General features: G+C 39.7%; 47 protein-coding genes, 3 pseudogenes and 3 riboswitches (1 of these 53 running past the window's edge). Of the genes and pseudogenes, 6 read left to right on the top strand and 44 right to left on the bottom strand.

The window, feature by feature from the left end; genetic code table 11:
- A protein-coding gene (locus tag N0O92_RS20025) for a hypothetical protein (protein ID WP_315616414.1) crosses the window boundary here: on the top strand, positions 1-127 show its 3' portion. 170 nt of this gene lie to the left of the window's left edge; 127 of the gene's 297 nt are visible here — the last part of the coding sequence; its start codon lies off the left edge, out of view; its stop codon occupies positions 125-127.
- A 55-nt stretch (positions 128-182) separates the two neighbouring features.
- On the opposite strand, the gene melA is transcribed toward N0O92_RS20025, so the two are convergent.
- The 25 genes and pseudogenes from melA to N0O92_RS19900 all read right to left on the bottom strand — a co-directional run bounded on the left by melA (position 183) and on the right by N0O92_RS19900 (position 33,845).
- Entirely contained in the window at positions 183-1,484 is a 1,302-nt protein-coding gene (gene melA, locus N0O92_RS20020; RefSeq protein ID WP_315616413.1) for an alpha-glucosidase/alpha-galactosidase, read from the bottom strand.
- 47 nt (positions 1,485-1,531) lie between these two features.
- A complete protein-coding gene (locus N0O92_RS20015) occupies positions 1,532-2,353 on the bottom strand; it encodes a carbohydrate ABC transporter permease (protein ID WP_396334566.1) in 822 nt (273 codons plus the stop codon).
- A gap of 8 nt (positions 2,354-2,361) precedes the next feature.
- Positions 2,362-3,288 carry a carbohydrate ABC transporter permease gene (locus tag N0O92_RS20010; protein ID WP_315616411.1) on the bottom strand — a complete coding sequence of 309 codons (927 nt, stop codon included), beginning with the start codon at positions 3,286-3,288 and terminating at the stop codon, positions 2,362-2,364.
- A 107-nt stretch (positions 3,289-3,395) separates the two neighbouring features.
- The gene (locus N0O92_RS20005; RefSeq protein ID WP_315616410.1) at positions 3,396-4,649 is read right to left on the bottom strand and encodes an ABC transporter substrate-binding protein; all 1,254 of its coding nucleotides are present in this window, start codon (positions 4,647-4,649) and stop codon (positions 3,396-3,398) included.
- Positions 4,650-4,957: 308 nt separating this feature from the next.
- Positions 4,958-5,986, bottom strand: a complete 1,029-nt coding sequence (locus tag N0O92_RS20000) for a LacI family DNA-binding transcriptional regulator (RefSeq protein ID WP_315616409.1) — start codon at positions 5,984-5,986, stop codon at positions 4,958-4,960.
- Between the two features lie 156 nt (positions 5,987-6,142).
- On the bottom strand, positions 6,143-7,045 hold the full coding sequence (locus tag N0O92_RS19995) for a diacylglycerol kinase (RefSeq protein ID WP_315616408.1): 903 nt from the start codon (positions 7,043-7,045) through the stop codon (positions 6,143-6,145).
- Between the two features lie 173 nt (positions 7,046-7,218).
- Positions 7,219-8,649 carry an Asp-tRNA(Asn)/Glu-tRNA(Gln) amidotransferase subunit GatB gene (gatB, locus tag N0O92_RS19990; RefSeq protein ID WP_315616407.1) on the bottom strand — a complete coding sequence of 477 codons (1,431 nt, stop codon included), beginning with the start codon at positions 8,647-8,649 and terminating at the stop codon, positions 7,219-7,221.
- 14 nt (positions 8,650-8,663) lie between these two features.
- Entirely contained in the window at positions 8,664-10,121 is a 1,458-nt protein-coding gene (gatA, locus tag N0O92_RS19985) for an Asp-tRNA(Asn)/Glu-tRNA(Gln) amidotransferase subunit GatA (protein ID WP_315616406.1), read from the bottom strand.
- An 18-nt stretch (positions 10,122-10,139) separates the two neighbouring features.
- Positions 10,140-10,430: an Asp-tRNA(Asn)/Glu-tRNA(Gln) amidotransferase subunit GatC gene (gatC, locus tag N0O92_RS19980; RefSeq protein WP_315616405.1), complete on the bottom strand. Its 291-nt coding sequence runs from the start codon at positions 10,428-10,430 to the stop codon at positions 10,140-10,142.
- Positions 10,431-10,668: 238 nt separating this feature from the next.
- Positions 10,669-12,174 (bottom strand): sodium/proline symporter PutP, encoded by a 1,506-nt coding sequence (gene putP, locus N0O92_RS19975; protein WP_315616404.1) that lies wholly within the window; start codon positions 12,172-12,174, stop codon positions 10,669-10,671.
- Between the two features lie 438 nt (positions 12,175-12,612).
- Positions 12,613-13,575: an ABC transporter permease gene (locus N0O92_RS19970; RefSeq protein ID WP_315616403.1), complete on the bottom strand. Its 963-nt coding sequence runs from the start codon at positions 13,573-13,575 to the stop codon at positions 12,613-12,615.
- Positions 13,576-14,634, bottom strand: coding sequence for an ABC transporter permease (locus tag N0O92_RS19965; RefSeq protein WP_315616421.1), 1,059 nt, complete (start codon positions 14,632-14,634; stop codon positions 13,576-13,578).
- Positions 14,634-16,163: an ABC transporter ATP-binding protein gene (locus N0O92_RS19960; RefSeq protein ID WP_315616402.1), complete on the bottom strand. Its 1,530-nt coding sequence runs from the start codon at positions 16,161-16,163 to the stop codon at positions 14,634-14,636. Before N0O92_RS19960 ends, N0O92_RS19965 begins: the two co-directional genes overlap by 1 nt.
- Before the next feature lie 511 nt (positions 16,164-16,674).
- Positions 16,675-17,781 (bottom strand): BMP family lipoprotein, encoded by a 1,107-nt coding sequence (locus tag N0O92_RS19955; protein ID WP_315616401.1) that lies wholly within the window; start codon positions 17,779-17,781, stop codon positions 16,675-16,677.
- Between the two features lie 443 nt (positions 17,782-18,224).
- Positions 18,225-19,400 (bottom strand): CamS family sex pheromone protein, encoded by a 1,176-nt coding sequence (locus tag N0O92_RS19950; RefSeq protein WP_315616400.1) that lies wholly within the window; start codon positions 19,398-19,400, stop codon positions 18,225-18,227.
- A 20-nt stretch (positions 19,401-19,420) separates the two neighbouring features.
- Positions 19,421-21,436, bottom strand: a complete 2,016-nt coding sequence (gene ligA / locus N0O92_RS19945; RefSeq protein WP_315616399.1) for an NAD-dependent DNA ligase LigA — start codon at positions 21,434-21,436, stop codon at positions 19,421-19,423.
- A gap of 72 nt (positions 21,437-21,508) precedes the next feature.
- Positions 21,509-23,050: a 3'-5' exonuclease gene (locus N0O92_RS19940; protein WP_483860630.1), complete on the bottom strand. Its 1,542-nt coding sequence runs from the start codon at positions 23,048-23,050 to the stop codon at positions 21,509-21,511.
- Positions 23,051-23,158: 108 nt separating this feature from the next.
- A complete protein-coding gene (gene ltrA / locus N0O92_RS19935; protein ID WP_396334564.1) occupies positions 23,159-24,964 on the bottom strand; it encodes a group II intron reverse transcriptase/maturase in 1,806 nt (601 codons plus the stop codon).
- 808 nt (positions 24,965-25,772) lie between these two features.
- Positions 25,773-26,477: pseudogene (locus N0O92_RS19930) on the bottom strand (UvrD-helicase domain-containing protein); the annotation flags it as partial.
- Between the two features lie 33 nt (positions 26,478-26,510).
- The gene (gene pcrB / locus N0O92_RS19925; protein ID WP_315616397.1) at positions 26,511-27,206 is read right to left on the bottom strand and encodes a heptaprenylglyceryl phosphate synthase; all 696 of its coding nucleotides are present in this window, start codon (positions 27,204-27,206) and stop codon (positions 26,511-26,513) included.
- 443 nt (positions 27,207-27,649) lie between these two features.
- On the bottom strand, positions 27,650-28,693 hold the full coding sequence (locus tag N0O92_RS19920; RefSeq protein WP_315616396.1) for a ribonucleotide-diphosphate reductase subunit beta: 1,044 nt from the start codon (positions 28,691-28,693) through the stop codon (positions 27,650-27,652).
- A gap of 27 nt (positions 28,694-28,720) precedes the next feature.
- A pseudogene (locus tag N0O92_RS19915) lies at positions 28,721-30,169 on the bottom strand (ribonucleoside-diphosphate reductase subunit alpha); the annotation flags it as partial.
- Positions 30,170-30,362: 193 nt separating this feature from the next.
- Positions 30,363-31,250, bottom strand: a pseudogene (locus N0O92_RS19910) (ribonucleotide reductase N-terminal alpha domain-containing protein); the annotation flags it as partial.
- A gap of 142 nt (positions 31,251-31,392) precedes the next feature.
- Positions 31,393-31,593: riboswitch (cobalamin riboswitch) on the bottom strand.
- A 151-nt stretch (positions 31,594-31,744) separates the two neighbouring features.
- Positions 31,745-33,316 carry a glycine betaine uptake BCCT transporter gene (locus N0O92_RS19905; protein WP_315616395.1) on the bottom strand — a complete coding sequence of 524 codons (1,572 nt, stop codon included), beginning with the start codon at positions 33,314-33,316 and terminating at the stop codon, positions 31,745-31,747.
- A gap of 208 nt (positions 33,317-33,524) precedes the next feature.
- Positions 33,525-33,845 (bottom strand): YbjQ family protein, encoded by a 321-nt coding sequence (locus tag N0O92_RS19900; RefSeq protein ID WP_315616420.1) that lies wholly within the window; start codon positions 33,843-33,845, stop codon positions 33,525-33,527.
- Between the two features lie 141 nt (positions 33,846-33,986).
- On the opposite strand from N0O92_RS19900, the gene N0O92_RS19895 reads away from it, so the two are divergent.
- The gene (locus N0O92_RS19895) at positions 33,987-35,216 is read left to right on the top strand and encodes a PucR family transcriptional regulator (protein WP_315616394.1); all 1,230 of its coding nucleotides are present in this window, start codon (positions 33,987-33,989) and stop codon (positions 35,214-35,216) included.
- Between the two features lie 25 nt (positions 35,217-35,241).
- On the opposite strand, the gene ade is transcribed toward N0O92_RS19895, so the two are convergent.
- The 4 genes from ade to N0O92_RS19875 all read right to left on the bottom strand — a co-directional run bounded on the left by ade (position 35,242) and on the right by N0O92_RS19875 (position 40,428).
- Entirely contained in the window at positions 35,242-36,984 is a 1,743-nt protein-coding gene (ade, locus tag N0O92_RS19890; RefSeq protein ID WP_315616419.1) for an adenine deaminase, read from the bottom strand.
- 282 nt (positions 36,985-37,266) lie between these two features.
- A complete protein-coding gene (locus N0O92_RS19885; RefSeq protein ID WP_315616393.1) occupies positions 37,267-37,581 on the bottom strand; it encodes a YerC/YecD family TrpR-related protein in 315 nt (104 codons plus the stop codon).
- A gap of 24 nt (positions 37,582-37,605) precedes the next feature.
- The gene (locus tag N0O92_RS19880) at positions 37,606-38,631 is read right to left on the bottom strand and encodes a DUF3048 domain-containing protein (protein ID WP_315616391.1); all 1,026 of its coding nucleotides are present in this window, start codon (positions 38,629-38,631) and stop codon (positions 37,606-37,608) included.
- A gap of 57 nt (positions 38,632-38,688) precedes the next feature.
- Positions 38,689-40,428, bottom strand: a complete 1,740-nt coding sequence (locus N0O92_RS19875) for an adenine deaminase C-terminal domain-containing protein (protein ID WP_315616390.1) — start codon at positions 40,426-40,428, stop codon at positions 38,689-38,691.
- 133 nt (positions 40,429-40,561) lie between these two features.
- Between N0O92_RS19875 and N0O92_RS19870 the strand changes: the two genes are divergently transcribed.
- Positions 40,562-40,816 carry a YgaP family membrane protein gene (locus N0O92_RS19870; RefSeq protein ID WP_315616389.1) on the top strand — a complete coding sequence of 85 codons (255 nt, stop codon included), beginning with the start codon at positions 40,562-40,564 and terminating at the stop codon, positions 40,814-40,816.
- A 74-nt stretch (positions 40,817-40,890) separates the two neighbouring features.
- The gene (locus N0O92_RS23860; RefSeq protein ID WP_396334563.1) at positions 40,891-41,001 is read left to right on the top strand and encodes an EYxxD motif small membrane protein; all 111 of its coding nucleotides are present in this window, start codon (positions 40,891-40,893) and stop codon (positions 40,999-41,001) included.
- Here N0O92_RS23860 and purD read toward each other — a convergent pair.
- The 15 genes from purD to N0O92_RS19795 all read right to left on the bottom strand — a co-directional run bounded on the left by purD (position 40,976) and on the right by N0O92_RS19795 (position 55,964).
- Positions 40,976-42,247, bottom strand: coding sequence for a phosphoribosylamine--glycine ligase (gene purD, locus N0O92_RS19865; protein WP_315616388.1), 1,272 nt, complete (start codon positions 42,245-42,247; stop codon positions 40,976-40,978). The genes N0O92_RS23860 and purD overlap by 26 nt on opposite strands.
- A 12-nt stretch (positions 42,248-42,259) precedes the next feature.
- Complete coding sequence (gene purH, locus N0O92_RS19860) at positions 42,260-43,798, bottom strand: bifunctional phosphoribosylaminoimidazolecarboxamide formyltransferase/IMP cyclohydrolase (protein ID WP_315616387.1); 1,539 nt, start codon at positions 43,796-43,798, stop codon at positions 42,260-42,262.
- Complete coding sequence (gene purN, locus N0O92_RS19855; protein ID WP_315616385.1) at positions 43,798-44,382, bottom strand: phosphoribosylglycinamide formyltransferase; 585 nt, start codon at positions 44,380-44,382, stop codon at positions 43,798-43,800. Before purN ends, purH begins: the two co-directional genes overlap by 1 nt.
- The gene (gene purM, locus N0O92_RS19850) at positions 44,382-45,416 is read right to left on the bottom strand and encodes a phosphoribosylformylglycinamidine cyclo-ligase (RefSeq protein WP_315616384.1); all 1,035 of its coding nucleotides are present in this window, start codon (positions 45,414-45,416) and stop codon (positions 44,382-44,384) included. The genes purN and purM overlap by 1 nt, the downstream gene beginning before the upstream one ends.
- Positions 45,417-45,436: 20 nt before the next feature.
- On the bottom strand, positions 45,437-46,849 hold the full coding sequence (purF, locus tag N0O92_RS19845) for an amidophosphoribosyltransferase (RefSeq protein ID WP_315616383.1): 1,413 nt from the start codon (positions 46,847-46,849) through the stop codon (positions 45,437-45,439).
- Positions 46,825-49,047: a phosphoribosylformylglycinamidine synthase subunit PurL gene (purL, locus tag N0O92_RS19840; RefSeq protein WP_315616382.1), complete on the bottom strand. Its 2,223-nt coding sequence runs from the start codon at positions 49,045-49,047 to the stop codon at positions 46,825-46,827. The genes purF and purL overlap by 25 nt, the downstream gene beginning before the upstream one ends.
- Complete coding sequence (purQ, locus tag N0O92_RS19835; protein ID WP_315616381.1) at positions 49,031-49,714, bottom strand: phosphoribosylformylglycinamidine synthase subunit PurQ; 684 nt, start codon at positions 49,712-49,714, stop codon at positions 49,031-49,033. Before purQ ends, purL begins: the two co-directional genes overlap by 17 nt.
- Positions 49,711-49,962, bottom strand: a complete 252-nt coding sequence (gene purS, locus N0O92_RS19830; RefSeq protein ID WP_315616380.1) for a phosphoribosylformylglycinamidine synthase subunit PurS — start codon at positions 49,960-49,962, stop codon at positions 49,711-49,713. The genes purQ and purS overlap by 4 nt, the downstream gene beginning before the upstream one ends.
- The gene (gene purC, locus N0O92_RS19825; protein ID WP_315616379.1) at positions 49,950-50,672 is read right to left on the bottom strand and encodes a phosphoribosylaminoimidazolesuccinocarboxamide synthase; all 723 of its coding nucleotides are present in this window, start codon (positions 50,670-50,672) and stop codon (positions 49,950-49,952) included. The genes purS and purC overlap by 13 nt, the downstream gene beginning before the upstream one ends.
- Before the next feature lie 67 nt (positions 50,673-50,739).
- A complete protein-coding gene (purB, locus tag N0O92_RS19820; protein WP_315616378.1) occupies positions 50,740-52,038 on the bottom strand; it encodes an adenylosuccinate lyase in 1,299 nt (432 codons plus the stop codon).
- Between the two features lie 41 nt (positions 52,039-52,079).
- Complete coding sequence (gene purK, locus N0O92_RS19815; RefSeq protein WP_315616377.1) at positions 52,080-53,210, bottom strand: 5-(carboxyamino)imidazole ribonucleotide synthase; 1,131 nt, start codon at positions 53,208-53,210, stop codon at positions 52,080-52,082.
- On the bottom strand, positions 53,207-53,692 hold the full coding sequence (purE, locus tag N0O92_RS19810; protein WP_315616376.1) for a 5-(carboxyamino)imidazole ribonucleotide mutase: 486 nt from the start codon (positions 53,690-53,692) through the stop codon (positions 53,207-53,209). Before purE ends, purK begins: the two co-directional genes overlap by 4 nt.
- Before the next feature lie 137 nt (positions 53,693-53,829).
- Positions 53,830-53,931, bottom strand: a riboswitch (purine riboswitch).
- A 76-nt stretch (positions 53,932-54,007) separates the two neighbouring features.
- Positions 54,008-54,232 (bottom strand): NETI motif-containing protein, encoded by a 225-nt coding sequence (locus N0O92_RS19805; protein WP_396334562.1) that lies wholly within the window; start codon positions 54,230-54,232, stop codon positions 54,008-54,010.
- A gap of 74 nt (positions 54,233-54,306) precedes the next feature.
- Positions 54,307-54,867 (bottom strand): isoprenylcysteine carboxyl methyltransferase family protein, encoded by a 561-nt coding sequence (locus tag N0O92_RS19800; protein ID WP_315616374.1) that lies wholly within the window; start codon positions 54,865-54,867, stop codon positions 54,307-54,309.
- Positions 54,867-55,964, bottom strand: coding sequence for a type III polyketide synthase (locus tag N0O92_RS19795; RefSeq protein ID WP_315616373.1), 1,098 nt, complete (start codon positions 55,962-55,964; stop codon positions 54,867-54,869). The genes N0O92_RS19800 and N0O92_RS19795 overlap by 1 nt, the downstream gene beginning before the upstream one ends.
- Before the next feature lie 383 nt (positions 55,965-56,347).
- A riboswitch (guanidine-I (ykkC/yxkD leader) is annotated at positions 56,348-56,445 on the top strand.
- Positions 56,446-56,512: 67 nt separating this feature from the next.
- Here N0O92_RS19795 and N0O92_RS19790 point away from each other — a divergent pair.
- Positions 56,513-56,854, top strand: a complete 342-nt coding sequence (locus tag N0O92_RS19790; RefSeq protein WP_315616372.1) for a DMT family transporter — start codon at positions 56,513-56,515, stop codon at positions 56,852-56,854.
- Positions 56,854-57,168: a DMT family transporter gene (locus N0O92_RS19785; protein WP_315616371.1), complete on the top strand. Its 315-nt coding sequence runs from the start codon at positions 56,854-56,856 to the stop codon at positions 57,166-57,168. The genes N0O92_RS19790 and N0O92_RS19785 overlap by 1 nt, the downstream gene beginning before the upstream one ends.
- The last annotated feature ends 503 nt before the right edge of the window (positions 57,169-57,671 follow it).

The following is a 57,671-nucleotide window of genomic DNA, read 5'->3' as shown; positions in this document are numbered from 1 at the left end:
TACTCAACAATTACAACAAGCTCAAAGTAGCCCTCAACCACTTCAACAGCAACAAGTACAGCAAGTGCAGCAAGAGTTACAACAAACGACTCAACAACTTCAGCAGTCTCAGCAACCAAACCAATAACCAAATCAAAAAGCAACCATCGGGATTCCTCTTCCCAATGGTTGCTCACAAACGTTTAGCGGTACTTCGGTAACCAATCCCCATGCGCTTCAATAAGATCGTCACACAAAGCAATGATATCATCCATCGATAACTCTGAGTTTGTATGTGGGTCTAAAAGAGCCGCTTGATAAATATGTTCTTTCTTCAAAGTGGTAGCAGCTTCAATTGTAAGTAACTGCGTATTAATATTCGTACGATTCAGCGCCGCCAGTTGTTCAGGTAGATCACCAACATAGCATGGCATAATTCCATTTCGGTCTACCACGCAAGGCACTTCCACGCACGCATTCTCTGGTAAATTGGAGATCAATCGACCTGTGTTTAACACATTGCCCCCAAATTTAAATGGTACGTTCGTTTCCATTGCTTCAATAATGTATGATCCATATTCATGTGATCTTTCATGCGTTAATTGCGTGTTACTCACCATTTCCTCGCGCATATCTTCCCACTCTTGAATTTGATTTACGCAACGACGTGGGTACTCATCTAGCGGAATATTAAAGCGGTCAATTAATTCTGGATAACGATCTTTGATAAAGTATGGATGATATTCAGCATTATGCTCCGATGACTCTGTTACATAGTATCCAAACTTATCCATTAACTCAAAACGAACCATATCATCATGCTTTGTTTTTTGCTTTTCTTTTGCACGCTTCTTAATTTCTGGGTAAAGGTCTTTTCCATCCTTTTTCACTTCTAACAGCCACGCCATATGGTTGATTCCCGCAATTCTTTCTTCTACACCTGTCGGATCCATATCAAGTGATTTGAATAAGTGGTCCGTACAAACTTGAACACTATGACACAAGCCAATCGTCTTAATGTTTGTATGGCGTAGCATTGCTCCCGTTAACGAAGCCATCGGATTTGTGTAATTTAAGAACCATGCATCCGGGCAAACTTCTTCCATGTCTTTTGCAAAGTCAAGCAAGACAGGTATCGTACGTAAACTGCGGAACAAGCCTCCGATTCCAATCGTGTCTGCGATCGTTTGACGCAATCCGTATTTTTTAGGAATTTCAAAATCAATGACGGTGCTTGGCTCATACCCTCCAATTTGAACAGCGTTGATCACATATTTTGCTCCTGTCAAAGCCTCTTTACGGTCTAAATAAGCTTTCACTGTAATGGATGGGTTATATTTGCGAGCCAAATTCAGCAGCATTTGCTCGGAATCTTTTAATCTCGTTTCATCAATATCATGTAACGCAAATTCAAATCCATTTAACGCAGGAACAAACATACAATCTCCTAACACATTTTTTGCAAATACCGTGCTTCCAGCTCCAATAAACGTAATTTTAGACATGTGATGTCCTCCTCTATAAATAAGTAATAGACTAATAGATTTTTGTTTTATCCTTTTACAGATCCTGAAGAAAGACCCGCAATAAAGTACTTTTGTAAAATAAGGAATAAAATAATCATTGGTAGAGACGCCATTAATGCCGCTGCCGCTACTAAGTTCAGATTGTTTTGATTTTCCCCAAAGAAACCTGCTAATGTAACCGTTAAGGTGTGTACACTCTTATCCTGCAAGAAGAAAATAGCAAACTGGTAATCATTCCAGATAAACACACACGCAATGATTAATACCGTTGCCGTTACTGGTTTTAATAACGGGAAGATAATTTTAAAAAAGATTCCTAATGTACTAGCTCCATCAATTTTGGCCGCCTCCTCTAATTCTTTCGGAATGGTCGAACGAATGAAGCCCGCGTACAAAAAGATGGTTAAAGGTAGGTATGCCGCCACATTATTGAATATGGCTATCTCATGCGTATTCACCATTCCCATATTTACAACCAGTTGATACAAAGGAACCAACGCTGTTAATGGAGGAATCACCATAATGGATATAAAAATATAATAGACGACTTTATTTAATTTCGTTTTGACACGTGCTAATGGATAAGCAGCCATCGATCCAACTAAAATTAGTAGAATTGCTGCCCCAACAGTGATAATAAAAGAGTTCATAAATGCATTGGTTAAATTGGCACGTTCCCATGCTCGAGTAAAGTTTTCAAGTGTAAAATAATCTGGAAATACCCATCTTGAGCTAAAATCATTACTTACTTTTAAAGACGTTGTCGCAAGAATATAGAACGGAATGATATGAATGAGACAAATGACAAAAGCTATAATCGTTAGTATCCATTTTTTCGTTGAGCTCATTTTACTCATTACGCCTCTACCTCCTTCCGTCTAAAATAAATAAGAGCAACTAAACTAATGATCAAAATAATCATTGCCATCAGTACCCCTTGAGTAGCAGCATAACCCGCGTCCTGTCTTCTAAAGTAAAGAGAATACATAAACGTAGACATCGATTGTGATGCATTCCCTGGCCCTCCACCTGTTAATGAAATAATGACATCAAATAACTTTAAGCCACCTATAACATTAAGAACAACATTGATTGTAATCGCAGGTGCTAGTAATGGCAGAGTGATCTTTTTGAATTGAGCAAAAGCTGACGCCCCGTCAATCGTCGCTGCTTCGTAATAGTCTTTTGATATACTTTGGAGTCCAGCTAAATAAATAATCATCGCAATCCCGACAAACTGATACGTGTTTACTAACACGATAATCCACGGATTAAAAGATGCATTTCCTAGAGCATTAATCGGTTCAAATCCAAGAAACATTAATACATCATTTAACGCACCACCTTGATACGCAAAGAAAAAGTACCAAATATACCCCATAATTAAAGGGCTAATAATAACAGGCAAATAGACAATTGTTCTAGTAAAGGCTTTTAATTTAATGCTTTGGTTTAGTAGCAACGCATACAAAAGTCCAATGACCGTTTGAAAAACCGTACTACCAATTCCATATAACAATGTATTTTTCACAACAAGCCACGTTGTAGGGTCAGAAAACATTCTTTTATATTGCTCTAACCCAACCCAGTTGTAACTTTGTGAAAATCCATTCCAATCTGTAAATGTAATTTTTATCCCATTAAAAAAAGGGTAAATGATAAACAAACTAACGAAGCACAAAGCAGGGATATACATCCACATTAGGGAGGATTGTTTTTTCCGTTTTACTTTTGGAGCTTTATTGGCTACTGCGACTTTTCTTTCCGCTACGGTTTGACTCATATTCTCAACTCCTTTTCATAACGTTCCATCCCAAATCTTCTATCAAATCTTGTATGAAGAACGGGGCAGTTCGTATCCCCCTCCCCCGTTCACCTCATTTGTTACCTCTACTGATTTCTCAAACGAAGATACTCCGATTCCATTTCTGCAGACACTTGTTCAGGCGTTAACGTATCCGCTAGTAATTCTTGACCCGTTGTTGCATATACATCCCACATTCCACTTGGTAAGTAAACACGATCAAAGTATGGTTGGATTTGAATGTGAGCCCACTTATCGTAAAATTCCGTGTAATAGTTTTCTGTTTCAACATTGGTAATTCCAGCTGGTAAAGACGTTGCTTCAGCTAATTTTTTTGCATTTTCTGGTTGAGCAAGGAACTCAATAAATTGTTTGGCTTCCTCTAGTTTTTCTGAATCTTTAAATACAGCAAATGTATTACGCTCTCCACCAATCCAGCTTGGCTCATCACCTTCCCAATAGGCAGGAACCGGGATTGTTCCTACTTGAATTTCTGGATTAAGCTCTGTTACCGCAGGGCCAAACGCTCCACTAGCGAAGGCAAACGCAATTTTATTTTGAGCCATTAATTCAATTCTCTGAGCTTCACTAGCAGTTAGTACATCTTTATTTAACAAGTCTTTCTCTTGCAACCCTTTTAAGAACTCAGCCAGTGGTGTATAGTTTGACCAATCAAAAGAGCCATCTAATAGATCTTCTTCAAAGTTGTTGCTCTCATCTGTTACAAGTAGCGGCGTAGATAACTGATCTAAAACTTGTGCAATTGTGTATTGGTTACTCCCTGGAATCCAAAGTGGCGTTACTTCTCCATCACTTTTTTCTTTAACCGTCTCCATTGCTTGAACCCACTCATCAAACGTAGTCGGCAAGTCAATTCCATATTCTTCTAGCAAATTAGCATTATACATAATGCCATCTTTTGCTTGGTTAATAGGAAATGCATACACTTTGCCATCCTCGTCTTTCAAAATCGGAGCCATCGCTTGGTCAAAATGTTCAATCCAATCCATATCACTCAAATCGGCTACATATTCACCATAACGATTCACTGCCCAACCATGTGTATCAAATAAATCAGGAAGATCATTTGAGGCCATTCTTACTCGCAACTGATCCTCGTAACCCGTACCTGGAAAATTTACATCAACTGAAATGCCTGTTTCTTCTGTAAAAGCAAGAGCAAGTTCTTCAATCGCTTCCCTCTCAGCATCTTCATTCACCCCAGAATAAAGCGATAGACTATCACTAGAACTACTAGACCCAGTAGAGTCTCCTCCACAAGCTGTTAGCATCATTGCACCCATCAAAATACCAGTAAACGTTCTAACTATTTTTCTCATAATGATCCCCCTACAATCTTATTAGATTTGTTCTCTCATCACTGTGCAACACAACCTACGAGTTCTTCTACCGGATCCCCTCCAAACATGTGAAGCGCTTACAAACAATAACAAAAAATTTTTCTACTGTTTATTTCGCCCTTTGAATTAGTTTAGTAAATTAATTAACTTTATTAAGTAAAATAATAACCTATATTACACTCTGAATCAATGCTTTTTTTTAAAATTTTTTAATTATTAACACAAAAAGAGCTTTTTTTAGTAAAAAGCTCCATTAACATTACTTATAAATTGCTAAAATACTCTCATTAGTTAGTTAGGCGACAACTACTTTCTCTCACAATTAACTTAGTTGGAATCTCGAGTTTAAATGGAATTTCTCTACCTTCAAAGCGATCTATTAAAAGTTTAACAGCAGCCTTACCCATTTCCTCTGTATACACTTTAATCGTCGTTAAAGCCGGCTGGGTAAAACTAGCCATCTCTACATCATTGAAGCTGACTATACTAATATCGTCAGGAATTTTAATCCCTAACTCATGCGAGGCTCTCATTGCTCCGATTGCCATTGCGTCACTAGCAATAAAAAAAGCACTTGGCAAATCTTCTTTCTCACCAGCCTTTTTCATCAATGCATATCCGTCGCTAATGAGGAACTGTTTTGAGATATACATATATTCGGGCTGATAAAGCCCCTGTTTCTTCATTACTTCTTCATAGGCTTTTTGACGTCGGTCCATAATTTCATTATCGTGTTGATCTGTCTCTCTCCCTCCTATAAAGCCAATTTTAGTATGTCCTAAAGAGAATAGATGTTCCAAGGCAGCTTTGGTCGCTTTTTCATGATCAATGATCACCGCATCATATATGTCATTTTTCGATACATAGTTAATAAAAACAATATTGCGGTTCACTTTTTGAACTAGAAGTTTTTCATCTTCTTCACTAATCATCCCCACAACAATTACCCCGTCAAGATGGTTCATTTGAATATCTGTCATACCACCTGAGTTATGACTAATCTTCTTTACCAACAATCCTCTTTCCGAGCACTCACTTTCTATCCCTTTACGAATCGATAGAAAATACGTATCTTCCCATTCGTATTCAGGTGAACAAAACATAACGATCCCTATTTCTCTTTCCCCTACAATAGATACAGATTTGCTTTCTGTAAAGCGCTTTCGAACCGGAACGTAATTTAACTCTTTTGCAATCTCCATAATCCGGTCTCTAGTTTCACTTGTGACAGAAAGGTTTTTATCATTATTTAACACTCTCGAAACAGTCGCCGTGGAAACTTTCGCTAACTCCGCGATATCCTTTATTGTCGCCATCTATTTTCTCCTTCTCACATTCAAGTAAATTTATAAGTAAATTTTTTAGTTAACTATTTATTAGAATTGTAGCATGAGTTATGAACGAACACAATCCATTGTTTAGCTATAAAAAAGAACCTCCCACTGTTGAGAGGCTCTCTGACAATAAAGTTTCTATCTCCGTTGCTTCCGGTCCTTCGGTGTTAGCATTTGAAAATGCTGATACATATTGACAAATTCAGCTGGCAATGTCCCGCCATACTCTCCATCTAAATTTAACTGCATATCTCCTATTACTTGCACCTTAATTCGGTTTGCATGGACATACATCACTTTAGGATGATGGATGTGCTCTCCCCGCAGAGCAAGTGTTGCGAGGTGAAGAAATTCAGGAAAAGATAGTTTTTTAACAATAATAAAATCAAACATTCCGTCACGTAACGAGGCTTTAGGTGCTAATTTCTCGAAGCCACCTACGGAGTTAGTATTGGCAACGAGAAACATCATAATCTCACCTTCAAATAGTTTGCCATCATATTCAATTTTAACCATTTGTGGCGAGATTTGCGGTAGTTTTTCTAAACCTTTAATATAATAAGCTAGCTGCCCTACAGCCGTTTTCATTTTGCTTGGTACTTCATACGTAAGTTCTGTAAGCGATCCACCTGCAGCAATGTTCACGAAATATTTGTCATTGACTCGTCCAATATCAACGGGCTCAAAATGTTCTCCACATAAAATATCACAAGCTCTTTCAATATCTCTAGGAATGTGCAGCGCACGGGCAAAATCGTTCGTTGTGCCTGCTGGAATTATACCTAGATTCGGTCTTTTAGGCAGGTCCGCTAGTCCATTCACCACTTCAAAAATGGTTCCGTCTCCTCCGGCAGCCACAACTAAATCATAGCCGTTCTCTCCTGCCTTTTTAGCTGCTCGCTTCGCACATCCTTCTCCTGTCGTCGCATGCGCGGATGTTTCATACCCGCTTGTTTCGAGTCGTTCTAAAATGTATGCTAAATTTTTTCGGATTTGCTCCCGTCCGGAAGTTGGATTATAAATAAGTCGAGCTCTTTTCATTGCCGATCCCCTACTTTAATAACAGAATTAATTTCCACACTTTGTCAAAGAATCACTGCTTGTATTGTACATTACTTCAAGCCTATTGGGCAAATCGAACAATCTTGCACCTATTTCATAAAAAAATCTGACTCACTAAAGCCACTGCTTTATGAGTCAGATTTGACTATCTCTTACCGCTTTGCGATTTCCTCAAGCAATAGTTTGTTGACCATTGGAGGGTTGGCTTTTCCTTTTGATGCTTTCATAATTTGTCCGACAAGGAAGCCAATTGCTTTTTCTTTTCCATTTTTATAATCTTCAACAATATTAGGGTTGTTATCTAATACTTCTGTGACCATTTTAAGAAGTTCGCCTTCATCAGAGATTTGTACAAGGCCTTTGTCCTTTACAATTTGCTCTGGATTTCCACCGGCTTCAATAAGTTCTTTAAACACGGTCTTCGCAATTTTAGAAGAGATCGTCCCTTTTTCAATAAGTTGAATCATTTGCGCAAGACCTTCAGGTGTTAACGCTACCTCATGAAGCTCTTTTTGCTCAGCATTTAAATAGGCAGATACTTCTCCCATTAACCAGTTTGATGCTTGCTTTGCTCCTGCACCTTTGCCTACCGTTTCTTCAAAGAAATCAGCCATTTCTTTTGTTAACGTAAGAACCGTCGCATCGTATGCTGGCAAGCCCAATTCTTCCACATAACGCTTCTTACGTGCGTCTGGAAGCTCTGGGATGTCTGCGCGAACACGCGCTTTCCATTCCTCATCAATATACAAGTCAACAAGATCAGGCTCCGGGAAGTAACGGTAATCGTCAGAACCCTCTTTTACACGCATTAAAATGGTTTTATTTGCCGCTTCATCATAACGACGTGTTTCTTGTTCAATTACTCCGCCAGAAAGAAGAACTTGTTCTTGTCTCTTCTCTTCATACTCAAGACCTTTTCGTACAAAGTTAAAAGAATTTAAATTCTTCAGCTCTGTCTTCGTACCAAATTCTTCTTGTCCGACTGGACGCAAGGATATATTCGCATCACAACGAAGCGACCCTTCTTCCATTTTACAATCAGATACACCGGTGTATTGAATGATGGCCTTAAGCTTTTCTAAATAAGCATACGCCTCATCCGGTGTACGAATATCAGGTTCTGATACAATTTCAACTAATGGTGTTCCTTGACGGTTATAGTCCACAAGTGAATAGCCACCGCCAGAATGTGTCAATTTCCCTGCATCTTCTTCCATATGAATACGCGTAATCCCAATACGCTTTTTCACGCCATCCACTTCAATTTCTATCCAACCGTTCTCACCAATCGGTTTATCAAATTGCGAGATCTGATAAGCTTTTGGATTGTCTGGATAAAAATAATTCTTCCGGTCAAACTTCGTGTCAGTTCTCACTTCACAGTTAAGAGCCATCGCAGCTTTCATTGCGAAGTCAACTGCTTTCTTATTTAAGACTGGCAAAACTCCTGGATATCCTAGGTCAATGACACTTGTGTTTGCATTTGGCTCAGATCCGAAGTGGTTCGGACTTGCTGAGAAAATTTTCGATTCTGTCTTTAATTCTACGTGGACCTCTAGTCCAATAACGGTTTCGAAACTCATTGCTCGTCTCCCCCTTACAACGTTGGTTTTTGCGTGTGATAATCTGTTGCTTGCTCAAATGCATGCGCCACACGGTAAACAGTGCTTTCATCAAAATGTTTTCCGATAATCTGAAGTCCAAGTGGCAACCCATCTTTGAAACCACAAGGAACAGAAATTCCTGGAACACCAGCGAGGTTTACTGGAATCGTCAAAATATCATTTGCATACATCGTTAATGGATCTTTTGTATTTTCACCAATTTTGAACGCTGGCGTTGGTGTAGTCGGACCAACAATTACATCATAATTTTCAAAAACTTTTTCAAAGTCTTGCTTAATTAATGTACGTACTTGTTGAGCTTTTTTATAGTAAGCATCATAGTAGCCTGAACTTAATGCAAACGTCCCAAGCATGATCCGGCGTTTTACTTCATCACCAAAACCTTCTGCACGTGTTTGCTTGTACATTTCAATCAAGTTCTCTGCATTATCTGCACGGTAACCGTAACGCACCCCGTCAAAACGTGCTAAGTTCGCAGAGGCTTCAGAAGATGAGATTAAGTAGTATGTTGCTAACGCGTATTTTGAGTGCGGAAGGGATACTTCTTCCCATGTTGCTCCTTGTGCTTCTAGTACTTTTAATGCGTCTAGTACCGATTGCTTCACTTCTTCTTGGACACCTTCACCAAGATATTCTTTTGGAACGGCAATCTTTAACCCTTTTACATCGCCTGTTAGAGAAGATAGGAAATCAGGCACTTCTACATTGGCTGACGTGGAGTCCATTGGATCCAAGCCAGTAATTGATTGAAGCAGATACGCATTATCTTCTACATTTCGAGTAATAGGACCAATTTGATCCAGTGAAGATGCAAAAGCCACTAATCCGAAGCGTGATACTCTTCCATATGTAGGTTTTAGCCCAACGACTCCACAAAAAGCAGCTGGCTGACGAATAGAACCACCTGTATCTGAACCTAAAGAAAATGGTACCTCTCCTGCTGCAACAGCAGCTGCTGATCCACCACTAGAGCCACCAGGAACGGTTTCTAAATTCCATGGATTTTTTGTTTCTTGAAAAGCTGAATTCTCGGTTGATGAACCCATTGCAAATTCATCCATATTCACTTTCCCAATCGTAATCGACTGGGCATCTCGTAACTTTTGAACAACAGTCGCATCATAAATAGGGTCAAAGTTTTCAAGAATGCGACTCGAACAAGTCGTACGAAGACCCTTTGTCACGATGTTATCTTTTACCCCAATCGGCATACCAAATAAAAGGCCACGCTCACTGCTTGAGCTAAGTGCTTCATCTAGCTCTGCGGCATAAGCGCGTGCCCTTTCTTCATCAAGCGTAACAAACGCTTTAACTTTGCTATCAACTTCAGCAATACGTTTGTATGATTCGTCAACGAGGTCAGAGACTTTTAGCTCTTTGTTTAGAAGCATTGTATGAAGCTCTGACATCTTGTGGTCAAATAAAGACATGAAGCTTGTCCTCCCCTACTATTCTATAATAGACGGTACTCGAATTTGTCCGTCTTCATGATCTGGTGCATTTTTTAGAACTTCATCAACTGGCAAACCTTTTTGCGACTTATCTTCTCGCAACACATTTTTCATATCAAGTACATGAGTGGTTGGCTTTACACCTGTTGTATCTAGTTCATTTAATTGTTCTGCAAATGTAATAATCGCATCAAGTTGTTCTGTAAACATTTTCGTTTCTTCTTCTGTTACCGCAAGCCTTGCTAGGTTTGCTACATGCTTAACTTGCTCCTCTTGGATTCGTGACATCACTATTCACCCCCGAAAAAATTCGATCATTTTGACAATATGATTAATAATACCAAATAACCCTGCTATAGGCAACAAAGCCCAATCATTACAAGCGTTAGACAACCAAAAAAGGGGTTACCCCAAATGGCCTTTTTGCCAATTGAGATAAGCCCAAATCAATGCGGGAAGTCACTACTTAGTAGTAAACGGCACCGAAATGATCGCTACCAGTTTTAGAACATCGCCTTACCCGTTTTTACATATTCGTTTTTGCTTGCTCAAACTCTTCTTCCATTTTAGCAGATGGGCCATCTCCTACATAACTAAAGACCATAGCTGCAATCCAAGCTAAAATAAAACCAGGAATGATCTCATAGAGACCGAGAATGGAAAACTGTTCAGCAGACAACCCGAACCACGTTTCAAGCTCTGCCCAAATAATGACCGTCAGACCTCCGACAATCATGCCCGCTAAGGCTCCGTTTCTTGTCATCCGTTTCCAGAACAAAGCTAAAATTAGCACAGGACCAAAAGCAGCTCCAAAGCCGGCCCACGCATATCCGACTAAATCAAGAACAGAGCTTTCTGGATTATAAGCAAGCGCGATCGCAATAAGTGCAATCACAACAACACCGATTCTCCCTACCCATACAAGCTCTTTATCACTCGCTTGCTTACGAATAAACCCTTTATACACATCTTCAGCAAGCGCACTCGAAGAAACGAGTAGCTGTGAATCAATGGTACTCATAATCGCTGATAAAATTGCAGCTAATAAAAACCCTGCAACCCATGGGTTAAAGAGAACTTGGGTAAACATAATAAATAACGTTTCATGTGATCCATCCGCTAACGCTTGGCCTCCCGGACCATTGGCAGAAAAATAGGCAATCCCTACAAAACCCGTAAAAATTGCGCCAAATAAAGCAAGCACCATCCATGTCATCCCAACCGCACGCGCTTTGGGAATTTCTTTCACTGATTTTACCGCCATAAAACGCGTCACGATATGAGGCTGCCCAAAGTAACCCAAGCCCCATGCAAGCAACGAAACAATCCCAATAAACGTTGCTCCTTGGAACGCATCTAAATAGGCAGGATCAATCGCTCCTACAGCATTCACCGTTTCACTCCAGCCACCCATGGTTGAGATGGCTACAAGCGGAACAATAATTAATGCGAGGAACATTAAAATCCCTTGGAAAAAATCCGTCCAACTTACCGCAAGAAAACCTCCTAAAAATGTGTACGAAATAATCACAATCGCACCAATCCAAAGAGCTTGCGTGTACGTCATTCCAAATGATGCTTCAAAAAGGAAAGCACCACCGACAAGTCCAGAAGAAGTATAAAAAGCAAAGAATACTAAAATAACAAGTGCTGAGATAATACGCAATACTTTCGACTTATCATGAAAACGATTTTCCAAAAAATCAGGCAACGTAATCGAATCATTCGCAACTTCTGTATAGGTGCGAAGACGCGCTGCAACAAACTGCCAATTTAAATACGCACCAATAGCTAACCCAACAGCAATCCATATTTCACCCATTCCACCAATGTACATTGCCCCTGGTAGACCAAGTAATAACCAACTACTCATATCAGAAGCACCGGCACTTAGCGCTGCTACACTTCCACCTAATCGTCTTCCACCAAGAACATAGTCTGATAGATTACTAGTTAACCTATAGGCTACTACCCCTATCACGAGCATCCCAATTAAATAAACGATAAACGTAATAATTGTGGCTAGTTCCACGTTCACTCACTCCTTTTTCTAAATAACGACACCAATGTAAAAAGTATTAATAATGGCATTGGAATATATAGCAACAACCAAGTTGCTGTAGTTAAACTATATTCCATCTTGTCACCTCCTTTTTTCCGCTTATGCAAGTACTATGCAAGTATATCTACCAACATGACATAAACAAGCGTTTGTTTAATTTCCGGGACATGCTGTCTATCATAACATAAATTTAAAGCAACAACATCCGTTCAAGATTGTACCCATGATCCCAGTTGCATATTTATACACATAATTGTTATTTGCAAACGTTATTTCACCTGTATACTTATAGATATACACCATTGATCATCTTCATTAATTTTGCTATCCCTCTGTTTCAACAAAAAAATCCAGCCAAAGACAAGAATCACCTTTTTGACTGGATCTTATATTATATTGTTTTACTCATTATCGCGAACCTTTGACATAAGGTTTCCCAACAGCCTTTGGTGCATCAGCTTTCCCAACAAAACCTGCTAAAGCTAAAATCGTTAAAACATAAGGTGCGATATTTAACCAAACCGATGGAATGTTAGCTAAAAGAGGTATTTGTTGACCTGTAATACTTAACGCTTGAGCTAAACCAAAGAACAAGGCTGCCCCCATAATTCCAATCGGGTTCCATTTTCCAAAAATCAAAACGGCAAGTGCCATAAAACCTTGACCAACAATGGTTGTGCCGGAGAAATTCCCTGAAACGGTAACGGCAAAGACAGCCCCTCCCAAACCAGCAAACGCACCACTGATCATAACACCCACATACCTCATCTTGTTAACATGAATCCCCATTGTATCAGCTGCCATTGGATGTTCTCCAACGGAACGAAGGCGCAATCCAAAAGGGGTAAAATAGACAAGGTAGTAAACCACGAATACAAGAAGCAACGCAATGTAAGATGTTATATAAGCATTTGAAAAGAACAAAGGTCCTATAATTGGAATGTCACTTAACACTGGCACATCAAAACGATAAATACGATTTTGAATGTAGTCGGTTTGCCCTTTGTTATAAAACAAGCGAACGAGGAAAACCGTTAAACCAACAGCCAAGAAATTTAATGCCACACCACTAACAATCTGATCAGCACGGAACGAGATCGATGCTACTGCATGGAACAACGAAAATACTGCTCCAATCAAGACAGCCGCTAACAACGCAATCCAAGTTGAGGTTGCCCCAAAACCCATTCCTTCTAATGTCAGGGTTACAATAATACCTGTAAACGCTCCTACAACCATTAAACCCTCTAACCCAATATTGACAACTCCAGATCGTTCACTAAATAAACCGCCTAATGCTGTTAAGATAAGAGGGGCCGCGGCGTATATCGCAGCTGGAACAACAAGCGCCAAAATCTGCATGAAATCCATTTAAATCCCCTCCTTCTTAATTCGGTTCATAACCCACCTGATAATGTAACTTGATGCAACAAAGAAAATAATTAACGCAATAACGATATCAATTAATTCAGCCGGTACACCAGCTCGTGACTGCATCGTTAGAGCACCAACTTGTAGTCCACCAAATAGGAAAGAGGCTAAAAAGACTCCTATCGCTGTATTCGCACCTAATAACGCAACAGCGATTCCATCAAATCCAACTCCTGTAAATCCTGAAAGAATCCCCATATAACCATACGTTCCAAGCCCTTCCATTGCACCTGCTACTCCCGCAAAACTTCCTGAAATGACCATGGATAACACGATATTTCTCTCAACATTCATCCCCGCATATAAAGATGCATGTTGGTTAAAGCCGACAGCTCGTAATTCATAGCCTTTTGCTGTCTTCCAAAGGATAAACCACAGTACAACACATGCAATCAGTGCTACAATAATCCCGAAGTGAAGCCTTGAATAATCGGTGATTGACTGTAAAAATGGGGAAGCCAATGAAGCTGTTGGCGAGATGGTTTCCGTTCTTTCGCCAGGCACAAGTAAGTAGCTTCGAATGATATAATTCACGGTATACAAAGCAATATAGTTCATCATAATGGTTACAATGACTTCATGAACTTGAAAACGTGCTTTTAAAAACCCTGGGATAAATCCCCATAAAGCTCCAGCTACAGCTCCTGCGATAATAGCCAGTGGCAGATGAATCATCATTGGTAGCTCAAAAGCAATCCCTACATAAACAGATGCTAACCATCCAACAATGACTTGACCTTCAACCCCAATATTAAATAGACCCGTTCTAAACGCAAAAGCAACAGCAAGCCCGGCTAAAATAAGCGGGGTCATTGAGCGCAATGTTTCCCCAACATAATAACTATCACTAAAAATTCCTTGAAGCAGTGCAGAATAAGCAACAAAAGGATTATAACCACTTACGAGCATAACAATGGCTCCAATTAAAATCCCTAAGAAAACAGCAACTAAAGGTACTGCAAATGACAATAATCTTCCTTTTGGAAGCCATTTTTCCATCATTCTGCTTCACCTTCTTTCTCTTTCTTTCCACCAGCCATAAGTAGACCTAGTTCTCTTTCATTTGTTTGATCAGCGTCTACAATAGCGACAATTTCACCTTCATACATAACCGCAATACGATCACTAACATTAAGAATTTCGTCTAATTCCAGAGACATTAACAGCACCGCGCGTCCTTTATCTCTTTCTTTTACAATTCGTCTGTGAATCGACTCGATTGCACCAACATCTAAACCACGAGTTGGTTGTGCGGCAATTAAAAAGTCAGGTGATCGATCGACTTCTCGAGCAATAATTGCTTTTTGTTGATTTCCCCCAGATAGTGCTCTTGCTGGAGTATATTCACTTGGTGTTCTTACATCGAAATCTTCAATAAGCGTTCTGGCCTTCTTATAAATTTCAGGATAATCAAGAATTCCACCTTTAGAGAACGGCCTTTGATAGTACGTTTGCAATACGATGTTTTCACCAATGCTAAAATCCAATACTAATCCATGTTTGTGGCGGTCTTCTGGTATATGTCCCACACCAGATTGAGTTACTTTCCTTGGCTTAAGATTCGTGATTTCTTTTCCATTTAATAAAATGGATCCAGACTCAGCTTTTCGTAATCCAGTAATCGCCTCAATCAACTCTGATTGACCGTTTCCTTCAATTCCTGCTAACCCAATGATTTCTCCAGCTTTCATTTCAATACTTAACTGGTTAACTGCATTGACTCCACGAGCATCTTTCACTACTAAATCTTTTACTTCTAATACAACCTCTTTAGGAACAGCTGGGTCTTTTTCTACACCAAAATTCACTTCACGACCAACCATCATGGCTGCAAGCTTATCCGGATTCGTGTCACTTACATCTACCGTCCCAATTCCTTTTCCACGTCTAATCACGGTACAACGATCACAAACCGCCATAATCTCTTTTAGCTTGTGAGTAATTAAGATAATGGACTTGCCCTCATTCACTAACTTTTTCATAATTCCTATTAGCTCTTGAATCTCTTGTGGCGTTAAGACAGCAGTTGGCTCGTCAAAAATTAATATATCTGCCCCGCGGTACAAGGTCTTTAATATTTCTACCCTCTGTTGCATACCAACAGAGATATTTTCAATTTTTGCATACGGATCGACTCGCAAACCATATTGTTCTGAAATCTGTTCGATTTCCTTTGCCGCCTTTTTAATATTAATTCTTCCCGCTTTTTTTGGCTCATTACCTAAAATAATATTCTCCGTTACAGTAAACTTTTCAACGAGCATAAAATGTTGGTGAACCATTCCAATGCCAAGTTTATTTGCTACATTTGGATCGGTTATTTTCACTTTCTCTCCGCGAACGATAATTTCACCTTTTTCTGGTTGGTATAAACCAAACAACACATTCATTAGTGTTGACTTACCAGCACCATTTTCACCGAGAAGAGCATGAATTTCGCCTTTTTTTACTTGAAGCGTAATATTATCATTGGCCACAATTCCAGGAAATTCTTTACGGATGTTATTCATCTCAATAACATGACTCACTTGGAACCACTCCTAACTATGTACTAACGAAAACTGTCAATTTAGATGGGGCAATGAAGGATTGGGTGAATAGCAATCCTTCATTGTCCCTTGCGTCTTTTTTAACTTTTTGAAAGGCTGTTTTCGCATACTTTGTTGTTTTTATGGGATACGTGTTCTCCTCATGTTCGTTCCATTGCGCTTCAGCCACTCGCACCCGCAAGGAGGTGCCGAGCCTCCTCGGCTACGCCAGAGGGGTCTTGCCCCTACCTCTTTATTCCCGCAGGAGTCGAGTGACTTCCGCTCCATTTCACTAAGAGGAAAAACTATTTTATAGCAACAATCTTTACGAAAACAGCCTTTTGAAAAGAAAGAGGCTGGGACATAACTAAAAGTATTTAACTGAGAATCCGAACGATGCACAACTATAGCGAAGTATATTTCCGGAGCGATTGCTATGCATCCAAATCGTTTTGTTCGGATATCTCATTACTAAAAACTCTTTTGTCCTAGCCTCTTTTTACACGATCAATTATAGAGAAAACTCTTCAAATTCTTCATCCGTTTGTGGTACTGAAATCTCACCAGCTTGGATTTGTTCTAAATACTCCACAACCGCATTTAAGATTTCTTCTGATAAGTTATCTCTTGTTGGAGCAATTCCGACACCATCATCTTCAATACCAAACTCTAATACTTCACCACCAGGGAAGTCTCCATTCATTGTACGCTCAGTAACTGCATAAACAGCCGTATCAACACGCTTAACCATAGAAGTTAACGTAACAGATTGTTCACCCTCATAAATTCCTTCTTCATGTTGGTCTTGGTCCACACCAATAACCCATACGTCCTCACCGTTTAAAGCACGATTTCTTGCCTCAGTGAACACACCGTTACCCGTTCCACCTGCAGCATGATAAATAATATCAGCACCTTGGCTATACATTGTATTGGCAATTTGTTGTCCGCGAGTTGCGTCGTTGAAGCTTTCAGCATATTGAACAACTACTTCAGCATCTGGATTAACTGCTTTCACACCAGCTTTAAAACCATTTTCGAACTTTTTAATTAACGCACTCTCAACCCCGCCAATGAATCCAACTTTATCACCAGTTGTTTGCATTCCAGCAGCTACCCCTACAAGAAAAGATCCTTCATGTTCTTTAAATGTAATATTAGCTACGTTTGGCAATGGTTGTCCGTCATCATCTGTTACAACCATATCGACGATTGCAAATTGAGCATCTTCATTTTGTGTAGCAACGGTACGTGTTGCATCTTCCATTAAGAATCCAATTGCCCAAGCAAGGTCAACATCCTCACGAATGAGGTTACGAAGATTTGGTTCAAAATCTGCGATATCACCAGATTGGATATAACGATATCCTGTACCTTCTTCTAGTCCTAAGTCTTGCCCAAGCTCACTAAGTCCTTGCCATGCAGATTCATTGAATGATTTGTCGTCAATTCCACCAACATCAGTAACCATTCCTACTGTAAAATCTGCAACCTCTGTTGCTTCATCAGCTGGAGCAGCATCTCCTGTTTCAGGTGTTTCTTCTTCTGCTGCACCACATGCTGTTAAAGCAACTGCAGCAGCTACTGTCATTGTTACTGTACGTAACCACTTTTTCATGTAAAGTCCCCCTTTTTCTTTTTCGTGCGAACGCCTTCATTTGGTACGGACACACTCGTGTAGTACTAAGTAAGTGACGAGTTCTTTGCTTAGGTTTTCACGTAACGTTCGTTCTATTCCTATTTTGCTAAAAACTGCTTCTTCTTAGTTTTATTCATGCTGTTATGTATGGTCCAAATACCGACTTATGTTCGTCAGACATCTGACCTCTTACAAGTAATCTTTCGAACGAACTAAATATATCATGTACATACATATTTATAAATAGTTTTTTTTAGTAAAATTCTTTGTAATTCGACATTTTTTTTAACGTGGAAAGAAACTTCTCATATGCATTTACAAACAAACCGCCCTTCATTATAATACCTCTTTTTCTGCATAGACAAGAAAAAGGAACTAGACCGCTCCTACTCTATGCAGGAAACGACCTAGTTCCTCGTTACTTAATTGAACACATGAATAAACGGTTCATCATTTGGGTTTTGAACAACAATACTTTCCGTATTGCCTGAGACTGACGTAACCGTTACACTCACTTTATAATTCCCCTGAAATCTTTGTTGAATTTGACTAGCTACATACTGAGATAAAGCAACGATTTCCGCTTTCCCTTGAAATCTAAGAGGAATCTCAATTTGGAGCTCTTGAATTTGATTATCAACATAATACCCTTTCCCAACAACCCCTACAAAAGTATCAAAAAACGCCTGGATATCATCTTTAAAACGTTGGAATTGATCGGCTTCATTTCGCGCCTCTTGATTTGCTTCATTTGATGGGAATAAGTAATATCTTTCATTAATCCTCTGCCATCTGTCCAAGTTATTTCTAGGTTCTGCTTTTGCTCTAGCAATAAAGTGACCCGGGATAACCGATTCACGCGGTTGCTCTTGGAATAGAGCAAACACAATTGGAATGTCTTCAAAAGAGCCATCTTCTATTTCTTCTGAACGTAATCTTGTTAAAATTTCATCCGCGATCTTTTGACCTTCCCGCTCAATCACATCGTCTGGAATAGGCAATTCATAATAATTAAAACCACCATTGTCCTCTACCACTCGGAAGTTATATATACTGTTCATGGAAAGTCCAATGACAATACCACCAAGGTTCAATTGACCATTATCCCCTTCAACAAGATAGTTATGTTCGAGGATATGGGATATATAGCGTGGTTGACTTTCCTCCCGCTCTCGCATCGTACCGCCTTCTCCAAGAGCTGGGTTTAACCCTAGTGGATTGTCTTCTTCGTCATACCTCATGAGCCAACTATTTAACGTATTCCGTTTAATAAATTGCCCTTCTCTAAAAAAATATTTTTCTTGATCAAAATACTCCTGCGCAATACGCGTTAACCCAATCTCCAGTTGGCCTAAATCAAGGCGATTGTGGACAACTGCGTTCCCAAACCCTCTCGATTCCCCGTGTAAATAAGAACCATCATATAATACGCTTTGATAATAGTTATCTGGAGTAATAATTTGTGGAACTACTTCTACTACTTGTTCCTGCTCATGTTGATCTGTCTCTTCTATCACCTGATCCTCTTCAGGTGAGGTAGAAAAGCAGCCCGTTAAAAATACCACAAGCACACAAGTCATTCCCCATTTTTTCAACATAACCAATCTCCCTCCTCTCTCTACCTTCGCTCACTCACTACTTCAACGAGCTTGGCTTCATCCCAAATTTCTATATTTAGCTCTTCTGCTTTTGTTCTCTTCGATCCAGCCTCTTCACCGGCAATGACAAGGTCTGTCTTCTTACTAACGCTTCCTGTTACTTTTCCGCCTAAAGATTCGATCTTTTCTTTCGCTTCTCCACGCGTCATTTGTTCGAGTTTACCAGTTAATACAACCGTTTTGCCAGCAAACGGGCTATCCGTCATATCGGACTCCTCAGGTGCTTTAGGTCCTTTATACACTAGATTAACTCCTAAGGAATCTAACTCTTCAATTAATTCAACTACTTTTTGCGTAGAGAAATATCGATGAATAGAGGCCGCCATTTTTTCCCCGATTTCATTAACAGCAACTAACTCTTCTTCTGACGCATCTTTCAGCTTATAGATTGTGTCAAATTCCATCGCTAGCGTTTTAGCGGCTTTGGCTCCGACAAACCGAATGCCTAATCCGAATAATAGTCTTTCAAGTGAATTATCCTTTGTTTTTTCAATAGCTTCAAGAAGATTATCTACCGATTTTTCGCCCATTCTTTCTAATTGTAAAAGTTCGTCACGTTTCAGTTTATATATATCTGCTACATCACGTACTAGATCATGTTCAAATAACTGACTAATAACCTTCTCACCAAGCCCATCAATGTTCATCGCATTTCTAGAAACAAAATGAATTAGCCCTTCACGAATTTGCGCCGGGCATTGTGGATTAATGCAACGTAGAGCTACTTCTCCTTCTAATCGTACTAGTTCACTTTCACAAGCAGGGCAATGTGTTGGCATTTTGAAATCCCGTTCAGAGCCATCTCTCAGTTCAGCAAGAACATTTACAACTTCAGGGATAATGTCTCCTGCCTTTTTAATCACAACAGAATCGCCTAATTTCAAGTCTTTTTCTCGAATTAAATCTTCATTATGAAGAGAAGCTCGTTTTACCGTTGTTCCCGCTACCGTAACAGGAGATAAGATCGCCGTTGGGGTTACGACTCCCGTACGACCAATGCTTAATTCAATATCGATAAGCTTGGTCACGACTTCTTCTGCTGGGAATTTAAAGGCGGTTGCCCATCTAGGACTTTTCGCGGTAAATCCCATTTCTTTTTGTTGATCAAGACGATCTACCTTAATAACAATTCCGTCAATGTCATAAGGGAGGCTCGCTCTTTTTTCTACCCATTCTTCTGTATATGCAATGACTTCATCTATATCGGAACAGTGCTTACTTTCGTTATTTACTCGAAAACCAAGCTCATGTAGATAAGCAAGTCCTTTAAGATGGGAGTCTATTTCTTTCCCTTCTATATGACCAATCGCATACACAAAAATTGATAAATTGCGTTTTGCTGCTAATTTCGGATTCAATTGACGAAGAGAACCGGCTGCTGCATTTCGCGGATTTGCAAACTTCTCTTCCCCCGCTTGTTCCTTTACCTGATTTAATGCTTCAAAGGATCCTTTCGGCATATAAGCTTCGCCGCGCACTTCTATTGTAACAGGCTCGCTTAATCGTAGAGGAATTGTCGGGATTGTTTTAAGATTGGCCGTTATATCCTCTCCAACGGTTCCATCTCCTCGTGTCGCTCCACGAACAAATCTACCATTTTCGTATGTTAAAGAAACTGCTAAACCATCTATTTTCAGTTCACAGCTATAGCTCACATCTCCCCCCACTAACTGCTTGACTCTACGATCAAAGTCACGCAAGTCAGTATCTGAGAAAGCATTTCCTAAGCTAAGCATAGGAATGCGATGCTCTACCTTCTCAAAGTATGGCAACGGCTCCCCACCTACACGTACAGTGGGTGAATCCTCACTAAAAAACTCAGGATGTTCTTCTTCAAGTTTTAGAAGTTCTTGCATAAGTGCATCATACTCTGCATCGGAAACAAGTGGCTTATCAAGAACATAATAATGATGGCCATACTCTTCTAATCGTTCCCTAAGTTCCTTTATGTGTTTCTCTGCCTGTTGCTTCTCCATAGCTTTCGTCCTTTCTCTCACACAATCAAAAGTGACTGAAGCAATCGAACAAACTCAGTCACTTTTGAACATTTACTGTTTTGTAATCGGAGCAAACTTCGCAAATAATCTCTTCACACCGGTCGGATTCGGGAAAGCAATATCTAATTCAAGTGATTCCCCATCTCCTTTTATGCTAACAACCGTACCAACGCCCCACTTTTGGTGAGCAGCTTTATCACCCACACTCCAGGAATAACTTTCCCCTCCTGTTTGCACAGTCCGTGGTCGATCGATTGTTCGAGAACGTTGTTGAGCAGTAGACGTTGAAGAGGCTGTGCCTTTTCGTGACCCCTTCATCCAATCTGACGTTGGCTTTGTGTCATTTAATGACTCCAAGCACTCTTCTGGAATTTCAGCAATGAAGCGAGAAGGAGGATTGGTACTCGTCCGACCATACATCGTCCGCAATCTAGCGTTCGTTAAATAAAGTTGCTTTTCTGCTCGGGTAATTCCAACGTATGCGAGCCTGCGCTCCTCTTGCATTTCTTCTTCTTCAAATAATGAACGGCTGTGTGGGAAGATCCCTTCTTCCATTCCTATTAAGAATACAAGTGGGAACTCTAATCCCTTCGCTGAGTGAAGAGTCATTAACGTAATCGCATCTTTCGGTTTGCCATCGTTATCATCATCTAACTTGTCAATATCAGCGACTAATGCAAGATCTGTTAAAAAGGCCACGAGTGACTTGTCATCATTTTGCTTTTCAAATTCATTCGTAACCGTAATAAATTCATCAATATTCTCTAACCGACTTTGTGCTTCAATTGTATTCTCATTTTTCAGCATTTCTCGGTACCCTGTCCGATCTAGTAACTCTTCTACTAGTTCTGTGACAGATAAGTACTCTTGCATCTGAACCCAATGTCCTAGCTGATTCGAAAAATCTTGTAATTTGGTAGCTGTTCGACCAGTGAATCCGATTTGCTCAACTTCTTGAAGGGCAGCAAACATAGAAATTCCTTGCTCAATCGCAAAGCCCCCAATTTTGTCTACGGTTGTTGCCCCAATTCCACGCTTAGGAACATTAATAATTCGTTGCAAACTTATATCATCATCTGGATTCGCAATCAAACGTAAGTAAGCAAGAACATCCTTAATCTCTTTACGATCATAGAACTTTGTTCCGCCGACAATATTATAGTCAATATTAGACTTCACAAAATATTCCTCGATTACACGTGATTGGGCATTAGTCCGGTACAAAATCGCGATATCAGAGTATTTATAGTTGTCTTTTTTCATCGCTTCTCTTATTCGTTCAACAACAAACTGAGCTTCAGATTGCTCGGTATCTGCTGCAAAATAGCCAATTCCACAACCAGCATCATTTTCTGTCCATAAATTTTTCTTTTTACGGTTCGGATTGTTTTCAATGACACGATTGGCCGCTTGGAGGATAATTTTCGTTGAGCGATAGTTTTGTTCAAGCAAGATTACTTTAGCATTTGGGTAATCTTCTTCAAATGAAAGGATATTCGAAATGTCCGCTCCACGCCAGCGATAAATGGACTGGTCTGAATCCCCCACTACACATAGGTTCTTAAAACGTTCCGCTATCATATTCACTAACATGTATTGGGCACGGTTTGGTTGCGATAGGTAAGAGTTTGAAGTTATCTCCGTCTTTTCCCCCGCTTAGTACCGTACGTGAGACTTTCACCTCATACGGCACCCCATCAATTAATTACTCGTTACATTATCGATTACACAGTTCCCGATACGTTTACGAAGGTCGTTAACTTTACTCAGTTGATCACCATTAAGCTTTAATTTCAAAAAATACTTCCTAACGGTTTGATCATTTACTGCATGGATTAATTTATGAATATCTTTTGTGATAAACAATAAATTATGGTAAGAGTCTTTTCCACCTTTTGCTTTTGGTTTCTTATGGTGAAGTTCCATATTGCCAATCTCCAATTCACTACCCGTTATTCCGCATTTACCCATTTGCGCAATGTACTTCGATAAACGATTATCATTATACTCCATACTTTGTGACTTAATGGGGTTTTCCATAAGGTAATGAACCATAAAAGATGGTACAGCTTCTTGACTATTATGAATTAAGACTCTTCCTTCTGCAGTGTAACTATTTTTCTCTTGAGTGAAATTAACTGGTTTCTTATGTTTAACCCCATCTAATGGGAATAGGGCTAGACCACAAGCAAAGATTTTCTTCTTTCCAAGATAATCTTTATAAGCAGTTTGGTGAAATTTCGTTACTACACCATTTTTGCTTCTAACCTTCTTTAATTTGTTGTACAGGATTCGTTTGACTGAGTAAGCAATTTCGCTGAAATCTTTAACCGCTTCGGTAGCTTGTCGATAGTAGTTGTGGAAGCCAAGAATGGTCGAGTTATATTTTGTTACTTCCGCTTTCTTTTGTAGCCGGCGAATACTCTCCAACTTGATCTTAATCTTTACTACTATTTTTCGTTTAGCCTTGTCCGACATATGCGATTTTACAACACGCTTTTTACCTTTTTGGATAACTTTAAATTTATACCCAAGGAATTCGGAGTAGTTTTTACGCAAGTTCACAACTTTTGATTTTTCATGACTTATCTCTAAGCTTAATCTTTCTTTTAACCATTTCTTTACCGCTTCGAAAACAGTAAAGGCAGTTTGATGGTCTCGACAAAATATCTTGAAATCGTCTGCATACCTGACAAAAAACATTTCTTTCAAGTTTGAAGTACGTTTTAATTCCCTATACTTCATCGATTGGTCTTTCCGCAGTTTACCACTAATTATACGATCTCTCATATAATCTTTTTTTGTCTTAAATGTTTCCCATTGATTACTCACCCACCAATCGAATTCATTTAAAACTACATTTGATAGTAATGGTGAAACAATCCCACCCTGCGGTGTCCCTTTTGTCGGTTTCCCAATCCCTTTAATTTCAGCTTTGAGAAGTTTAGATATTATCGAAAGAATGCGCTTATCCCTTATACCTAATGACCAGAGTTGTTTTAGCAGTTTGCCATGGTCAACGTTATCAAAGAAGCCTTTAATATCAACATCTACAACATAGTGCAGCTTGTTTCTATTAGCGAGTGTGACCGCTCTTGAAAATGCGTGTAACGTTCCACGGTTAGGTCTAAAACCATAACTATGTTTGTGAAACTTAGCTTCGCAAATAGGTTCTAATATTTGTTTTAAACACTGCTGTATAAGCCTATCTTCAATTGTTGGTATTCCGAGCGGTCTAACTCCACCATTTGGTTTGGGGATTTCCTTACGCCTCACTTTGTGTGGTTTAAAGTTCTCCAACCTGTTTTCAACGTACTTAACAAGTGTGCCAGGACTTCTTAATCCTATTTCAAAAATGGTGTTATTGTTTATCCCTGATGTCTTGCTACCTTGGTTTCTCTTAATATTTCGAAAAGCCAATTTGACGTTTGCAGGGTGTACAACCAATTTATATAGGTTTGTAAAGATTTCTCCCTCAGAACTTAACTTGTAAAGAGTATCGAACATATTTTGCGTGTTGTAATATTCATTATTTCTCAGCTTTTGCCGCTTTAACTTTCTCCGTTTCGTTTCGGTATCAGTCAATTACTCACCTCATTTACAAACCTAAGCAATTTGTAAAATTCAGCTTTCACTTCTCTTAGTCATACTCGAACCTGATTTCTGTGTGTAATAATGTCGTCTTCAACTAATTGACTAGTGGCTATCCCTCCACTGCTTGTTATCACAGCTTCTTCGGTACTGTACCACCACCTTCACCAATATAAAGGTAAGTTATATAGGAAATAATTATTTTCCTTACCACCGCTTCAATGAGTGCAAACTCTCCACGTTATTGGCTTACCACGTTCCAAGAATCTTATCTGTTCATATACCCTTAGATGATTCCTCTAGCCCTGTTAGCTTGATGGTGCCTGTAACACCATAAGGTATTTCATAAAGACAAATTTTACTCTACCTCACTAACCCAAACACGTTGGACTATCCATTTCGAATAGCTATACCTCTAGAGCCGTACATTCGGAATTTTGTCCATAGATGGTTGTTTCATCTACATTCTCATCATAGGTATTTTGTAGAACCCCGGTCTATTAGTCACACCCCCTGCCTCCAGGGAGCTTTCCTCGACTTAACGTTAGGATGACCTTCAACCGACTTCACCGAGCTTATAACCCCCATTGTTTTGCACCAATGGACGCTATTCGGAGGATTAGGCGAGCCTTTCAGGGCGTTACCCCTTCATTCGACTCTTCAGATTCTCAGTTCTCCTAGTTTGTTAACTAGTGGCTAATCTTTTCAATTAGCAACGTGTCGCACTATCTTGATACTCGTCGACTAAAATGTACTGAAATTTCCGTTGATAGTACTGTAATACTTCAGGGTCGAGTTTAAATAATTCAATCGTCTTCATAATGAGATCATCAAAATCAAGTGCATGGTTTTTCCTTAGTTGCTTTTGGTATTCGACATATACTTCCGCGGCTGTTTGCTCATACGGACCTGTGGCACTTGCTGAAAATTGATCTGGTTTTTTTAATTCATTTTTGGCACTACTAATCGTCCCAAGAATGCCACGTGCTTCAAACTTCTTCGGATCAATGTTCTTGTTTTTTAAGATTTGTTTAATAACCGTTAACTGGTCTCCAGAATCTAATATCGTAAAGTTACGGTTGTATCCTATTCTATCGATATCTCTACGTAACACCCTCACACACATGGAGTGGAACGTTGAAATCCAAATATCCTCTGCCACTGGGCCAACAAGTCCAGCGACACGGTCCTTCATTTCACGTGCTGCTTTGTTCGTAAAGGTAATTGCAAGAACATTCCAAGGAGCAATTTCTTTTTCTCGTAATAAGTAGGCAATGCGATGCGTAAGCACGCGCGTTTTCCCACTTCCAGCACCCGCCATTAATAACAAAGGTCCTTCTGTATGTGTGACTGCTTGTCTTTGTTCAGGGTTTAACCCAGCTAGCATTTTTTCAATTATTTTCGCTTGCACACCTTCACCACCAAACATTTGTTCTTTTTATATTTTACTTGTATCATTCTACTATTTCAATGATTCTTTTACTGCACTCACCGTCTTCAATGCAGCTTGTAAGTCATCGTAAATGATGTTTCCAACGACGACGGTATCTGCATATTGTGCCATTTCTTTCGCTTGTTCTACTGAATGAATTCCCCCACCATAAAACAAGTTTGTTTCATTAAGAACAGTTGAAACTGCCTTTACTATTTCAACTTCACCATACGTCCCGCTGTATTCAACATAGAAAATCGGAAAGTGGTAGAGATTCTCTGCCATTCTTGCATAGGCAACAACATCTTCCATAGCAAGCTCCGTGTTCGCCTCTGTTAGTTTTGCTGCTTTTGCTTCAGGATTTAAAATACAATAGCCTTCCACTGCAATTTCATCCCAGTTCATGATAGCACCGTATTCTTTAATCGCTTGATGATGGTAACCAGAAACCCACTCTACTTTGTTACTATTTAAAACTGATGGAATAAAGAAATAATCAAACCCAGGAGTAATGGCCTCAATATTTGATACCTCTAGCGCACACGACACCGTATATCTGCGGACTCGAGCAAGAAGCTGTAACGTGTTATCAAGCGTCACTCCATCCGTCCCACCTATTATTAATCCATCCGTTCCAGACTCACAAATAGCTTCTAACGCGTCATCTGAAAGATCTTTGTTCGGATCAAGTTTAAATACATGTCGCCATTCTTTGTACTCTAGCATTTTTTCATCACTCCTGCTTATTCATTCCTCGTACCTATCTGAGAAGTCATTATATCAAAGAAAAGAAGTGTTGTCGCTTGAGCTAATGAAATTGGTTGGTTTTTACCAAGATCCCATTCTCTCGTTTGTTTTAGCATGAAAAAGAAGACCTTTTTCCATCGAAAAGGTCTCAATCATGCGATCATTTCATTTTTTAAACAAACGCTTATTTTAATCAAACGTTTGTTTTTGATTGGTTCTTTTATCGGGGGCCGTTGCATTTCGCTGCAGGTACTTGCTTTCCGCGGGGAGGAGCCAAGCCCCCACGACGTCCGTCAGTGGTGTCTTGCCTTTTCCTCTTTTTCCCGCAGGAGTCAAGTACCTTCCGCTCCATTCCACTAAGTGGTACCGATTATCAATAGCAACTATTTTTATAGTCCTAGCCATTTAACTAAACGTTTAGCTTACAATTCATCAAATCCATTCACATCAGATACTTTCACATATTGTCTGGACTTTTGTTCAAAGAAGTCACTTTTTCCACTATCCACATCTTCATAAGCCTTTATCCATTTCATCGGATTTTGGCGGTATCCCTCAAATGGACGCTCAATTCCTAATTGGTTAACACGTTTATTGGCAATGAATTTAATATAGCTTTCGAGCTCATTCATATTAATTCCATCTAATCTATCTCCAATTACGGACCTTCCCCAATTAATTTCTAATTCAGCCGCTTTTCTAAACGTATCTTGAACAAACTTATGATTTTCAGGAGTATCTAGTTCTGGATTTTCGTTTAGTAATTCTTTAAAAATATGAGAAAACAAATTTACGTGTAATTGTTCGTCTCGGTTAATGTAATTAATCATTGTACTCGATGACACCATTTTTTGGTTTCGTGCCAAATTGTAAAAGAAAGCAAAACCTGAATAAAAATTTAATCCCTCGAGGATAACATCATACACAATTGATTCTAAAAACGTTTGCGGTGTTGGGTTATCAACAAAGCGTTGATACCCTTCTGCGATAAAATCGTTTCTCTCTCTCAAAATTGGGTCGTGCTTCCAATATTCAAAGATTTCATCTTGTTCCTGCTTCGGTACAAGACTCGATAACACATAAGAATATGACTGATTGTGGACGACTTCTTGAAAAGCTAAGACTTGCATTAATGCAGCAAGACTAGAATCCGTTAAATACTCAGCTACTTTTCCTGAATAGTCTGTTTGGACACTATCAAGAAAAGCAAGCAAACCAATGATTTTCTTAAATGCAAACCTCTCGTCCTCAGAGAGTTGAAGCCATTGTTTAATGTCAGTAGACATATTAATTTCAAATGGCGTCCAAAAATTTGCAAGCATATTTTTATACATTGGATAAGCCCATTTAAAGCGAACATCGTCCCAGTTTAATATATTTGAACTTTCTCCGTTTATAATACCTGTCGAGGCATTTGGTGCCGTTGGGTCATATAGTTTACGCGATTTTAATGTTTCTTCAATCATTGTATGGATCCCTCTCTAAATAAAGTGTTAAGATGAGCAACTTTCACATTCTTCAATTTCAACCATAGACGTAGACCTTGTATAGTATGTCGTTTTTAAATTTGACTTCCATGCTTCTAAATGCAAGTTTAATAAGTCCTTTGCTTTAATCGTGTTTTTCACATAAAAATTAAAAGAGATGGATTGATCAATATGACGTTGACGAGCCTCATTTTGCTTAATGCTCCATACTTGATCAATCTCGTAAGCCGATTTATAGTACCAAGTTGTTTGGGGAGAAAGGTCTGGTGCGGTGACTGGAATTTTGTAATTCTTTTTCTCCTCTGAATATTCCTTTTTAAAAATAGGATCAATAGAAGCGGTTGTCCCAGCAATAATTGCTGTTGTTGAATTAGGTGCTACTGCCATTAAATAAGCATTTCGAATCCCTTTTTCCCTTACACTTTGACGAAGCTCTGTCCACTCTTTACTTGTATATTGACGATTATAAAAATAGTCACCAGTTTCCCAATCAGACCCTTCAAAAAGTGGATAGGCTCCCTTTTCCTTTGCCAGCTCATTACTTGCGCGAATCGTCAAATATGAAATACTCTCATATAAATTATCTGCGTATTGTACCGCTTCGTCGGATTCCCATTTGATCCCTTTAAGAGCTAGTAAGTGGTGCCAGCCAAATGTACCTAACCCAATAGAACGATACTTTTGATTGGTTATTTGAGCTTGCGGAACTGGAAGATTATTTAAATCAATGACATTATCAAGCATTCGAACTTGAATTGGAATTAGTCTTTCAAGGACATTTTCTGTAATAGCTTTAGCTAGATTAATAGAAGACAAATTACAAACAACAAAGTCTCCAGGTTCTTTTACTACAATAATCTTGCCATCTTCCGTTTTTTCCTCAATAACGGTCGTTGCTTTCATATTTTGCGTAATCTCTGTACACAAATTACTACAATAAATCATTCCTTGATGACGATTGGAGTTGGAACGGTTTACTGTATCCCTATAAAACATATATGGTGTACCTGTCTCGAGCTGACTCTTTAAGATTTCTTTAAAAATATCAATGGATGGAACAACTTCCCACAGTAATCCTTTCTCACCTAGTAATCCGTTGTTTGCTGCATCCACACACTCTCTGTACTTTTCTCGGAAACTTCCCTTTCCTCTTTCTTCGTCATAATAATCTTCTAAACTAAAACCTAACGTTTGGCGTATCGTATGGGGATCGAATAAATACCACTCTTGTCTGGCTTCTACTTTTTCCATAAATAAATCTGGCAAACAGACACCTGTAAATAAATCATGGGTACGCTGCCTCTCATCACCATTATTTAATTTGACAGCCAAAAAATGAAAAATATCGCGGTGCCATATATCTAAATAAACACTGATTGCCGTTACTACCCTCGGTTTCCCGATATTTATTAGGGGACTAGACTGTATCATCATCTTAGTAAAAGATGCTCCTCGTCAGTCGTTGAGGGGATTTCATATCAATAAGACTTAGAAATCAGCCCTGCTGATTATCACCTTGTCCTTCCAATTTTCAGATATGCTATATAGTTTCCCATCTAGCTTACTATGGAAGGCTGTTGACGACGTTCCAGCATATTCGGAGTTTTCTATAGTGGTCACCCTACTATAGGGGCAAAAGTTTACCCTGTCTTTGACCTAACTGGTCGACACTTACTGCCGTGTTATTTAGCTGTTTCATCCACGGGATGACACCAGACGATACTCCTTTAAAGCCTCTTATATCACTTCCACGGCTGCGCAGCTTTCCTAAATATGCGCCGATTCCTCCTCCGCTTTTGCTCAGAGTTGCAATATCCGTGTTGCTGTCATAAATCCCTCTGAGACTATCATCAACGGTGTCAATAAAACAGCTTGATAATTGACCATAGCTTTTCCCTGCATTAGATAGAGTTGGAGTTGCCACCGTCATATATAAATTAGAAATGGCCCAGTAAGCTTCTTTTATAAGACCTAATCGTTTTTCCTTCGGCTCTTTAACCATTAATGTCGCTGCAATAATCATAAAGCGCTCCTGAGGAAGTTCATACAGCTCTCCACTATGCGATTTAGCTAAATAACGATCTGCTAATGTTAACAAGCCAATGTATGTAAACAACGAATCGCGCTCAGGGACAATCTCCTTTTCAAGTTCTTCTAATTCTTCTTTCGAGTACTCCTGTAAGATCTGATCTGAATATATCCCCATCGCCGTTAACTCTTGAACTAGTTGGTAAAAGGATCCATACCTTAAGCTAGCATTATAGTTTCTTGAATGAGCTGCTCTTTTATATAGTTGCTTTAAATAAACATTAGCTGCAACAAACGTCCAATCTGGCTCCTCTACTGAAATCCTTTCTACCGAAGACAAAACTAACAAATGATTAAGCTGATCTTCTGACATGTCTTCCTTTGTAAAAATAGTTTGTTCAATCTTTTCCTTATAAGCCGTAAAATTGAGGTTTGGAAATAAATTTACTAATACACCAATCTGAGATGATGCATAATCAAATAATGTTGTCGTTGCCATACTCTTCATCGATCTTCCTCCTTAATAATAATAAAAAACGCCCTTTCTCCAGGGAAGAGAAAGGGCGTAAAACGGCGTGAAGAGGTAGACAAACAGCTACGAGTAGATTGTGCTGTTGTTATGCCGTCTCACCTCTCACACCCCGAAGATAGCTGACTTGAAAATGACGGCAGGTCTCCTGACTCGTGCTTCACTCTACTTTGAGCCTTCCCATGCCAAGCTAACATTCATGTTAACCTTTGTTGCACAGTGGGTCCCTCATTTCGTCCACACTTACAGTTGCGGGGGCAGTTCTGGCTTTCTACCAGATTCCCTATTAAGTCTAATTGACACCGTTAATTTTGCGTAATCAATATATAGTTGTCAAAACAATTTACAAATACGATATATTGTATATCTTAAAGGAATCCTCTACATATTGCAAGAGTAAACCTATTTTGTTTGATAGAATAAGGCTCATCGTTTACTAGAGTAAAAGATGAACCTTATTCGTTTTCCACATCTTATCCAGCTATTTTCTTTTTAAATCGATTGTCATTTTTAGGTGTCTCACTCTGACCTTTTAATTCTTGATTCAAGTCTTTTACTAACCCATAACACATCACTAACACAATGAATGATAAGGGTAGCGCACTAACAATAATAGCTGTTTGAAGACCTGCAAGTCCACCCGAAGCCATCAAGACAGCAGTTGAAGCAACTAAGATTAATCCCCATGTTACTTTTACTTTATTAGATGGGTTTAATGAACCACCCGTTGTTTGCATTCCTAAGACGAAGGTTGCTGAGTCCGCTGATGTAACGAAAAATGTTGTAATTAAGGCAACCGTCAAAATCGATAGAATGATGCCAAGTGGCAACTGCTCATATACAAAGAAGAGAGCTGTTTCAAGAGCTTGTCCTGACACATTCAACCCTTGAGTCACTTCTAAATAAATTCCCGTACCTCCAAAGACCGTAAACCAAATCGCACAAACTAAAGATGGAACCAATAGCACGGCTATCGTAAACTCTCGAATCGTTCTTCCTTTCGAGACACGCGCAATAAACATTCCCACAAATGGAGTCCACGAGACCCACCATGCCCAGTAAAAGACAGTCCATCCTTGTGTCCAAGCTGCTTCCTGAGCATCAAAAGGAGCTAATCGCAAACCCATCGGAATGATATTTTGTAAATAACTTCCTAGACTCGTCGTAAACATATTTAATAGAAATAATGTTGGACCGAGTATAAGCATAGCAAAGAACAAAACAGTCGCAATGGACATGTTAGCGAGACTTAAATATTTAATTCCTTTTGAAATACCTGTATTTGCTGAAATGATGAAAAGAACCGTTATGATTGCCATAATGATCATTTGAATCATAAAGTTATTTGGAATTCCTACTAGGTATTGTAGTCCAGCATTAATTTGTTGTGAACCTAATCCTAGTGATGCAGCAACTCCAAATAATGTTGCGAAAACAGCCACAACATCAATCGTTTGTCCAATTGGACCTTTCACCTTTTCACCAAGTACAGGGTAAAGTGTTGCACTCATTAACCCTGGTGCATCTTTTCTAAATCGTTGATAGGCAAGCGCGAGTGCTACGATGGCATAAATAGCCCAAGCGTGTAACCCCCAATGAAGCCATGTATATCGCATGCCAACAATGGCTGACTGTGGTGTTCCTCCATCCCCAGAAGGCGGTGATGAAAAGTGAGCGATTGGCTCAGACACACCATAAAATAAAAGTCCAATCCCCATTCCAGCTGAAAAAAGCATCGAAAACCAAGCTGGACGGCTATACTCTGGTTTCGAATCAGCCTTACCTAATTTGATTTTCCCGTATTTGCTAAAAATCATAAAAATGGCAAAAAACAAGAAGAACGTTGCAACTAACTGATAGAACCAACCAAACGATTCAAGAACAAAACTTTGGGCTACATTCATAGCTGCTCCTAACTGATTAGGAAATAGTACTCCAATCAATACAAAGACAACCGCAATCCCAACAGACACTTTAAAAATCGACCTATCACTTTCACCTTTATCCGTAATCGTCAACACTTCCTTTATTCTTTTTACACTCATTGTAAGAAAATGCTTCCAATGGGTACCTATTAATTAAATCATAATAAGAAAAAAAGGTTAAAAACGATTTGAGCTCATTTTCAGCAATCTTGCTTGATTTTCATATATTCATTTTCGTTCAGCCTATCTTTTGTTAATATTGCGACAGCATTCTTTCATTTTCGACTCTCACAAAAAAATGCCCCACAATCTTCTGTGGGACACTCAATTATCTCTTCTCAATTACAACCGCTGTGCCATATGCTATGATTTCAGCCGCAGTTGTCATAACTGTGGACGTCTGCATTCTCATTCCAATAATGGCATTTGCCCCCTTCTCTTCTGCTTCCTTCACCATGCGTTGAACAGCCAGGTTACGTGCTTCTGTCATCATTTCGTTATATCCTTTGATCTCACCACCAACAATTCCTTTTAATCCTGCGGTAATGTCGCGCCCAATATGTTTCGTTTGAATCGTACTTCCTTTCACATACCCTTTCACGTCGCTCACTTCATATCCTGCCACTTGCTCAGTCGTCACTATCATCATCATGGCTCTCCTCCTTTTCATACCTACTTCATATACTATGTTATGTGAAAAATGGTTCCCTAAGCACGTACATTTTTCCCCAGTTCTTTATTCGAGTATGCTATAGTATCACTAACAAAAAATAACAGTAGGGGGTTTTTGATGACTGCGAAAAAATTTGACCGTGTCTTCGATTCTCTTGAAGACTTTGTTGATACGATCAGTGATGTATTAGCTTGTCCTGTCACACTTGAGGATGCAAACCATCAATTACTAGCCTATAGCTCCCATGATGATGAAACGGACGCTGCAAGGATCTCAACGATCATTGGCAGAAGAGTACCTGAAAAACTCGTCAATCGCTTTTGGAAAGAAGGAGTAATCCCTGCCTTAAATCAAAGCGATGATCCAATCGAGATTCATAGCATTATAGATATGGGCCTTCGCAATCGAGTGGCTATATCCATTCGAAAAAAAAAGGAAGTGCTCGGGTATATTTGGGTTATTGAAGTTGACACAAAATTATCTAATCAACAGAAACAACTGTTAAAGTTGGCTGCCACAAAAGCAAAAAACTTACTGTTGCAATTTAATCTACAAAAAAAACGACGTGAGAAAAACCACCAAGAACTTCTTTGGCAAATCATAACGGGTGATACACATTCCCATGATGGGACAGCTCTACTTTTGGATAAGGTTGGAGTCGTTTCACCAAAGCCGTTAGCTTTTATGCTTATCAGCTTCCAAAAAATGTCTGATGTTCTTTATCGCAATGTGATGTATATCGTAAAAACAACGAGTAAGATTAGCATGCTTATTGAGACCATTGATGATAATCAGCTTATTTGTTTAATAAGTCCCACCAACGAAGCAACATCGAGTCAAACGGACCTCGTCCATTTTATGGAGACGATTCAACTTCAGATGAGCGAAAGATTCGGAATAGATAATATGAATATCGGATGTGGGTATTTATATCATGATTATTCTAAGCTTACGCAAAGTTATCACGAAGCTGTAAAGGTTGTTCAAATTAAAGCTAATCGAGGAAAAGAGCTAAGGAGTGCTTATTTTTACCACGAATTAGGTGTATTTCGTCATCTCGATCTTTTGCAGCAATATGAGAACGAGATTGTGTTTAATCCGGCCCTCGATCATATTCAAATGTACGATCAACAGAATGCAACGTCTTTATATGAAACTCTCGAAATTTTCCTACAAAAAGACGGCAACATGAATGAGACTGCAAAAGACTTACACATTCATGTGAATACACTAAGCTATCGCCTGAGGAGAATACAAGAAATTGCCAATGTTGAACTTAAAGACCCTATTCAACGAATTGGCCTTTTTTTAGATATAAAATTAAAAAGCCATCTATCGATAAACTAATTTTTTCGGTAGATGGCTTTTGCTCTTATTTATTTTCAGAAACGTTAATGTGACTAAACTGGGTTACATCGAACAAACCCGTATCGGTTAACTTTAAAGAAGGGATAACAGGTAAAGCTAAAAACGACAAGGTTAAAAATGGGTTCCATTCTTCATTAAACCCAATTTCTCGTAATGCTTCTTCCAATTTTTGCAACGATTCATTGATTTGTTCAAACGGCTGTAACGACATTAATCCAGCTAAAGGTAGTGGCAAATTAGCTAAAACTTCATTTCCTCTAACAACCGCAATCCCTCCCTGCTGATTCGCGACTTGTTCTATCGCATACAAAATGCTAGCATCATCTGCTCCACAAGCAACAATATTATGTGAATCGTGAGCAACGGTTGCGACTATCGCTCCTTCCTTGATTGGAATACCTTTAACAATTCCAATCCCAACATGTCCAAGCTTATGATGTCTCTCAGCAACGACTAGTTTTAAATGATTTTTAACTATGGAAGGCTGAAAGGCTCCATTTTCTACATCTATCTCTTCCACTAAGTGATCTGTCACAATCGATCCTGGGGTAACGCCAATCACATGCGCTTTCGACGAATGAACAGGCAGTGCAAGTCGGTCCATTGTTAATGGCTCTAATTGGACACTATTTAAGAGGTACGTTGGCGGAGGAACTGCCTCACGTAAGGTACTTATCATTTTCCCTTTCGCAGCCACACACTCTCCCTTTACATAGACATCATCAATGTCTATTTCGTCTAAATTACGGATCAAAAGAAAATTAGCTTCATAGCCTGGTGCAATTGCCCCTTTCTCTTTCAGTCCAAAGCATTCAGCCGCATTCAAACTGGCCATTTGAATGGCTTGAAGAGGATCCACACCAAGCTTAATCGCCTTTCTTACACTCGCATCAATGGACCCTTCATTGACGAGATCATCTAGATGTTTATCATCTGTCGCAAATACACAGCGCCTTGCATTTTGCGGAGTTAAAATAGGTAAGAGTGCCTCTATATCCTTCGCTGCTGTTCCTTCCCGCATCAATAAATACATTCCTCGTCTGATGCGCTCTAACCCATCTTCGGCTGTAACAGCCTCATGATCGTTGCTAATCCCAGCTACACGGTAAGCATTCAATCCAGTCGTATCAAGACCTGCAGCATGTCCATCAATCGTCTTTCCACGTTGCCATGCCGCCTGTAACTTCGCTACCATTTTTTCTTCACCTGATAATACAGCAGGATAATCCATCACTTCTGCCAGTCCGTAAGCATCATGTTCATCAAATAATTTCTCGATATCACCTGTCGTTAACTCTGCCCCATTATGCTCAAAATTCGTAGCAGGTACACAAGATGGGACCATGATTTTAATGTCTAAAGGCAGGTCTTTGGCAGCATCAATCATATATTTTACTGCTTCTATTCCACCGACATTGGCAATTTCATGCGGGTCGGCCATAACCGTTGTTACCCCACGAGGAACCACAATTTTAGTGAATTCTTCAGGAGGAACCATAGCTGATTCAATATGGACGTGACCATCTATAAATGTTGGCGCCATATAGGCTCCATTTGCGTCTATTTCTTTCTTCCCTTCATACGTTCCGATTCCAACAATCATTCCATTTGTAATAGCAACGTCAGCATTATATGTAGTCAATGTAAACACATCTATAACGTTCGCATTTTTCACCACTAATTCGGCTTTTTCTCTTTTTGTTGCTGCTGCAAGTTGATTTTTAAACAATGAACTCATATCCCTCATCACCTCGATATCTACATGATAGTCCATTTATTGTAGTATGAAACGTAACGAATTACACGTAATGAGCCAGGTTTTCTCACATTCATACTACTCATAATTATCTAACTTCTTTTTCTTCATCTAAAAAAGCTATTTTCGTAAAGATGGTTGCTATGAAATAGTTTTGTAATAGAGCACAGTGGAACGAAAATGTGGAGAACACGTATCCCATAAAAACAACAAAGTATACGAAAACAGCCTTGCTAAAAGAAAATAAAAAAACCACAGGGATCCTGTGGTCATTTATTCCTTCACTTCTACTTCTTCAGCCGCACTAACACGGTCTAATGTCATTTTGTATCCATCATTTCCGTAATTCAGACAACGTTTCACACGAGAAATGGTAGCTGTACTTGCACCTGTTTCCGTTTCAATTTTATGATACGTATAACCATTCTGTAACATTCTAGCTACTTCTAGTCGTTGAGCCAACGATTGGATTTCATTTATCGTACATAAGTCATCAAAAAACTCATAACATTCTTCCAAATTTTTCAACGATAAAACTGCTTTGAAAAGTTGATCGAGTTCTTTTCCTCGAAGTTTATCAATTTGCATATTAGTCCACCTATCCTCATAGCTTTATTCATACGTAACCATGTACTCAAGTCCGGGAGATGTTGGAACTACATTGATCCACGTTTGACCCGCCTTTAATTTAACAGGCTCACCATTATCATCGACTGCAACAATTTGCCCATTTTGACTTTCCCAGTTTACAACATTTGCAATCCCACTTTGAAATAAAATGGCTTTCCCACCGGAAGTTAAGTTGATTGCCCGTCGCCCATCATCATCCAATACTTCATGTTCTGTTTCGATAATGAGTAGATTAGATACTTGGATCATCTCATTCGTTTCGTAATCAACCGTTTGTTGATCACCGTTAAAGCGGTGATAATTTCCTGTTGCCTCATCCAATTGATACGTGACACGGTTATAATCAAAATAATTAATATCGATTTTCGTTCCACTATCTCCTGTAACATAGATATCATCGCTTTCATAAAACGATAGAGGTGGAACTGAGCCCGATAAATCATATCCACTATCTTCTAGTCCTTTACGTATATTATCAAAGGTTATATAAGAATTATGTGGGGCTTTTCTTTCTGTTGACCGTTGAAACAATGTTCCATCATGAAACAGCCCGTTTAAATGATCTGCTCCTCCACCTTCGAGCATACGCCTTGCTTCTGGACTCCAACCATGAGAGACAAACAACCCATTATAACCGTTTACTAAATCAATATGATAAGGACGTGCACTTCGAACAGGTCCAACACGATTTGGCAGTTGACTATGAAACAAAGCAACTAAACGAGTCACTTCAAATTCTGACAATATCTCATAAATAATATCTGCGTCTGCTAAACCTGATTGAGGCCTAGCCGCTGGATGATTATTAATCGTGACTCCCACAACTCTTTGATCCGGAAGTTCCGAAGCTTCCATGCCACTAAGGGGATATGTATAGGAAGGAAGGACTTCTTCCTCCCCTATTTCTTCAAAAGGCTCGGCCTCTTCAATTGTTTCATTGTTATTGCTGCATCCCATTGCCACGAGTAAAGTTGAGAAAGCAAGAGATACCTTTAGTAACTTCTTCATTTGGACACGACCTTTTATCAATTAACTCACTAAACTAAAAGAGTATTCTTTTTTAGTTTAACGCATAATCGCAGGAAAGAGTACCGTTTTCTTTTTCACATCATAAATTCCTCTTTGCGTTACCCTAATATACGGTAGATGTGTTGAAGAAAAGAAAGATAAGCTATAAATAGGATCCTCAAACTTGTATCCTCGCTCACGTAACAACGCAACAAATTTCTTTTCGTCTTCCATGACACCTTCCATCGACTTGGTCGATAACGTCCCAAAAAGCTCTAATTGGATATTGCCAATGACATTTCCTTCTTCGACTAATGTCATTCCTCCACCTTGCTCTTTTAATGCATTAAAGGCAACAACCATATCAGAAACGTTCTTCCCAATTAGAATCACATCTCCTGTATTCGAGAATGAACTAGCAAATCCAGAAACGTGGGTCGCAAACCCTTTAATCATCGTTGCAATATGCCACTTTCCATATTTGTCAATCATAACAAAGAAGCTCTCATCATGACTTGTGCTTAAAACTTTATCTGTACTTTCGATCGGTATTTGATACGGCTTTAAAATTACGGAATTAATCATTTCAAGGCCCATTGCCATTGAAAAGCTTAAGTCTTCTTCTGTTAAATCCCAATCAATCGTGTACGGGTTAATACCATGATCTTCCCAAGGGAATTCACCAAACTCATCAAGTTGTTCCCCGTCTCTTACAACCCATTTCCCTTTTGCGATCACACTACTTGGCAACGGGTTGTTAACATCTTCTAAAATATTGAGATGAGCAATCCTACCTGGCGCGATCATGCCCAGCTTATGATCCATGTTATAGTACTTTGCCACATTGTAACTAGCCATTGCATACGCATCAACAGGGTCTAGTCCACTTTCTAATGCAATTTTAATTAACGAATCCATTACACCATCTTCGTAAAAGGAAGGTGGTGAACCATCCGTTGTCATTAAGCATCTATCGAAGTAATCAACCCCTAACTCCTGCATTTCTTTTAGGAGTTTCGGCAAATCTGGTCTTATAGAAGAATGACGTAACGAAGTTGTATAACCTAAGTCAAGACGTCTAACTGCTTCTTCTCCGGTCATGGCTTCATGGTCACAAGTAACTCCTAAAAGAGCCATCTGAGCTAACGTTCGTTCCGACGCACCTGGCAAATGGCCTTCAATCGGTTTACGAAGCCTTGTTGTCTCTTGCATTAAATGAAGAGTAGAGTCATCTCCTTCTAATACTTTCGGCCAAGAGGTTAATTCCCCCCCTTGCAAGACGAGAGGATGCTCTAGCCATTCCTTCATTTTTGAATTTGATAAAGGTTCCTCGTCACGAAGTTCCGTTTGTGGATCATAGCGTGACCACCAGTACATCGATGCTGGCAACTCATCTAAAGCTTCAATTAAAGTAAGCGCTTTCTTTTTTTCGAGGTGCAAAAAAAACATCATGTTGTCATTAATCAATGTTGTTGTCCCTCTACCTGACGCATACTTAGCGAAGCTATGGGGATTATAAAGTTGAAACGGGTGAGCGTGGTGCTCTATATAACCTGGTACAACTAATTTGTTGTTGCAATCAACAATTTCTGTATCAGTTACATTTGTAGGCATATCGTTTCCAACGTACACGATACGATCTCCGGCAATCCATATATTAGCTTTAAGCCATTTTCGGCGTGCGAAGTTTAAATAATTTGCATTTTGGAGGACAAGTGAAGGAGCTTTTTCTCCTTTTACAACAGCTAATTGCTGTCGTAAGCGTTGTTTTGTCCAGCGGTAAAGTCTCTCAGTCATCCTGTCATCACCCATTTCATCAATTACTATTTTCTTAATAGTACCACAAATTTGGTAAATAACTCACTACTATGTTAAATCTTTTAACAGAAATAATTGTAAGATTGACAAACATGTGAAAGGGGAAACCAATATGAAACCAAATATCGGACGTGTTGATGCTTTATGTCGTATTACTATGGGTTTCACTGTACTTGCTTGGTCTGCCTCTAAGCTTGGAAGAAAACCAAACGAAAATACACCTCTTTTTGCAGCTGTATGCGGAAGCATGAAAGTGGCCGAAGGCATTACAAGATTTTGTCCTCTTACGTACTTGGCAGAGAATAAAATGGCACATATGCAAGAACATACTGCCAATCAACATGAAAGTCACAACCATTCTGAATAACGGATAAAAAATAAACCGTATAAGATCATATGTGATCTTATACGGTTTATGATTCGACCCTAGGAGGTATTTTTATGTTTAACATCCAGGAATACGCAACAGATTCACTTTTTATTTACATTATGATTATTGGAAGCATTGTGGCGCTTCTTTATTTGTTTATGAGGAAGAGACGCGCGAAATAGCTTTGTGAGCGATATCCTTGCGATAGAACAACCCATTTTCACTAATGTTTGTAGCTTGTTCATACACACGTTGTTGCGCTTCTAGCAATGACGCTTTTTTTGTTGCAAGAAGAAGAACACGTCCTCCATTTGTTTTCCATTCGCCGTCTTCTTTTTTCGTACCGGCATGAAATACAAGGATGTCTTCATCCAATTTGTCTAGCCCTTCAATAACAGATCCTTTTTTATATGAACCTGGGTAGCCTTCACTTGCTAAAACAATTCCTACCACTTCTTCATCAGACCATTCTAATGTAGGTGTTTTCCCGTCTAATAAATCGATATACACCTGAACTAAATCTGAGCTTAACCGTGGCAAAACAACTTGTGTTTCTGGATCGCCAAAACGAGTATTAAATTCAATCACTTTTGGCCCTGCTGAAGTCATCATTAATCCCGCATACAAAATTCCAGTAAAAGGAGTACCTTCTTTGATCAATGCATCTGCTGTTGGCTGAAGAACGTTCTTCACTGCTTCTGCTACATCTTCACTTGAGAATTGAGGTACTGGAGAGTAAGCTCCCATCCCCCCCGTATTCGGTCCTTGATCACCGTCTAAGGCTCTCTTATGATCTTGTGCACCAACCATCGGAATCACCGTATCATGACGAACAAAAGCCATCAGAGAAAGTTCTTCTCCTTCTAAATACTCTTCGATGACTACTTGAGCACTTGCTTCTCCGAATTTCAGATCCTTTAGCATAGAAGAGAGCGCCTCAATCGCTTCTTCTTCTGTCATGGCAACAACAACACCTTTACCAGCTGCTAAACCATCCGCTTTAATGACAATCGGAGCTCCCTGCTTTTTCACATACGCAACAGCATCATCATAGTTTGTGAACGTTTCATAACTTCCCGTTGGAATGTTGTACTTTTTCATAATGGATTTAGCAAAAGACTTACTGCCCTCAAGCATAGCCGCTTCTTTCCTTGGTCCGAAAATTCGTAGCCCTTCCTCTTCGAACCTATTTACGACTCCACCAAGTAAAGGTACCTCTGGCCCAACAATTGTTAAGCCAATCTCTTGCTCTTTCGCAAAAGCAACTAGTGCGTCAAAGTCATTTTCTTTAATTTGAACAGGTGTCGCAACATCTACCATCCCATCATTTCCTGGTGCCACGAACACATCTGTTACTTGTTTGCTTTGTGCTACTTTCCAAGCGATTGCGTGCTCGCGTCCCCCACTACCAATGATTAAAACTTTCATTTGAACACTCCTTTAATGTTTAAAGTGTCTTACTCCTGTCATGACCATAGCTATTCCATATTTATTTGCCATTTCAATTGACTCTTCATCACGAATGGAGCCGCCTGGCTGAATAATAGCTGTAACTCCGGCTTTTCCAGCAAGTTCAACTGTATCACCCATTGGGAAGAAAGCATCCGATCCCATAACAGCACCTTCAATGCGTTCACTTGCTTGATTAATAGCAATATCAGCAGCTCCGACACGATTCATTTGACCAGCCCCAACACCAACTGTCATTTGACCATTTGTTAATACAATGGCATTTGACTTTACATGTTTGACCACTTTCCAAGCTAGTTTCAGAGCTTCCCATTCAGCGTCTGTTGGTTTACGATCTGTTGGGATCGTAAGAGTAGCATCATCTAACCCAAAATGGTCTTCATCTTGCACCAATAAACCACCATGAATAGAAGTAAGCATTGCTTCAGGTTGTTCTTGTTTCGTCATCGGAACCGTTAAAAGGCGTAAATTCTTCTTAGCTGTAAGAACAGTAAGTGCTTCTTGTGTAAATGATGGAGCAATAATAATCTCAAGGAAAATATCTTTCATTTTTACAGCTGTTGCTTCATCAATTTCACGGTTTGCTGCTACAATTCCACCAAAGATTGAAACAGGATCTGCCTCATATGCTCGACCGTAAGCTTGCTCAATTGACTCGCCCGTACCAACTCCGCACGGATTCATATGTTTGACAGCTACAACCGCAGGCTCAGAAAATTCTTTAACAATCGCAAGCGCAGCATCTGCGTCGTGAATATTGTTGTAAGATAGTTCTTTTCCATGTAATTGAACCGCACTAGCAATCGAGCTTTCATCTGCTAGCGGTTTTTTATAGAACGTTGCTTTTTGATGTGGATTTTCTCCGTAACGCAAGCCTTGCTTCCGTTCGTACGTTACCGTAAATGTTTCTGGTTCTGCTTCCCCTACTGCTTCTGTTAAGTACTCGGCAATAAGAGCATCATACGCAGCTGTATGTCTAAATACTTTTGCCGCCAAACGACGTTTTGTTTCTACTGTTACATCTTGCTCATTCGAAAGTTCGTCAAGAACGATTTGATAATCTTTCGGATCAACAACAACGGTTACATGGTTATGGTTTTTTGCAGCAGCACGAAGCATACTTGGACCACCGATATCGATGTTCTCAATCGCATCTTCAAATGTACAATCAGGTTTGGCAATCGTTTCTTTAAATGGATATAAATTAACCACAACAAGATCAATCGTGGAAATGTTATGTTCAGCTAGTTGCTGTCTATGCTCTTCACGCTCTCTCATAGCTAGTAAGCCACTATGTATATTAGGGTGAAGAGTTTTTACTCGACCATCTAAAATTTCTGGGAAACCCGTTACTTCCGAGATCCCAATAACTGGAACGCCAGCCTCTTGAAGAGCTTTCTTCGTTCCTCCAGTTGATACTACTTCAAACCCTTGTTGAGTTAGCTGTTGAACAAACTCAACAATGCCTTCCTTATTAGAAACACTTACTAAAGCTCTACGTTTACTCATCAATTACTAACCTCTTTCGTTCGATCTATGATAGTTTGAATCGTTTCAGGATAAAGTTTGTGTTCTACTTCTTGAACTTTCTTCTGCAAGGAATCAACCGTATCGTCCTCATTGATACGAACCGGTTCCTGAGCAATGATCTCCCCCGTATCCATCCCCGCATCAACATAATGAATCGTGACCCCCGTCACTTTTACCTTAGCTTTAAACGCTTGCCCTATTGCATCTAATCCCGGAAAAGAAGGAAGCAAGGAAGGATGTATATTCACAATCCTTCCTTCATACGCACTTAGCAATGTAGGGCCTACTAACCTCATATACCCTGCTAGTACAACAAATGTGACTTCTCTTTTTCCTAATTCATCTATGATCGCTTGTTCAAAACACGCTTTCGTTTCATAAGTCTTCGGATCTGCAATAAAACAAGGAACATCAAAAGCATGGGCCCGTTCAATTACTTTCGCTTTCGGCTTATCCGTTACAATGAGGGCAACTTCAGCATCAAGGACGTTAGATTGTGCAGCTCGCATGATCGCTTCTGCATTTGTCCCACTCCCTGAGGCAAAAATAGCAACCTTTGCCATTACTCGATGCCTCCAATTGTTACTCCTGTTCCTTCTTCTACTCGACCAATAATGTGGGCAGATTCACCGTTCTCTTCAAGTGTACGTAGAACTTGAACATGCTCTCCTTCAGGAACAACGACCACCATACCAATCCCCATATTAAACGTGGAGAAAAGCTCTTTGTCGGTTAGTTCCCCATACTTTTGCAACATATTGAAAATCGGAGGAACTGGCCATGATCCGTTATCTACACTCACACGAACACCTTCTGGCAACATGCGCGGAATATTTTCATAAAATCCGCCACCAGTTATATGCGCCATCCCATGAACCGTATGTTTTTCCAAACAAGCAAGTAATGGCTTAACATAAATTTTCGTTGGAGTTAATAATTCTTCACCTAACGTTTTTCCTAATTCTTCTACGTTTGCGTTTAGATCAAATGAATGATCACTAAGCAAAATCTTTCTTACAAGTGAGAAGCCATTGCTATGAAGACCGCTTGATGACAGTCCAATGACTACATCACCAGGTTGAATCTTCTCACCAGTAATGATGTGCTTCTTCTCAACGGCTCCAACTGAAAAACCAGCTAAATCATATTCGTCTTCACTATACATTCCTGGCATTTCTGCCGTTTCCCCGCCTACTAGAGCGCAACCAGCCTGAACGCATCCATCTGCAACTCCCTTAACGATTGCTTCCAACCGTTCAGGAACTGCTTTTCCACAGGCGATGTAATCTAGAAAATAAAGGGGTTCTGCCCCTTGCACAACAATATCATTTACACACATGGCCACTGCATCGACACCAATCGTATCGTGACGGTCTAGCATGAAGGCTAGCATAAGCTTTGTCCCTACTCCATCAGTTCCTGAAACAAGTACGGGCTCCTTCAGACCTAATGTAGATAGATCAAACATGCCCCCAAAGCCACCAAGTGACCCCATAACCCCAGCGCGTTCTGTTCTATTTACATGACTCTTCATTCGCTCGACTGCTTCATAGCCCGCTTCAAGACTGACTCCTGCTTTTTTATAAGCTTCCGACATTCCTCTTGCTCCCTTCTCCTCTAAACCTTTGCGTATGGATGTAATGTATCTGGATATATTTCAGTTGGGTATTCCCCTGTAAAACACGCTAAACACTGGCCGCAGTTTGGTGTTTCGTCCGAACGACCAATCCCTTTCTTTAACCCCTCTACTGATAAAAAGGCTAAAGAATCAGCTCCCATCATCTCGCGCATCTCTTCGATGGAATGGTTAGCAGCAATAAGTTCACCTGAATTAGACGTATCGATTCCGTAGAAGCAAGGGTTCTTAATAGGAGGCGAACTAATTCGTACATGAACTTCTTTCGCACCTGCTTCACGTAACATATTGACAATTCTTCTACTTGTTGTACCACGTACAATCGAATCGTCAATCATGACCACACGTTTGCCTTCTACGACTCCACGAACAGCCGATAGCTTCATTTTTACACCTTGCTCACGTAATTCTTGAGAAGGCTGAATGAAAGTACGTCCGACATAGCGATTTTTGATCATTCCTAATTCGTACGGAATACCCGTTTGTTCGGCATAACCAATTGCTGCAGAAATACTTGAGTCTGGCACACCTGTTACAACATCTGCTTCAATCGGAGATTCAATCGCTAATTGCTTTCCTAGACTTTTTCTAGATGTGTGTACATTGATTTCATCGACATTGCTATCAGGTCTAGCAAAATAGACATATTCCATACTGCAAATTGCTCTTGTTGCTGAACCTGAAAATCTCGTAGAACGTAATCCATTGTCATCAATAATGACTAGTTCACCTGGTTCTACTTCGCGCTCATATGTGGCACCAATTAAATCAAATGCACATGTTTCAGATGCAATTACATACGCTTCTCCAAGTCTGCCGATTGATAACGGACGTAGACCATTTGGATCTAGAGCTACCATTAATTGCTTTTCATTCAAAACCGCTAAGGCATAAGCACCTTTTAACATTTCCAGAGCATTACGCAATTGCCCTTCTAACGTGTTATAGCCACTACGTTTAATGAGATGTGCTACAACCTCTGTATCAGAAGTAGATTGAAAAATGCTTCCTTGGCTCTCAAGTTGGTGCTTCATACTATTGGCATTGACTAGATTTCCGTTATGAGCAATAGCCAAACTTCCCATTTGAGAACGGAAGAGAAGGGGTTGCACATTGGCAAATCCCCCTCCTCCTGCAGTCGCATAACGAACATGACCAATTGCTGCATGGCCTGTTAGCTGTGCAAAATCGTCAGGGCTAAAAACATCATTTACAAGTCCTAATCCTTTGTGAACCTTTAAATGTTCTCCATCTGTTACAACAATCCCCGCTCCTTCTTGCCCACGATGTTGCAAACTGTGAAGACCGTAGTAAGTGAGGTGAGCAGCATCTTTATGACCCCAAATAGCAAACACACCACATTCTTCGTTTAGGCCTTTGATTTCAGCAAACATGGAATGGCTCCTTTCCAAGCCGTTACGATCTCACCCTGAGTTGTTGAAAGGGTGACACCTTTATTATTTTTGATCTCTAATACTTTAGTATTTGTCACTTCTCCAATACGTGTTGCTGCAACAGCTTGTTCAAACTGCTCAGCTTTTTCACTTGGCACTGTTACGATAAAACGAGATTGAGATTCTGCAAATAATGCTGCAGTTGTTTCCCCTTCAAGGGTTACCGTTGCTCCAACTTCACCGGATGTCATAGATTCAGCTAGCGCTACTGCCACTCCACCTTCAGCAACATCATGAGCAGATGCAACAAGTCCTGAGCGAATCGCTGTTAGAAGCTGCTTTTGTAATCTTTTTTCTAGCTCTAAATCAAGGGTAGGTGCTTTTCCGGAAATATCACCTTCGACTAACTTTTGTAATTCACTTCCACCAAACTCTGGTTTTGTTTCTCCCACAAGATAGATTACATCTCCAGCTTGTTTAAAGCTTTGAGTCGTAATATGATCCGTATCTTCAATCAAACCAACCATTCCGATTACTGGCGTTGGGTAAATCGCAACACCTGCTGTTTCATTGTAAAGAGAAACATTCCCACCGATAACAGGAGTCTCAAGAACTCGACAAGCTTCACTCATACCGTCTGTAGACTTTTCAAGTTGCCAGAAAATTTCAGGCTTATCAGGGCTTCCGTAGTTCAATCCGTCCGTTAATCCAAGTGGAACCCCACCAGAACAAACGACGTTACGAGCCGCTTCTGCAACCGCAATTTGACCACCTACTTCAGGGTCAAGATATAAATAACGAGAGTTACAATCTGTTGTCATTGCAAGAGCTTTTCTCGTTCCACGAATACGAACAACCGCAGCATCTGAACCTGGCTCAACAACTGTGTTTGTCTGAACCATATAATCATATTGATCATAAACCCACTCTTTGCTAGCAATGGTTGGTTGAGCTAATAGCTTTAATAATGTTTCTTTATAATCTTCAACAGCTGGAGTTCTTTCCTCTTGCTGTTGGAACGTTTCATAGTAAGCCGGAACACTTGATGGCTTATGATAAACTGGCGCTTCTTCTGCTAGTGCATCTACTGGAAGATCTGCCACTACTTCTCCTTTGTGAAGAAGACGAAGACGCTTGTCATCCGTTACATGACCAACTTCAGCCGATAACAATCCCCAACGATCAAAGATTTCTTTAATTTCTTGTTCACGGCCCTTTTTTACAACAATCAACATACGCTCTTGAGACTCAGAAAGCATCATCTCGTAAGGCGTCATCCCTTGCTCACGTTGCGGAACAAGGTCTAAGTTCATTTCAATACCAGACCCAGCTTTACTTGCCATCTCTGCTGATGATGAAGTAAGACCAGCTGCACCCATGTCTTGAATTCCAACAAGGGCATCGTTCTGAATTAACTCTAAACAAGCTTCAAGCAACAACTTCTCCATGAAAGGATCTCCCACTTGAACAGCTGGACGCTTCTCATCCGAATCTTCACCTAGCTCTTCAGAAGCGAACGTTGCTCCGTGAATTCCATCACGGCCTGTGCTAGCACCAACGTACATAACCGTATTGCCGACACCTTTGGCTTGCCCTTTTTGAATATCTTTATGATCAATTAAACCAACACACATCGCATTTACTAAAGGATTCCCTTCATAGCAAGGATCAAATTGAATTTCTCCTCCTACTGTAGGTACTCCCATACAGTTTCCGTATCCCGCAATTCCCGCTACTACTTCTTCAAATAAGTAACGAACACGTGGAGATGTTAACTCTCCGAAACGTAAGGAATTTAATAGAGAAATTGGACGAGCTCCCATGGAGAATACATCACGAAGGATTCCTCCTACACCAGTTGCTGCACCTTGGTATGGCTCAATGGCTGAAGGGTGGTTATGACTTTCAACCTTAAACACAACCGCTTGCTCATCACCGATGTCGATAATTCCAGCACCTTCACCAGGACCTTGTAAGACGCGCTCTCCTTCTGTAGGAAATTTCTTTAATAGAACTTTTGAATTTTTGTAGCTACAATGTTCTGACCACATTACCGAGAAAAGACCTGTTTCAGTCCAGTTCGGAGTACGACCAATAATTTCCTCAATCATAGCAAATTCATCATCTGTTAAACCCATTTCGCGGTAAAGCTTCTCCTCTTTCACGCGCTCAGCTGTTGGCTCAAGAAGTAGTGACATGAGATTCCCTCCAATTTCTTACGATCGATTGAAATAAACGTAGACCATCTTCGCTTCCTAATAATGACTCGACTGCACGTTCAGGGTGAGGCATCATTCCTAACACATTTCCACGCTCATTCGTAATACCTGCGATATCTGCCTTTGATCCATTAATCGCTTGTGCATAGCGAAAAACAACTTGGTTATTTGCTTCTAATGCTTGCAATGTTGCTTCATCACATTCATAGTTCCCTTCACCATGTGCAACTGGGATTGTAATAACTTCCCCTTTTTTATATCCAGTCGTAAACAATGTCTCATTGTTTTCTACCGTTAGTTCTGTCGGGCGACAGATAAACTTCAGCCCGTCGTTACGCTTCATCGCACCAGGCAACAATCCTAATTCAAGAAGCATCTGAAATCCGTTACAAACACCTAAAACTGGCTTGCCTTCTTCTGCAAATTTCTTAACAGCTTCCATGATCGGAGAGAAACAAGCGATAGCACCTGAACGAAGGTAATCACCATAAGAGAATCCTCCTGGTAAAAGAACCCCATCAAATCCCTCTAACGACGTTTCATCATGACGAACGTAAGCCACCTCTTCTTGCAGGGCATCCTGAATCGCAAAAAACATATCCGAGTCACAGTTCGAACCAGGAAAAACAATTACTGCAAATTTCATGAAGGAACAACCTCCTCGATTTCATAACGATAATCCTCAATTACGGTATTCGCTAACAGTTTTGAACACATTTCATCAATTCGTTGTTCCACGTTATCAGTACTGTTTACTACTAGTTCCATATATTTACCGATGCGTACTTCTTCTACTTCTTTATAATCCATTGTGTGCAGGGCACGCTTCACTGCTCCTCCTTGAGGATCTAGAACACTTTCTCTTAACGTTACGTAAACTTTTACTTTGTACATGATGCGCCTCCTAAGCGTGATAAAATTTCTTGATACCCTTCTTGTAAACTTCCTAAATTGCGTCTGAATAAATCCTTATCAAAACGTTGGTTTGTTTCTTTGTCCCATAAGCGACAAGTGTCAGGTGAGATTTCATCAGCTAGCAAAATGTCTCCAGCTGTAGTACGTCCAAATTCTAATTTAAAATCAATGAGTTTCACATTGAGATTGTCAAAGAGATTAATCAAATGTTTGTTTACTTCTAACGCTTTTTCTCTCAAAACCGCTAAGTCCGCGTTGGACGCTGCTTTTAAGATCCTAATGTGATCTTCTGTCACAAGCGGATCTCCAAGCGCGTCATCTTTGTAATAAAACTCAACAATTGGTTGTGCAAGTGCGGTTCCTTCTTCGATTCCTAAACGCTTTGCCATACTTCCTGCTACAACATTCCTAACAACTACTTCTAAAGGAATAATATCAACCTTTTTCACTAACTGCTCGGTTTCTGAAAGTCTTTTAATGAAGTGACTATCGACTCCATTTTCCTTTAAGAAAGAGAATATTAAAGAGGTAATCTCGTTATTTAACCTTGCTTTCCCTGTTAATGTCTCTTTTTTCTCACCATTAAAAGCAGTCGCATCGTCTTTGTAACTTACCCAAAGCTCTTCCACATTGGATGTTTGATAGATTTGCTTTGCTTTTCCTTCATATAGCAAAACGCCTTTTTCCATGATTAGACCTCCAAAAACTGAAATATTGGAATTTTTTATATACAAGAGGGGCTATAACCCCTCCTAATTAATCTTCTAGACCAACTCTTGCAAAAATGGTACTTACGTGCTTCATATGGTGCTCGTAGTTAAAGCATTCTTCAATCTCATCAGGAGTGAGGACACTTGTAATTCTATCTTCAGCTTCCACCAACTCACGGAATTGAATGCCTTTTTCCCAAGCCTCCATTGCTTTTGGCTGAACTAAGTCATATGCTTCTTCACGTACCATTCCTTTATCAATTAATGAAAGAAGAACACGTTGAGAATAAATTAAACCATACGTGCGCGTCATATTACGCTTCATGTTTTCTGGGAAGACCGTTAAGTTTTTCACGATGTTTCCGAAACGATTTAACATGTAATTAAGTGCGATTGTTGCATCTGGTAGAATGATACGCTCAGCTGATGAGTGAGAGATATCACGCTCATGCCATAATGGAACATTTTCATAAGCCGTAATCATATGCCCGCGAATGACACGCGCTAATCCAGTCATGTTCTCAGAACCAATTGGGTTACGCTTATGAGGCATAGCGGATGACCCTTTTTGTCCTTTTGCAAAGAACTCTTCTACTTCTCTTGTTTCACTCTTTTGTAGTCCACGAATTTCTACTGCAAACTTTTCAATAGATGTTGCAATTAAAGCAAGTGCAGCTAAATATTCAGCATGACGGTCACGTTGCAACGTTTGTGTAGAAATCGGTGCCGCTTGAAGACCTAATTTCTCACATACAAATGCTTCAATAGATGGGTCAATATTAGCAAATGTTCCAACTGCTCCTGAAAGCTTTCCAACACGTACACCTTCTGCTGCATGCTTGAAACGTTCAAGGTTACGCTTCATTTCTTCATACCATAATGCTAGCTTCAAACCAAACGTCGTAGGTTCCGCATGTACACCGTGCGTACGCCCCATCATGATTGTATATTTATGTTCTTTCGCCTTATTTCCTATAATTTCAACAAAACGCTCAATGTCACCCAGAAGAATCTCGTTTGCTTGCTTTAATAAATAAGATAAAGCTGTATCTACAACGTCAGTAGACGTTAATCCGTAATGAACCCATTTTCTTTCTTCGCCTAATGTCTCAGATACAGCACGTGTAAAAGCAACAACATCATGGCGAGTTTCTAGTTCAATTTCATTAATACGGTTAATATCAAAGCTTGCATTTTCACGAATCTTTTTTACATCTTCTTTCGGAATGTCACCTAGTTCTGCCCAAGCTTCACAAGCTACAATTTCTACTTCTAACCAAGCTTGAAATCTATTTTCCTCTGTCCAAATAGCTCCCATTTCAGGGCGAGTATAACGTTCGATCATGTATTTTCAGCCTCCGCTTTGTCTAATTAGTTAAATTATCATTAAAGGACATTCATTTGTTGCAACCGTTCAATCTTACTACATGCTTCTTCGACTGAGTTGGCTGTTGCCGTCAAATGACCCATTTTTCTCTTTTGTTTTGCTTCTTTTTTTCCATATAAATGAAGTTTGACATCATCTAGCCTCGAAACAGACTGGAGAACTCCATCTAAATCTTCTCCGAGAATGTTTTCCATTACAACCGGTGACCAAAGTTCTGTTGAACCAAGTGGCAGCCCACAAACCGCTCGTATATGTTGCTCGAATTGCGATGTTTTACAAGCTTCAATTGTATAGTGCCCAGAATTATGTGGCCTTGGTGCAAGTTCATTGGCATATAATCTGCCATCTTTAAGCATGAAAAGCTCAACAGCTAAAGTACCAACAACATCTAACCCCGTTACAATTTTTAATGCCATTTCTTTCGCTTGCTCACAAACAGACTCCTCAATTCTAGCAGGCACGTGAGAACGGAAAAGAATGTTGTCTCGATGTTCATTTTCTGATACTGGAAAGACAGCCGTTTCTCCATTTCTCGAACGCGTGACAATGACTGAAAGTTCAAGCGAGAAAGGAATCCAAGCTTCCAGTACACATTCTCCATTTTCTAACAACTGAACGGCTCCTTCTTTCAGTTGCTCGATATTCTTCACCACTCGCTGCCCTTTGCCGTCATATCCGCCTCGACACGTTTTTAGGACAGCAGGGAATCCAATTTTCTTTGCGGCTTCATCAAGATCATCTACGGAATAAATCGCAAAAAATGGAGCGACAGGAATTCCTAGAGATTGGATCGCTTCTTTTTCCTTTAAGCGATGCTGAGTAGTTCCTAACACTTTTGCTCCTTGTGGAAAATCTGCTTGTTCAGTTAACCAATTCGCTGTTTTCTCATCAATGTTTTCAAATTCATACGTGATCACATCAGATACATCAGCAAGTTTCTTAGCCCCTGTAACATCATCATAAGCTGCTTCAATGACAATATCCGCAACTTGTCCACATGGAGAATCTTCTGTTGGTTCTAGCACGGCAATTCGGTAGCCCATTTGTTTAGCAGCTGTAGCCATCATTCTTCCTAGCTGACCACCACCGATAATTCCAATCGTTGCTCCAGGATTCACGATTCGACTCATAGTTGATCACTACTTTCTAGAACGGTTTGTTTTGTTTTTTCCCTTTTATTTTCTAACCGACTAGCAATGTCGGGTTCAAAAGCACCTAATATTTGAGCAGCGAGCAATCCTGCATTGGTTGCTCCAGCTTTGCCAATTGCTACAGTTGCAACTGGAACTCCGCCGGGCATTTGAACAATCGATAATAAGGAGTCCAAACCTTGTAACGCCTTGGACTGTACCGGAACTCCAATAACAGGCAATGTCGTCTTAGCAGCTACCATTCCAGGTAAGTGGGCTGCCCCACCAGCACCAGCAATAATAACTTTTAATCCTCTGTCTCTTGCTGTTTCAGCATACTCGAACATAAGATCCGGAGTACGATGAGCAGAAACCACCTTCTTTTCATACTCGAGCTCTAGTTCGTCTAGGACGTCACAGGCTGCCTTCATTGTGTCCCAATCAGAAGTACTTCCCATTATCACACCAATTTTCGGATTCATTGTCGCTCTCCCCCACTCTTTATCTATCCCTTACTAGGCTTAAAGGCATTAAAAAAACGCAGAACAACTTTCTTATCTACTCAACTGAGAGAAAGGAAGCCGCCTCTGCGCTCATCAGATACCAGAGAAATTCTTTAGTATCTCCCACTTTCCCTCATAGTCCGACTATTTACGGTAGTCAGGTAGAAACTTATGGACCATATCTCCAAGATTATATGAGGCTTATTTCGTTTTTCGTTCAATCTTATAGCTATATCTTACATTCATACCGTGTGACTGTCAACAAAATGTCGAACAATAAAATGTCTGACTTTTTTATTGTTCGCTTTCTACTAAAATTCCTTCAAAGATAATTTGTTGCCTAACAGGAACATATTCTTTGTTTGAATTAACGGTTTCTTCCTTAAAGATTGGCTTCTCCATTCTTTTAATTGGTTGATAGCCTTCAGCCTTCATTCGATCTAGACAAGCCTCAATTGTCTCAAATTCTCCTACTTCAAATCGCTCTTTTCTTTTTTTTGCCAAATGTATTGCCTCCATTCAAAAAATGCCTATATATCCATCATATCCCTACGTTTAGAGTCAGATCAAGATTCATCTGTTATTATGCATTTTTATTCTTCTGAAGTAGGCACAAATCGCTTTCTCTTCTTGAAAACTTCTTGATAATTTGTGGCCTGTTCTAGCGCCTGCTCTTCCATATTAATGCGGATGGAAAGAATATAAGCGTTTACGATTGTAAAAACAATGGCCGTCCAATAGGCTTGAAAAATTAATGGCAAGCAAGCCAACTCTGTGATAACGATCGCATAGTTCGGATGTCTTAAATAACGATAAGGTCCTTTAGCAATAACTTTTGCTCCAGGCAAGACCATAATTCTCGTATTCCAGAAACGCCCTAGCGAAGAGAGAGCCCAAACGCGACCGATTTGCGCAAGGAAAAAAACAAAAAGGGGAACCACTGACCAAAGAACAAAGTTTCTTTCAATCATAGTCACTTCTATTAATAATGAGATAAAAAACAAGGCATGCATCGCAACGATATACTTGTAATGCTCGTTCCCTACTTCATAGCCTCCTTGACTTTTTATCCATCTTGCATTGCGATTGGCAATAATCACCTCGACTACCCTTTGTACAATAATAAGCATGATAAATAAGTAAATGGCAAACATCAGTTTAGCTCCTTCCATTGTAGTAATACTAATTCCGAACAAAAACCAGGTCCAAGCGCAGCCATAAGACCATATTCCCCAGCAGCATGTTCTTGTTGCATAAACTGTTCCAACACATATAAAACGGTTGGAGATGACATATTGCCGTGAGCTCTCAACACTTCTTTTGAAATTTCGACCATATCTGGATCTAGCCTTAATGTTTCTATGTAGGCATCTAATACTTTTTTTCCACCTGGATGAGCAATAAAGGAAGAGATATCATTCGTGTTTATTTGATTTTTCGAAAGAAAGCTCTCCACATTGGGACCTAGCCAATTTTTTATGATCGTTGGAATGTCTCTGGAGAATACAACATGAAGACCCGAATCTTTTACATCCCACCCCATCACATCTTCAGAATGTGGCATAAGCGTTGATTGAGTGGAAAGAATCTTTGGTCGTACTTGGTTTGTCGCTTGTTTAAGAAGACTTGACTCTTCTCCTGCTACTAATGCACACGCTACTCCATCTGCAAATAAAGATGTACCAACAAGATTGCTTTTCGTATGATCATTTCGTTGAAACGTAAGACTGCATAGTTCAACACAAACAACTAATACATTTTCACTTGGAAACGCTTTGCAGTATTCGTAAGCACGGCTGATTCCTGCTGATCCTCCAGCACAACCTAAACCCCATAACGGAATTCTTTTTGTATGTGGTGAAAAAGGGAGGTGATTCATGATTCTTGCATCTAAACTTGGCGTTGACATTCCCGAACTTGATACAAGAATAATGGCATTGATCTCGACTTCCTCCACTTTTTCTTTTACAAACTGCTCATTATGAAGACAACGTCGAATTGCTTCTACTGAAAAGGCAGTCGCCAGTTCAATATATAAATCATTTTTTTGTTTTAAAGAGTGATCACCTTCAAACCATTGCATCGGAACAGCAAATTGCCGTTCATCAATTTGTCCGTTTGCAAACACCTTTAACATGCGTTCAATATCTTCATAACTCTCACTAAAGAGTTCTCTAGCAAATTCAGTGGTAGTCTGTTGATTTAGAGTATGGGGAGGACTATACGTACTTATAGAAATAATAGATGGCATAAACTCACCTTGCCTTAAACGAAAGATTTTATCGTTAGGTTCACCAAATATTGGGTAATCATGCGGAATTTCAGAGGGAGAAATAAAAGTATTCTCGTATGGGAAGAAGGTTAGCAAAAGACCCTTTCACCTCTATCTACTTTTTACATGTTTTTAAGGTATCCAATGTTACTGTGAAAAAATCGACATTTCCCCAATTGGTCTGTTCTATTTTCAACAACATAATAATTAATAAGACTCACCAGAAATAGCACAATGGGTGAAAGCCCATTACACTTTATAAAGATTATGACTATAGAACTCCTTTAGTTGAACAAATTGATATGCTTTTAGTCTTTAAATTTCAAAGCCATTTGTGTATAATCTATAGAAATTGTATATAAGTTAAAGTTTTCTAGGGTTCCGCAATAATTATATTGGGCTGGTCCGAGAGAAAACTCACAGCTATGCTGTGTCACGGAAGGATAAAAGCCTGGGAGATTCTATTTAACAGTGATCTCTTAGGCTTTTTTGTTTTTTGTAAGTCTAAATTTGGAGGTGGTTTTAACGTGAATCGAGAGTGGATAAAAGTATTCGTTGCTGTTTTCTTTGAAGTCCTTTGGGTGATTGGTTTAAAACATGCTCATGACTTTTGGACTTGGACCGGAACTGCCATATCAATAATCATTAGCTTTTACATTATGATTATGGCAGGACGGAAACTCCCAGTAGGAACTGTATATGCAGTTTTCGTTGGATTAGGTACAGCAGGAACTGTCATTTCCGAGATACTTTTCTTTGGTGAGCCATTTAACGTGGAAAAGATATTTATGATTTTTCTTTTGTTAACAGGAGTAATTGGATTAAAACTAGTTACAAAAGAAAAAGTTGAGAAAGGTGGTGTAGCCTAATGGCATGGGTTTCTTTAATTTTAGCTGGTTTTTGTGAAATGTTCGGGGTTGCTATGATAAATAAATTGCATAAAGACCGTAATTGGCAATCATTACTTCTATTAATTTTAGGATTTGGAGCAAGTTTTCTCTTTCTTGCTTATTCAATGATAACACTTCCTATGAGTACAGCTTATGCTATTTGGACAGGAGTTGGCGCTTCTGGGGGAGCAGTTTTAGGGATGATCTTCTACGGTGAAACTAGGGACTGGCGAAGACTTATTTTTATCGGGATTGTTTTGGGTGCTACTATAGGACTTAAACTTGTGTCATGAAAGCATGGCAACCATCGGCTTATTCGAGGAAGATGCTGTTCTGTTGTTCCACTAATATCACGTGAATCCTTAACCTCTCCCCTTTTATTCGGAGCGTGCCCGCCTGGCAACGTCCTGGCTCACCCTTTCTCTTCCTACGGGGAAGGTTCTTCACGAAGCATTTTCATAGATGTTTCTCATGTCGGTCTACGAAGAGAAAGGGTTCGTCTCACAGGGGGACACGATGTATTTCAAGTAGCTTATTCACGATGTTACCATCGGCTTATTCGAGGAAGATGCTGTTCTGTTGTTCCACTAATGTCACGCGAATCCTTAACCTCTCCCCTTTTATTTGGAGCGTGCCCGCCTGGCAACGTCCTGGCTCACCCTTTCTCTTCTACGGGGAAGGTTCTTCACGAAGCATTTTCATAGATGTTTCTCATGTCGGTCTACGAAGAGAAAGGGTTCGTCTCACAGGGGGACACGATGTATTTCAAGTAGCTTATTCACGATGTTACCATCGG

Origin of the sequence: Alkalihalobacillus sp. MEB130, from assembly GCF_032335535.1 — a bacterium.
GTDB lineage: Bacteria > Bacillota > Bacilli > Bacillales > Bacillaceae_D > Halalkalibacter.
Note: the sequence above shows the minus strand (reverse complement) of the source record. Positions and strands in the feature narration are given on the sequence as shown.

Excerpts from the sequence above, each read along its gene's own strand:
- melA (WP_315616413.1), bottom strand. The coding sequence starts at position 1,484 with ATGTCTAAAATTACGTTTATTGGAGCTGGAAGCACGGTATTTGCAAAA.
- N0O92_RS20015 (WP_396334566.1), bottom strand. The coding sequence starts at position 2,353 with ATGAGCTCAACGAAAAAATGGATACTAACGATTATAGCTTTTGTCATT.
- N0O92_RS20010 (WP_315616411.1), bottom strand. The coding sequence starts at position 3,288 with ATGAGTCAAACCGTAGCGGAAAGAAAAGTCGCAGTAGCCAATAAAGCT.
- N0O92_RS20005 (WP_315616410.1), bottom strand. The coding sequence starts at position 4,649 with ATGAGAAAAATAGTTAGAACGTTTACTGGTATTTTGATGGGTGCAATG.
- N0O92_RS20000 (WP_315616409.1), bottom strand. The coding sequence starts at position 5,986 with ATGGCGACAATAAAGGATATCGCGGAGTTAGCGAAAGTTTCCACGGCG.
- N0O92_RS19995 (WP_315616408.1), bottom strand. The coding sequence starts at position 7,045 with ATGAAAAGAGCTCGACTTATTTATAATCCAACTTCCGGACGGGAGCAA.
- gatB (WP_315616407.1), bottom strand. The coding sequence starts at position 8,649 with ATGAGTTTCGAAACCGTTATTGGACTAGAGGTCCACGTAGAATTAAAG.
- gatA (WP_315616406.1), bottom strand. The coding sequence starts at position 10,121 with ATGTCTTTATTTGACCACAAGATGTCAGAGCTTCATACAATGCTTCTA.
- gatC (WP_315616405.1), bottom strand. The coding sequence starts at position 10,430 with ATGTCACGAATCCAAGAGGAGCAAGTTAAGCATGTAGCAAACCTAGCA.
- N0O92_RS19970 (WP_315616403.1), bottom strand. The coding sequence starts at position 13,575 with ATGGATTTCATGCAGATTTTGGCGCTTGTTGTTCCAGCTGCGATATAC.
- N0O92_RS19965 (WP_315616421.1), bottom strand. The coding sequence starts at position 14,634 with ATGGAAAAATGGCTTCCAAAAGGAAGATTATTGTCATTTGCAGTACCT.
- N0O92_RS19955 (WP_315616401.1), bottom strand. The coding sequence starts at position 17,781 with ATGAAAAAGTGGTTACGTACAGTAACAATGACAGTAGCTGCTGCAGTT.
- N0O92_RS19950 (WP_315616400.1), bottom strand. The coding sequence starts at position 19,400 with ATGTTGAAAAAATGGGGAATGACTTGTGTGCTTGTGGTATTTTTAACG.
- ligA (WP_315616399.1), bottom strand. The coding sequence starts at position 21,436 with ATGGAGAAGCAACAGGCAGAGAAACACATAAAGGAACTTAGGGAACGA.
- N0O92_RS19940 (WP_483860630.1), bottom strand. The coding sequence starts at position 23,050 with ATGTTAGTGAATATGATAGCGGAACGTTTTAAGAACCTATGTGTAGTG.
- ltrA (WP_396334564.1), bottom strand. The coding sequence starts at position 24,964 with ATGTTCGATACTCTTTACAAGTTAAGTTCTGAGGGAGAAATCTTTACA.
- pcrB (WP_315616397.1), bottom strand. The coding sequence starts at position 27,206 with ATGCTAGAGTACAAAGAATGGCGACATGTATTTAAACTTGATCCGAAC.
- N0O92_RS19920 (WP_315616396.1), bottom strand. The coding sequence starts at position 28,693 with ATGATTGAAGAAACATTAAAATCGCGTAAACTATATGACCCAACGGCA.
- N0O92_RS19905 (WP_315616395.1), bottom strand. The coding sequence starts at position 33,316 with ATGAGTGTAAAAAGAATAAAGGAAGTGTTGACGATTACGGATAAAGGT.
- N0O92_RS19900 (WP_315616420.1), bottom strand. The coding sequence starts at position 33,845 with ATGATGATAGTGACGACTGAGCAAGTGGCAGGATATGAAGTGAGCGAC.
- N0O92_RS19895 (WP_315616394.1), top strand. The coding sequence starts at position 33,987 with ATGACTGCGAAAAAATTTGACCGTGTCTTCGATTCTCTTGAAGACTTT.
- ade (WP_315616419.1), bottom strand. The coding sequence starts at position 36,984 with ATGAGGGATATGAGTTCATTGTTTAAAAATCAACTTGCAGCAGCAACA.
- N0O92_RS19885 (WP_315616393.1), bottom strand. The coding sequence starts at position 37,581 with ATGCAAATTGATAAACTTCGAGGAAAAGAACTCGATCAACTTTTCAAA.
- N0O92_RS19880 (WP_315616391.1), bottom strand. The coding sequence starts at position 38,631 with ATGAAGAAGTTACTAAAGGTATCTCTTGCTTTCTCAACTTTACTCGTG.
- N0O92_RS19875 (WP_315616390.1), bottom strand. The coding sequence starts at position 40,428 with ATGACTGAGAGACTTTACCGCTGGACAAAACAACGCTTACGACAGCAA.
- N0O92_RS19870 (WP_315616389.1), top strand. The coding sequence starts at position 40,562 with ATGAAACCAAATATCGGACGTGTTGATGCTTTATGTCGTATTACTATG.
- N0O92_RS23860 (WP_396334563.1), top strand. The coding sequence starts at position 40,891 with ATGTTTAACATCCAGGAATACGCAACAGATTCACTTTTTATTTACATT.
- purD (WP_315616388.1), bottom strand. The coding sequence starts at position 42,247 with ATGAAAGTTTTAATCATTGGTAGTGGGGGACGCGAGCACGCAATCGCT.
- purH (WP_315616387.1), bottom strand. The coding sequence starts at position 43,798 with ATGAGTAAACGTAGAGCTTTAGTAAGTGTTTCTAATAAGGAAGGCATT.
- purN (WP_315616385.1), bottom strand. The coding sequence starts at position 44,382 with ATGGCAAAGGTTGCTATTTTTGCCTCAGGGAGTGGGACAAATGCAGAA.
- purM (WP_315616384.1), bottom strand. The coding sequence starts at position 45,416 with ATGTCGGAAGCTTATAAAAAAGCAGGAGTCAGTCTTGAAGCGGGCTAT.
- purF (WP_315616383.1), bottom strand. The coding sequence starts at position 46,849 with ATGTTTGCTGAAATCAAAGGCCTAAACGAAGAATGTGGTGTGTTTGCT.
- purL (WP_315616382.1), bottom strand. The coding sequence starts at position 49,047 with ATGTCACTACTTCTTGAGCCAACAGCTGAGCGCGTGAAAGAGGAGAAG.
- purQ (WP_315616381.1), bottom strand. The coding sequence starts at position 49,714 with ATGAAATTTGCAGTAATTGTTTTTCCTGGTTCGAACTGTGACTCGGAT.
- purS (WP_315616380.1), bottom strand. The coding sequence starts at position 49,962 with ATGTACAAAGTAAAAGTTTACGTAACGTTAAGAGAAAGTGTTCTAGAT.
- purC (WP_315616379.1), bottom strand. The coding sequence starts at position 50,672 with ATGGAAAAAGGCGTTTTGCTATATGAAGGAAAAGCAAAGCAAATCTAT.
- purB (WP_315616378.1), bottom strand. The coding sequence starts at position 52,038 with ATGATCGAACGTTATACTCGCCCTGAAATGGGAGCTATTTGGACAGAG.
- purK (WP_315616377.1), bottom strand. The coding sequence starts at position 53,210 with ATGAGTCGAATCGTGAATCCTGGAGCAACGATTGGAATTATCGGTGGT.
- purE (WP_315616376.1), bottom strand. The coding sequence starts at position 53,692 with ATGAATCCGAAAATTGGTGTGATAATGGGAAGTACTTCTGATTGGGAC.
- N0O92_RS19805 (WP_396334562.1), bottom strand. The coding sequence starts at position 54,232 with ATGGAGGCAATACATTTGGCAAAAAAAAGAAAAGAGCGATTTGAAGTA.
- N0O92_RS19800 (WP_315616374.1), bottom strand. The coding sequence starts at position 54,867 with ATGTTTGCCATTTACTTATTTATCATGCTTATTATTGTACAAAGGGTA.
- N0O92_RS19795 (WP_315616373.1), bottom strand. The coding sequence starts at position 55,964 with ATGCCATCTATTATTTCTATAAGTACGTATAGTCCTCCCCATACTCTA.
- N0O92_RS19785 (WP_315616371.1), top strand. The coding sequence starts at position 56,854 with ATGGCATGGGTTTCTTTAATTTTAGCTGGTTTTTGTGAAATGTTCGGG.